58 protein-coding genes and 3 pseudogenes (1 of these 61 cut by a window edge) are annotated in these 52,533 nt (G+C 63.5%); 34 read left to right on the top strand and 27 right to left on the bottom strand.

The features are described 5' to 3' along the window. Window positions 1-258: 258 nt before the first annotated feature. Window positions 259-591 (bottom strand): cupredoxin domain-containing protein, encoded by a 333-nt coding sequence (locus AC630_RS42765; RefSeq protein ID WP_245330259.1) that lies wholly within the window; start codon window positions 589-591, stop codon window positions 259-261. A gap of 154 nt (window positions 592-745) precedes the next feature. Between AC630_RS42765 and AC630_RS04715 the strand changes: the two genes are divergently transcribed. The 10 genes from AC630_RS04715 (at window position 746) to AC630_RS04670 (ending at window position 7,249) form a co-directional block, all read left to right on the top strand. After that, window positions 746-1,798, top strand: a complete 1,053-nt coding sequence (locus AC630_RS04715; RefSeq protein WP_245330258.1) for a transporter substrate-binding domain-containing protein — start codon at window positions 746-748, stop codon at window positions 1,796-1,798. A gap of 243 nt (window positions 1,799-2,041) precedes the next feature. Beyond that, window positions 2,042-2,416 carry a universal stress protein gene (locus AC630_RS04710; RefSeq protein ID WP_074117299.1) on the top strand — a complete coding sequence of 125 codons (375 nt, stop codon included), beginning with the start codon at window positions 2,042-2,044 and terminating at the stop codon, window positions 2,414-2,416. A 290-nt stretch (window positions 2,417-2,706) separates the two neighbouring features. Further along, window positions 2,707-3,135, top strand: coding sequence for a helix-turn-helix domain-containing protein (locus AC630_RS04705; protein WP_083636119.1), 429 nt, complete (start codon window positions 2,707-2,709; stop codon window positions 3,133-3,135). Window positions 3,136-3,363: 228 nt separating this feature from the next. After that, entirely contained in the window at window positions 3,364-3,732 is a 369-nt protein-coding gene (locus AC630_RS04700; RefSeq protein ID WP_074117297.1) for a DUF2946 family protein, read from the top strand. Window positions 3,733-3,784: 52 nt separating this feature from the next. Further along, the gene (locus AC630_RS04695; RefSeq protein WP_074117296.1) at window positions 3,785-4,783 is read left to right on the top strand and encodes a hypothetical protein; all 999 of its coding nucleotides are present in this window, start codon (window positions 3,785-3,787) and stop codon (window positions 4,781-4,783) included. Window positions 4,784-4,804: 21 nt separating this feature from the next. After that, on the top strand, window positions 4,805-5,146 hold the full coding sequence (locus AC630_RS04690) for a copper resistance CopC family protein (protein ID WP_245330257.1): 342 nt from the start codon (window positions 4,805-4,807) through the stop codon (window positions 5,144-5,146). 12 nt (window positions 5,147-5,158) lie between these two features. Continuing rightward, window positions 5,159-6,118 (top strand): copper homeostasis membrane protein CopD, encoded by a 960-nt coding sequence (copD, locus tag AC630_RS04685; protein WP_074117294.1) that lies wholly within the window; start codon window positions 5,159-5,161, stop codon window positions 6,116-6,118. 273 nt (window positions 6,119-6,391) lie between these two features. Further along, complete coding sequence (locus AC630_RS04680) at window positions 6,392-6,580, top strand: hypothetical protein (protein WP_074117293.1); 189 nt, start codon at window positions 6,392-6,394, stop codon at window positions 6,578-6,580. Next, window positions 6,577-6,981: a SpoIIAA family protein gene (locus AC630_RS04675; protein WP_074117292.1), complete on the top strand. Its 405-nt coding sequence runs from the start codon at window positions 6,577-6,579 to the stop codon at window positions 6,979-6,981. The genes AC630_RS04680 and AC630_RS04675 overlap by 4 nt, the downstream gene beginning before the upstream one ends. A gap of 4 nt (window positions 6,982-6,985) precedes the next feature. Continuing rightward, window positions 6,986-7,249 (top strand): hypothetical protein, encoded by a 264-nt coding sequence (locus AC630_RS04670; RefSeq protein ID WP_074117291.1) that lies wholly within the window; start codon window positions 6,986-6,988, stop codon window positions 7,247-7,249. A gap of 272 nt (window positions 7,250-7,521) precedes the next feature. Here the strand turns inward: AC630_RS04670 and AC630_RS04665 are convergent, their stop codons facing one another. Continuing rightward, a complete protein-coding gene (locus tag AC630_RS04665; protein WP_074117290.1) occupies window positions 7,522-7,788 on the bottom strand; it encodes a metal-sensing transcriptional repressor in 267 nt (88 codons plus the stop codon). 353 nt (window positions 7,789-8,141) lie between these two features. Between AC630_RS04665 and AC630_RS04660 the strand changes: the two genes are divergently transcribed. From AC630_RS04660 to AC630_RS04640, 6 genes and pseudogenes are all read left to right on the top strand, one after another. After that, window positions 8,142-8,447, top strand: a complete 306-nt coding sequence (locus tag AC630_RS04660; RefSeq protein WP_074117289.1) for a hypothetical protein — start codon at window positions 8,142-8,144, stop codon at window positions 8,445-8,447. 189 nt (window positions 8,448-8,636) lie between these two features. Then, entirely contained in the window at window positions 8,637-8,801 is a 165-nt protein-coding gene (locus AC630_RS45210; protein ID WP_167561131.1) for a hypothetical protein, read from the top strand. Window positions 8,802-8,890: 89 nt separating this feature from the next. After that, window positions 8,891-9,085: pseudogene (locus AC630_RS46720) on the top strand (IS5/IS1182 family transposase); the annotation flags it as partial. A gap of 255 nt (window positions 9,086-9,340) precedes the next feature. Further along, on the top strand, window positions 9,341-10,807 hold the full coding sequence (locus AC630_RS04650; RefSeq protein ID WP_074117287.1) for a GH1 family beta-glucosidase: 1,467 nt from the start codon (window positions 9,341-9,343) through the stop codon (window positions 10,805-10,807). 374 nt (window positions 10,808-11,181) lie between these two features. Then, a complete protein-coding gene (locus tag AC630_RS04645) occupies window positions 11,182-12,414 on the top strand; it encodes an acetyl-CoA C-acetyltransferase (protein WP_074117286.1) in 1,233 nt (410 codons plus the stop codon). 281 nt (window positions 12,415-12,695) lie between these two features. Beyond that, window positions 12,696-12,998, top strand: a complete 303-nt coding sequence (locus AC630_RS04640) for an HU family DNA-binding protein (protein WP_014493658.1) — start codon at window positions 12,696-12,698, stop codon at window positions 12,996-12,998. Window positions 12,999-13,068: 70 nt separating this feature from the next. Here the strand turns inward: AC630_RS04640 and AC630_RS45205 are convergent, their stop codons facing one another. From AC630_RS45205 to AC630_RS43405, 4 genes are all read right to left on the bottom strand, one after another. Beyond that, entirely contained in the window at window positions 13,069-13,224 is a 156-nt protein-coding gene (locus AC630_RS45205; RefSeq protein WP_167561130.1) for a hypothetical protein, read from the bottom strand. Window positions 13,225-13,229: 5 nt separating this feature from the next. Then, the gene (gene lon, locus AC630_RS04635; protein WP_074117285.1) at window positions 13,230-15,623 is read right to left on the bottom strand and encodes an endopeptidase La; all 2,394 of its coding nucleotides are present in this window, start codon (window positions 15,621-15,623) and stop codon (window positions 13,230-13,232) included. Between the two features lie 8 nt (window positions 15,624-15,631). Further along, window positions 15,632-16,015, bottom strand: coding sequence for an Hsp20/alpha crystallin family protein (locus AC630_RS04630; RefSeq protein ID WP_007601432.1), 384 nt, complete (start codon window positions 16,013-16,015; stop codon window positions 15,632-15,634). Window positions 16,016-16,204: 189 nt separating this feature from the next. Then, window positions 16,205-16,354: a DUF892 family protein gene (locus tag AC630_RS43405; protein WP_143197808.1), complete on the bottom strand. Its 150-nt coding sequence runs from the start codon at window positions 16,352-16,354 to the stop codon at window positions 16,205-16,207. A gap of 6 nt (window positions 16,355-16,360) precedes the next feature. Between AC630_RS43405 and AC630_RS04625 the strand changes: the two are divergent. The 7 genes and pseudogenes from AC630_RS04625 to uraD form a co-directional block, all read left to right on the top strand. Beyond that, window positions 16,361-16,519 (top strand): annotated as a pseudogene (locus AC630_RS04625) (MarC family protein); the annotation flags it as partial. A gap of 157 nt (window positions 16,520-16,676) precedes the next feature. Then, window positions 16,677-17,330 (top strand): L-fuculose-phosphate aldolase, encoded by a 654-nt coding sequence (locus AC630_RS04620; RefSeq protein WP_208866956.1) that lies wholly within the window; start codon window positions 16,677-16,679, stop codon window positions 17,328-17,330. 12 nt (window positions 17,331-17,342) lie between these two features. Beyond that, a complete protein-coding gene (locus AC630_RS04615; RefSeq protein WP_074117284.1) occupies window positions 17,343-19,130 on the top strand; it encodes a chloride channel protein in 1,788 nt (595 codons plus the stop codon). Between the two features lie 185 nt (window positions 19,131-19,315). After that, window positions 19,316-19,594, top strand: a complete 279-nt coding sequence (locus tag AC630_RS04610) for a hypothetical protein (protein ID WP_074117283.1) — start codon at window positions 19,316-19,318, stop codon at window positions 19,592-19,594. A 90-nt stretch (window positions 19,595-19,684) separates the two neighbouring features. Further along, complete coding sequence (locus AC630_RS04605; protein ID WP_074117282.1) at window positions 19,685-20,098, top strand: DUF3830 family protein; 414 nt, start codon at window positions 19,685-19,687, stop codon at window positions 20,096-20,098. After that, window positions 20,099-21,034: an allantoinase PuuE gene (puuE, locus tag AC630_RS04600; protein ID WP_074117281.1), complete on the top strand. Its 936-nt coding sequence runs from the start codon at window positions 20,099-20,101 to the stop codon at window positions 21,032-21,034. Window positions 21,035-21,041: 7 nt separating this feature from the next. Beyond that, window positions 21,042-21,929: a 2-oxo-4-hydroxy-4-carboxy-5-ureidoimidazoline decarboxylase gene (gene uraD / locus AC630_RS04595; protein WP_074117280.1), complete on the top strand. Its 888-nt coding sequence runs from the start codon at window positions 21,042-21,044 to the stop codon at window positions 21,927-21,929. Here the strand turns inward: uraD and AC630_RS04590 are convergent. Continuing rightward, complete coding sequence (locus AC630_RS04590; RefSeq protein WP_074117279.1) at window positions 21,926-24,652, bottom strand: molybdopterin-dependent oxidoreductase; 2,727 nt, start codon at window positions 24,650-24,652, stop codon at window positions 21,926-21,928. The genes uraD and AC630_RS04590 overlap by 4 nt on opposite strands. After that, complete coding sequence (locus tag AC630_RS04585) at window positions 24,649-25,476, bottom strand: FAD binding domain-containing protein (protein WP_074117278.1); 828 nt, start codon at window positions 25,474-25,476, stop codon at window positions 24,649-24,651. The genes AC630_RS04590 and AC630_RS04585 overlap by 4 nt, the downstream gene beginning before the upstream one ends. Window positions 25,477-25,618: 142 nt before the next feature. On the opposite strand from AC630_RS04585, the gene AC630_RS04580 reads away from it, so the two are divergent. Then, complete coding sequence (locus AC630_RS04580) at window positions 25,619-26,968, top strand: 8-oxoguanine deaminase (protein ID WP_074117277.1); 1,350 nt, start codon at window positions 25,619-25,621, stop codon at window positions 26,966-26,968. 110 nt (window positions 26,969-27,078) lie between these two features. On the opposite strand, the pseudogene AC630_RS04575 reads toward AC630_RS04580, so the two are convergent. The 4 genes and pseudogenes from AC630_RS04575 to AC630_RS04560 form a co-directional block, all read right to left on the bottom strand. Continuing rightward, window positions 27,079-28,154: pseudogene (locus tag AC630_RS04575) on the bottom strand (BMP family ABC transporter substrate-binding protein). 77 nt (window positions 28,155-28,231) lie between these two features. Continuing rightward, window positions 28,232-29,149 (bottom strand): ABC transporter permease, encoded by a 918-nt coding sequence (locus AC630_RS04570; protein ID WP_074117276.1) that lies wholly within the window; start codon window positions 29,147-29,149, stop codon window positions 28,232-28,234. Continuing rightward, on the bottom strand, window positions 29,136-30,227 hold the full coding sequence (locus tag AC630_RS04565; protein ID WP_074117275.1) for an ABC transporter permease: 1,092 nt from the start codon (window positions 30,225-30,227) through the stop codon (window positions 29,136-29,138). Before AC630_RS04565 ends, AC630_RS04570 begins: the two co-directional genes overlap by 14 nt. Beyond that, window positions 30,211-31,782 carry an ABC transporter ATP-binding protein gene (locus AC630_RS04560; protein ID WP_074117274.1) on the bottom strand — a complete coding sequence of 524 codons (1,572 nt, stop codon included), beginning with the start codon at window positions 31,780-31,782 and terminating at the stop codon, window positions 30,211-30,213. Before AC630_RS04560 ends, AC630_RS04565 begins: the two co-directional genes overlap by 17 nt. A 569-nt stretch (window positions 31,783-32,351) precedes the next feature. Between AC630_RS04560 and AC630_RS04555 the strand changes: the two genes are divergently transcribed. Then, entirely contained in the window at window positions 32,352-33,458 is a 1,107-nt protein-coding gene (locus AC630_RS04555; RefSeq protein WP_074117273.1) for a hypothetical protein, read from the top strand. A gap of 187 nt (window positions 33,459-33,645) precedes the next feature. On the opposite strand, the gene AC630_RS04550 is transcribed toward AC630_RS04555, so the two are convergent. From AC630_RS04550 to AC630_RS04525, 6 genes are read right to left on the bottom strand one after another with little or no spacing between them, the layout of a single operon-like run. Further along, entirely contained in the window at window positions 33,646-34,131 is a 486-nt protein-coding gene (locus AC630_RS04550; RefSeq protein WP_074117272.1) for a nucleoside deaminase, read from the bottom strand. 13 nt (window positions 34,132-34,144) lie between these two features. Continuing rightward, on the bottom strand, window positions 34,145-35,677 hold the full coding sequence (locus tag AC630_RS04545; RefSeq protein WP_074117271.1) for an ABC transporter ATP-binding protein: 1,533 nt from the start codon (window positions 35,675-35,677) through the stop codon (window positions 34,145-34,147). After that, a complete protein-coding gene (biuH, locus tag AC630_RS04540) occupies window positions 35,674-36,357 on the bottom strand; it encodes a biuret amidohydrolase (protein WP_074117270.1) in 684 nt (227 codons plus the stop codon). The genes AC630_RS04545 and biuH overlap by 4 nt, the downstream gene beginning before the upstream one ends. Window positions 36,358-36,368: 11 nt before the next feature. Then, window positions 36,369-37,295 carry an ABC transporter permease gene (locus AC630_RS04535; RefSeq protein WP_074117269.1) on the bottom strand — a complete coding sequence of 309 codons (927 nt, stop codon included), beginning with the start codon at window positions 37,293-37,295 and terminating at the stop codon, window positions 36,369-36,371. Window position 37,296: 1 nt separating this feature from the next. Next, complete coding sequence (locus tag AC630_RS04530) at window positions 37,297-38,409, bottom strand: ABC transporter permease (RefSeq protein WP_074117268.1); 1,113 nt, start codon at window positions 38,407-38,409, stop codon at window positions 37,297-37,299. Next, entirely contained in the window at window positions 38,406-39,518 is a 1,113-nt protein-coding gene (locus tag AC630_RS04525) for a BMP family ABC transporter substrate-binding protein (RefSeq protein ID WP_074117267.1), read from the bottom strand. The genes AC630_RS04530 and AC630_RS04525 overlap by 4 nt, the downstream gene beginning before the upstream one ends. A gap of 405 nt (window positions 39,519-39,923) precedes the next feature. Between AC630_RS04525 and AC630_RS04520 the strand changes: the two genes are divergently transcribed. Both AC630_RS04520 and AC630_RS04515 read left to right on the top strand, forming a co-directional pair. Continuing rightward, the gene (locus AC630_RS04520; RefSeq protein ID WP_074117266.1) at window positions 39,924-41,198 is read left to right on the top strand and encodes an allantoate amidohydrolase; all 1,275 of its coding nucleotides are present in this window, start codon (window positions 39,924-39,926) and stop codon (window positions 41,196-41,198) included. 102 nt (window positions 41,199-41,300) lie between these two features. Continuing rightward, window positions 41,301-42,674: a hypothetical protein gene (locus tag AC630_RS04515; RefSeq protein WP_074117265.1), complete on the top strand. Its 1,374-nt coding sequence runs from the start codon at window positions 41,301-41,303 to the stop codon at window positions 42,672-42,674. A 34-nt stretch (window positions 42,675-42,708) separates the two neighbouring features. Here the strand turns inward: AC630_RS04515 and AC630_RS04510 are convergent, their stop codons facing one another. Next, on the bottom strand, window positions 42,709-42,930 hold the full coding sequence (locus AC630_RS04510) for a hypothetical protein (protein WP_074117264.1): 222 nt from the start codon (window positions 42,928-42,930) through the stop codon (window positions 42,709-42,711). Between the two features lie 353 nt (window positions 42,931-43,283). On the opposite strand from AC630_RS04510, the gene AC630_RS45200 reads away from it, so the two are divergent. Continuing rightward, window positions 43,284-43,454 carry a hypothetical protein gene (locus AC630_RS45200; RefSeq protein WP_167561128.1) on the top strand — a complete coding sequence of 57 codons (171 nt, stop codon included), beginning with the start codon at window positions 43,284-43,286 and terminating at the stop codon, window positions 43,452-43,454. A 36-nt stretch (window positions 43,455-43,490) separates the two neighbouring features. Here the strand turns inward: AC630_RS45200 and AC630_RS04505 are convergent, their stop codons facing one another. The 3 genes from AC630_RS04505 to AC630_RS04495 form a co-directional block, all read right to left on the bottom strand. Then, window positions 43,491-44,867: a vWA domain-containing protein gene (locus tag AC630_RS04505; protein WP_074117307.1), complete on the bottom strand. Its 1,377-nt coding sequence runs from the start codon at window positions 44,865-44,867 to the stop codon at window positions 43,491-43,493. Window positions 44,868-44,872: 5 nt separating this feature from the next. Further along, window positions 44,873-45,820: an AAA family ATPase gene (locus AC630_RS04500; protein WP_074117263.1), complete on the bottom strand. Its 948-nt coding sequence runs from the start codon at window positions 45,818-45,820 to the stop codon at window positions 44,873-44,875. Between the two features lie 146 nt (window positions 45,821-45,966). After that, window positions 45,967-46,167, bottom strand: coding sequence for a hypothetical protein (locus AC630_RS04495; RefSeq protein WP_057749711.1), 201 nt, complete (start codon window positions 46,165-46,167; stop codon window positions 45,967-45,969). A gap of 227 nt (window positions 46,168-46,394) precedes the next feature. Between AC630_RS04495 and AC630_RS04490 the strand changes: the two genes are divergently transcribed. Further along, window positions 46,395-47,369 carry a quinone oxidoreductase family protein gene (locus tag AC630_RS04490; protein WP_074117262.1) on the top strand — a complete coding sequence of 325 codons (975 nt, stop codon included), beginning with the start codon at window positions 46,395-46,397 and terminating at the stop codon, window positions 47,367-47,369. Window positions 47,370-47,408: 39 nt separating this feature from the next. Here the strand turns inward: AC630_RS04490 and AC630_RS04485 are convergent, their stop codons facing one another. After that, a complete protein-coding gene (locus AC630_RS04485; RefSeq protein WP_074117261.1) occupies window positions 47,409-47,675 on the bottom strand; it encodes a hypothetical protein in 267 nt (88 codons plus the stop codon). A 107-nt stretch (window positions 47,676-47,782) separates the two neighbouring features. Then, entirely contained in the window at window positions 47,783-48,391 is a 609-nt protein-coding gene (locus AC630_RS04480) for a S24 family peptidase (protein WP_074117260.1), read from the bottom strand. Between the two features lie 167 nt (window positions 48,392-48,558). Here AC630_RS04480 and AC630_RS04475 point away from each other — a divergent pair, with 167 nt between their 5' ends. Next, window positions 48,559-49,089: a GcrA family cell cycle regulator gene (locus tag AC630_RS04475; protein WP_074117259.1), complete on the top strand. Its 531-nt coding sequence runs from the start codon at window positions 48,559-48,561 to the stop codon at window positions 49,087-49,089. A gap of 46 nt (window positions 49,090-49,135) precedes the next feature. After that, a complete protein-coding gene (locus AC630_RS04470) occupies window positions 49,136-49,711 on the top strand; it encodes a hypothetical protein (RefSeq protein WP_074117258.1) in 576 nt (191 codons plus the stop codon). A 46-nt stretch (window positions 49,712-49,757) separates the two neighbouring features. Here AC630_RS04470 and AC630_RS04465 read toward each other — a convergent pair whose 3' ends face one another. Then, window positions 49,758-50,114, bottom strand: a complete 357-nt coding sequence (locus AC630_RS04465; protein ID WP_074117257.1) for a hypothetical protein — start codon at window positions 50,112-50,114, stop codon at window positions 49,758-49,760. A 199-nt stretch (window positions 50,115-50,313) separates the two neighbouring features. On the opposite strand from AC630_RS04465, the gene AC630_RS04460 reads away from it, so the two are divergent. The 3 genes from AC630_RS04460 to AC630_RS04450 all read left to right on the top strand — a co-directional run bounded on the left by AC630_RS04460 (window position 50,314) and on the right by AC630_RS04450 (window position 51,855). After that, a complete protein-coding gene (locus AC630_RS04460) occupies window positions 50,314-50,778 on the top strand; it encodes a hypothetical protein (protein WP_074117256.1) in 465 nt (154 codons plus the stop codon). A gap of 404 nt (window positions 50,779-51,182) precedes the next feature. Then, the gene (locus AC630_RS45195) at window positions 51,183-51,368 is read left to right on the top strand and encodes a hypothetical protein (protein ID WP_074117255.1); all 186 of its coding nucleotides are present in this window, start codon (window positions 51,183-51,185) and stop codon (window positions 51,366-51,368) included. A 145-nt stretch (window positions 51,369-51,513) separates the two neighbouring features. Beyond that, window positions 51,514-51,855: a phasin gene (locus tag AC630_RS04450; protein ID WP_074117254.1), complete on the top strand. Its 342-nt coding sequence runs from the start codon at window positions 51,514-51,516 to the stop codon at window positions 51,853-51,855. A 193-nt stretch (window positions 51,856-52,048) separates the two neighbouring features. Here AC630_RS04450 and AC630_RS04445 read toward each other — a convergent pair whose 3' ends face one another. Both AC630_RS04445 and AC630_RS43395 read right to left on the bottom strand, forming a co-directional pair. Beyond that, a complete protein-coding gene (locus tag AC630_RS04445) occupies window positions 52,049-52,369 on the bottom strand; it encodes a c-type cytochrome (RefSeq protein WP_074117253.1) in 321 nt (106 codons plus the stop codon). A gap of 37 nt (window positions 52,370-52,406) precedes the next feature. Next, on the bottom strand, window positions 52,407-52,533 hold the 3' portion of the coding sequence (locus tag AC630_RS43395; RefSeq protein WP_143197806.1) for a hypothetical protein. It continues 65 nt past the right edge of the window; 127 of the gene's 192 nt are visible here — the last part of the coding sequence; its start codon lies beyond the right edge, outside the window — the gene reads right to left on this strand; it ends in the stop codon at window positions 52,407-52,409.

Here is a 52,533-nt window from a genome sequence, read left to right as displayed (position 1 = left end):
ATTCCGCATCGCTCAGCCAGTAAGCCTGCTTTGCCATCCAAGCCTCCATGTGCTGGAAAGCTTGAATCACAATCCCTTAGTCCTGGGAATCCTTATTGAGTACAGACCCTAGAGCGTTTTCGAGCGAAGTGGATACCGGTTCGCGTCAAGAAAACGCGTCAAAACTAAAATCTAGAGCCCCGTTCCGATTCCATCGGAACGGAAATGGCTCTAGGCAAGTTCGAGCGCGCAGCGCTCGTCAATGCCCCATTCCGGGCTCTACCTTGCCGTCGAAAATTTCCGTGTTTGGCTGCCCTTCGACGTGCAGTAGACGACGAGCCCGCGCTCAGCCCGCGCGATCGCATGATCGAGGAGGGTATAGTTGCCGGGGAAATCAACCTTGAACTCGGCGATGACCGTGCCGCCAAGAAAGTAGACCTTGTCGAATATCTCTCCGATGAGATGGAACGATGAGGTGAAGTTCGGACCACCGACACCGAAGTAGATGCGTACGGTCTCGCCGACTTTCACCAAGTCACCGTGGAATTGCCAAATAGTCGCGCTTGGTTGGGAGTGGGGGCATGCCTCGAGGTCGGTCGTGAATTCATTCAATGAAGATCCGCTAGTCTCCCATGGCCTGAGCCCGAAGGAAGACGTGTCGTGTCGGACGGCCGTCGATTGGGCCACCCGACAACATCCGGCCTCTCGATCCAGGCCGGTGATGTTGCCGCTTCGCCCTGCCTTGCTATGCTTCGCGGCGCTGGCCATGCTTGCGTTCGGCCTCACTAAACTCCACGCCCAGGGGCCGGCGGTCCCTGACAGGGAATTGGTGGTGGCGACCAAGGCGGCGCCGCCGTTTGCAATGAAGCATCCGGACGGGAGCTGGAGCGGTCTCAGCATTACGCTATGGAAAAAGATCGCGGATCGGGAGCATCTGCGTTTCCGCCTGGTGGAAACCCAGAGCGTCCCGGACCTGCTGGACGGCGTTGCGAACGGCACGTTCGATGCCGGTGTTGCCGCCGTGACAGTGACTGCCGCGCGTGCGCACAGCGTCGACTTTACTCAACCCTTCTACAATACCGGGCTTGGGGTTGCGGTGCCGATCAATGAGAATCCGTGGCTCTCGATCGGGCGCGCGCTTCTTTCCTTCGGGTTCTTCCAGGCTGTCAGCGTGTTGCTTGGCTTCGCAATGGCAGTCGGCTTTCTCATATGGATGCTGGAGCGACGCAAGACGGAGCACTTTGGTGGAGGCGCGAAAGGACTAGGCTCCAGCTTCTGGTGGTCGACGATCGCGATGACCCAGGCCGGGGCCGCGCATAATGCGCCAGCAACTCTTCCAGGCCGGATCGTAGCAATGGGGTGGATGATCGCATCCGTGATTGCGATCGCCGTATTCACCGCCGGTATCACGTCCACGCTGACGCGCAGAGGCCTCGAAGGTGCCGTTCACGGCTTCAACGATCTTCGCTCCGTACGTGTCGGCGCGGTCGCGAACTCCGCGACGACCGAATATCTCGGCCGTCAACGGCTGTCCTTTCAAACATTTCCGGACATCCAGAGCGGCCTCTCGGCGTTGGAAGCCGGCAAGATAGATGCCTTCGTCCATGACAAGCCGTTGCTGACCTGGATGGTTCGCAATGACTTTTCGAGTGCGGTCCGTGTCGTCGATACCAGCTTCAGCAGCGAGAGTTATGCGATCGTGCTGCCCAAAAACAGCGCGTTGCGGCCAATGCTCGATCTCGCTGTCCTCAATCAAGTCGAGAGCGATTGGTGGCAACAAACGCTGTTCGAGACCCTCGGGACTGCTCGATCACGCTGATGCTGTCGTTACCTTGTTTCTCAAATCGGCCGATGGGAGGGCAATCGCGTTGAAGCGATTGCCGCACGAGGTCTGCATCTTTGAGAACTTGATCTTTGAGAACCTGGCGACCCACCGGCCTACATGCAGGCCCAACGGCGCCGCGCATGCCGATATTGATCTATCGCAAGACTGCATCCCTCATGGGAGCCCAGCCTAACGTTCCGACGGCGTTGATATGTCCAGACAATCGGGAGGTGAAGCATGTACCGGCATATTCTCATTCCGACAGATGGTTCGGAGCTGGCGGTGGCGCGTGGGTTGGCGCTGGCGAAGTCCGTTGAAGCCAGGGTATCCATCATCTACGTTGTGGAGCCGCTTCTTGCCGTGACGGGGGACTTTGCGAGTGTGTTGGATCACGCGGCAAATGAGGCCAAGGAGGCCGGTGTTCCCTGCGAGACCATTCAGGTGGAGAACGTGCCACCCGATCAAGCCATCGTCGCAGCGGCCGAGGACAAAGGCTGCGATCTCATTGTCATGTCTTGGCATGGGCGTAGCGGACTTTCGACGCTTCTCATCGGCAGTGTGACAAACAAGGTGATGACGTACGCGAAAACCCCCGTGCTGGTTTGTCGGTGAATGACAGGAACGCGCAGGCAGGACGCAGTGGCCACCACGCCGAGCGGTTTGAAGGCATGTGACGAAAGGAACGGCTGGAGGGTCATTTAACGAAGAGAGCAACCAGCAATATTGCGACCGGCAAAAGCCCGAGACAGGTCACGCCAATCGCAAAAACCCTGTCATTTTCGAAAGTGTCTCTGATATGCCGACGCATGAGCCATGTCCCCCCAAACCTTAACACAGCTTCATTTGCGGCCGAAGCATGCACCAGCTAAGCACAATCGCAAGCGAAGGCAACGGTGGCGAAAATGGCCGGAGAAACCCCAGGCAATTCAGATGCGGCATTGACGAAGCGCCAGAAGCAATCGGCGATTGTCGGCAGGTTGTTGGTGGCCTGCTTCGTGGCGATGCGCAGCGGTTATCCTCGCAAGCACCTCGGCGCGGTGTTTGAAGAGCTTCTGGTCGCGATGATGATTCGTGTGAGCGACGAACTCGGCGCACCGCCGCGTACGGCTTCCGATATTTCCAAATATCTCGGGCTCCCGCGCTCAAACGTCCGGCGCTGCCTCGACGCGCTCATCAGCGAAGGCGTGGTTCGCAAGGTGCATGAACACGGCCATACGGGCGAACTGGACTGGCTCGCGTCGCGGATTGATGCGGAGTACTTCCTCAAAATTCGGAACGCGATCATCGCCGCGGCTGACGAGCTGAAGGCGCTTGACACGCCCGCCCTTTGATCGGCGCTATGCCGGATGGCCCACACCCGACCCGAATGGACCGTCGATCCGCAGCAAGATCATGCGAGATGCGCGGAGAACGGCGCCCCTGAGAGCGAATGCGCGGCGTTGCCGGCGCGCAACACATCCCTCTAAATCGTCAGGAGCGGCCTCCTTCCTGAGCTCGGCACGGCCGGCTGCCTCGACCATGGCCCATCCTTGCGATAGCCTCTAGCGCATGGTGGACTGATGCGTCGACGGCTAGAACGATGTCTTCCGATCATCCTGCTCGCGCTGGTGATGCAGATCCTGGCGCCGATCGCGGCGTATTGGATCACCGGCATCGCGGTCGCCGATCCGCTGGAAGCGGCCAGCATTTGCCATAGCGGCAAGCCCGCCGGGTCAGGCGATCAAGATCGCGAGCCGTACGCCCATGACGGCCTCTGCGCGATCTGCGTAAGCCATGCGGCGGCGGCCCTTGATGCCCCACAGCCTGTCGCCATCATTCAGTTCGCCGGTCAGCACCGCCCCGTTCGTTGGCCTGACGCTGAATTGAGACCCTCACCATCCCGCATCGGCTCGAACTCCCAGGCGCGAGCACCTCCGCCATTGGCGTGAACAAGGCGGCTAACGGCCGTTGCATTTGCACGTCAACCTGCGGAGACGTTCCATGTCCATCTCTCATGCGCGTGCAGGCCTCTGGGGCGCTGCGATTGCGCTTATTCCTCTTTCCGGGAGCTTGGCCCACGAAATCGTCGGCAACCGCTTCTTTCCGGCAACGATCGGTATCGATGATCCCGGCGTGAACGACGAGCTGTCACTGCCCACGGTCGACAACTTCAAAACCGGCGACGTGCCGCCCGTTCGGCAGCGGGACGTGTCCGGCGAGTTCTCCAAGCGGATCACAGAGGATTTCGCGGTGTCGTTTGGCACCACTTACACCTTCCTCGGCCCGGTCGATCGGGCCGTGCCCGGCGCCAATGGCTTCCAGAACCTGGATACGACCTTCAAATATCGGGTGTTCAAAAACCCGGAACATGAGTTCGTGATGTCGGTGGGCTTAAGCGTGGAATGGGGCGGCACCGGAGACGCCAGCGTCGGCGCAGAGGCCTTCCATCACTACGCGCCGAACGTCTATTTCGGCAAAGGGCTGGGCGATCTGCCGGACACGCTGTCCTGGCTCAGGCCGGTCGCGATCACCGGCCAGGTCGGCTATGCGATCCCGGCGCGAAACTTCACCACGACCTTGGGCGTCGATCCCGATACCGGTGCTGTGACCGCCGACACCGAGTTCCACCCGCGTGTGCTCAACTGGGGCGGGACGATCCAATACAGCATGCCCTATCTGAAATCGGCCGTGGTCGATCTGGGCCTGCCGAATTTCATCAATCACCTGATTCCGCTGGTTGAGGCCACTCTGCAGACACCGGTGGGGAATACCTTGACCTCGGGAACGTTGACCACTGGCACCATCAATCCAGGGGTCATCTGGGTCGGCAACACCTTCCAGTTCGGCGTCGAGGCACTGATCCCGATCAACCGGCAAAGCGGTCGCAATGTCGGCGTGATCGCGCAGCTGCACCTCTACCTCGATGACATCGATCCGCACGGGATTGGCAAGCCGTTGTTCGGTGGCCCGGTCCAACCCGCCACTCCCTTTCAAAGGTAATTGACCATGCGATGTTTTTCTTTGATCGGAATCGCCCCGCTACTGCTTGTGCTCGGAGCCGGTACGGCGCATGCGCATGCTTCCTTGGACCATGCCGAGCCGCGCGTCGGCAACAAGGTCGCGAGCCCACCGCGTGAGGTGACGCTCTACTTCACGCAGAAGCTGGAGCCGGCGTTCAGTTCGGTGACGGTTACCGATCCCTCCGGGAAACGCGTCGATGCCGGCAAGGCGCGCGTCAATGGCAACCGGATTTCTGTCTCGGTGAAGGGCGGCGGCGTCGGCACGTACCACGTGAATTGGCGCGTGCTGTCCGTGGACACTCACACGACCGATGGAAGCTTCACCTTCCAGGTCGGTCCATAGAGCATCGTCGCGATGGACTGGTCGGCAGCAGGAGCGCCGCTGATTGCGACGCGCGCCGTGCACTTCGCGGCTACAGCGATGGCTGTCGGAAGCATTGTTTTCGACAGCTTCATCGCTATGCCTGTCTTGCGGCACGACACCACGGCGGCCGCCTCATTCCGGAAGCGGACGCGGCGGGGGAGGTGGATCGGTCTCGTCGTCGCCGTAGTCTCCGGCGCGATTTGGCTAATGCTGCAAGCGGCCTCGATGAGCGGAATGCCGCTCCACGAGGCTCTGACAGTTGATGTGCTTTCGACCGCCGTCAACGAAACGCAATTTGGTGAGGTGACGACGATTCGCGCCGGTCTTGCAATCTGCCTGGCAGCCTGTCTCGGCTATGGCCGCGGGGCGACCACACAATGGCTGGGGCTCGCAGCGGCTATTGGGTTTGCAGGCAGCCTTGCCTGGGCCGGACATGCCGGCTCGACCGTTGGCGCAACCGGCTATCTGCATCTGGCTGCCGATGCGCTGCATGCAGTGGCTGCGGCGGCTTGGATCGGCGGTCTGGTGTCACTGATCATTTTTTTGGGGACATCCGAGGTACGTAACGACATATCGCCCGCCCGCGATGCCGTCCGACGATTTTCCGTACTGGGCATCGTGAGCGTAGCGGTCCTTCTGCTCAGCGGCGTTGTCAACGCCGTCATTCTGGTCGGCTCGCTCCACGGGCTCATCGCGACCGAATATGGGCGCGTGCTGATGCTGAAAGTGGCGATGTTCGTGCTGATGCTCGCCTTCGCTGCGATCAACCGCTACCGCCTGACGCCGCGGCTCGCTTCCACTGGAAACTGGCAACGGTCTATCGCGCTAGATCAACTGATCCGAAACAGTGTGATCGAGACGATATTCGGACTGGTTATCCTCGTAGTTGTAGCGGTGCTCGGAACGCTACATCCGGCTGTTCACTTGGTCGCCCTTACGGCCGCCTGGTGACTTGCGACCATCGAAGGCGTTGCCGCGTAGGGGGCTACCCGCCCGAGGTCCGCTTTCGCGCCAGAGCCGGTCATCAACAAGAGTTCGGCTTGTGGTCCAAACTCGGACCTCCAGTGAGGTCCGCCATTGCGCCGCTATCGGAGGTGTAGCGGACCTCATACGCGCCCTGACTGCGGCGCGGGTCTATGAGTAAGCTGCTGTCCCTTGGGACAATTTCGCGTTGAGACCGGACGTGTCTAAGCTCGGTTCCCGGCACGCAGCAGGGAGGCAACCATGGGTTCCCTTGAAGCGTTCATTCATTACGAGAACCTGACCCTGTTCAAGAAGCAGCTGGCGGCCCCCCAAATATCGGACGAGCGACGGCAAATGTTGCTGAGGCTGCTGGCTGAAGAAGAAGCCAAGGGCCCGCCTCGACAGGACCTGTCGTTCCGACCGTCGCCTGCCGCAGAGCGAATGACGTGATTGAGTACGAACTGTTGCGGGATCAGGGCATCCTCACTGTCTCGCCGACCGGTCCGCTTTCAGCGGACGACTTTGCGCGACTGGCGGGAGAGGTCGACCCGATCATTGCGGCGAACGGGAAGCTGGCCGGGCTGATGATCTGTGTAAGCGCATTTCCGGGGTGGGACGGCTTCGGCGCACTGATCGCGCATCTCAAGTTCGTTCAGGCTGATCATCGCAATATCGATCGCATCGCTGCGGTGACGGATAGCGCGGTCCTGAAGACCGTGACGCAATTGGCGAAGATGGCGGTGTCGCCCGAGGTCCGGCAATTTCCATTCGATCAGAAGACCGCGGCGCTGGCCTGGCTTGAGGGCGTCGGGGCGAAGTCCGCCACTGCCATCGCATCACACGTGGAGTAGTCCGATGTGGGTCCTGATGTATGTCTTTTCGTATTCGGTCAGTCCCGCCGCGACCAGCGACAAGGCGGAATGGCGGCTGCTCCCGACCGTGGTGTTTCAGGAGTTCTCGAGCGAAGAGCGATGCAAGGCGGCCAAGGCGTCACTCGAAGGCAGCCTCAAGCATGCCGGCGACAAGTTGAGAAGCGGCCTGGAGGACCTCAAAAGCATAGGCAAGGCCGATCCGGCCCAGATCATCATCGCCTACAATGTGGAATGCCTGCCAAAGTAATGCCGCGCTGGATCACGCCGTGATCTCATCGCAGGCAGGCCGGAAGCTGGGCCGCAGTTCGCTTTGAGGCCAATGCTCGATCTCTCTGTCCTCGATCAAGTCGAGAGCGACTGGTGGCAACAAATACTGTTCGAGACCCTCGGAACTGCTCGATTCCCTGATGCTGCCGTACCCCTGTTTCTCAAATCGGCCGATGGCAGGGCCATCGCGTTGAAGCGATTGGCGCACGAGGTCTCCACCCCTTGAGAACCTGACCGCTCCACCGCTGCAGGTCAGAGATACTTGGCGATCAGCCTGAAGTCCTTCAGCGCCGCGCGGCCTTTCGCCCCCGACAGCTTGAGAGTCTCCTCGAGGCAGTGATTGATATGGTCGTGGATCAATGCCTTCTTGGCATTTTCGATCGCGCTCTCCACGGCCTGCAACTGCTGCGCTATTTGGGCGCAGGGCTCACCCTGCTCGACCATCTCGATGATCTTCTCGAGGTGGCCGTTGGCGCGCTTCAGGCGCTGGGCAATCGCGGTGTGCGGATGGTCCTGCATACGTTCTCCAATCCCCTGGGGAGGATATCCATGATCCTCCCGCCAGGATAGCAAGGATCCCCCCCGGAGGATAGCCGAATTCGCTTGACAGCGATCTGCGTCAGGCGTACGGCCCAATTGTCGGAACATTCGTTCCTGACCGGGGCGTAGCACCCCGACGAACGAGCCATCAACGAAGGCACATGGGCAGTATCAGCTTTGGCGGCACAACCCCGGCGACGACCGGGCCAGTGACGCCGCAGGACATAGAACCCGATCGCGCAGGCTTCAGCCGCGTGGATGGGCGGTCAGCTTCGATCTGACCGCCAGATCCTCACCGGCCTGCCGCATGATCGCGGAAGTGGAGGTGAGCGATGTTCACAAGACTCGCAAAATTTCGGTCGTTTGAGCCGCGGCGCGCGGCGTACGCGGCGCAACCGGTCACGCATTCCAATGACAACCTGCAGGGGTTTCTCCGCCCGCAGGGCCGGCGCCTGCGTCCAACCCGGGCGCTGGCATGTCGTTGGTACCTGGTCGACGGCCACCTGGAATGCCGCTGGGACGTCGCGGACAGCGGCGAGCTTCCGACGGCCGATCTTGATCATCAACGCATCGCGGACCGGACTTCCGGCCCGCGATTGGTTCGCCGCGCCGCATTGAAGGCGCGGGCAAGCAGCTAGAGGTGCGCATGATGGGCCAGCGCGCTCACAGCCTATTGTAGTGTCGCTGATCGGCTGCGATGGGCCAAGCAGGCCATGCAAGGGTTCCTTCACCTTGATCTCGGGATACATCCAAATGGGCTATGGGCGGAGATCGCTTCGCGCTAAAGAGTAAGATCGCCGCTGCTGGGGGCCAAACGGAGATATCCGATGGGTGTGGCAGGCTGGCGCTTTGCGCATGTGAAGAGAACTCTCCGCGTCCGGGCAGTCGTTATCGGCGTGCTGGAGGAGTTGCCGTTTATCTGTCCGGTGGCGGTCGCAATCGGCTCGCTGATCATGATCGGCATCACGCTCAGCAAGGATTGGCCGCAGTGAGGCGGCTCACGTCTACTTAGCCCACAACAGTGGCGCACTTCCATTGTCCGCGTGCATCAGCATGGGGCCTGCATCACAAGGAACCGCGCCGATCGATGGGAAGGTCACGCGGCGGCATGACGAGCAAAATTCATGCGGTGGTCGATAGCAATGGCCTGCCGGTACGGCTGGCGTTGAGCCCCCGGCGGGGGGAGACGCGCTACGACAGGCTTGCCGCTAACTACCTTGCCTTCGTTCAACTCGCGTCAATCAGGCTATGGCTGCGCCTTCATAAGTCCGCGGCCTGGAACCTGCCCCGCTGCGAGGCCGCCGCTATGCCTGCTTTGACGAAAACCCTGCATCGTCATGCGATGGATGGGGCCGGTTAGATCTGATGTTGATCATGATCTGTGCGTCGCTCGGTCCCCCACAGCGGCAGAAGGGAGATCAGCGCGCCGCGCCCCGCAATTCTGCATCCGCAAGTTCCAACGTCATCGCTTCCCAAACGGCTCGCGACCCGCCATTGTGCCGCCGCAACGATCATCTCGAGGGCAGTATCAATGTCGGACAAGGTCTCGCGTCGCCAGTTCGCGAAAATCGCGGGATTGTCCGCAGCCGGAATCGCAAATCCTCTGGAGATCGCTGAGGCCAAGCCGGCGGCGGCGGCGCCGCGTAGCGCGAACGGCTTTCCGGCGGGTTTTGTCTGGGGCACCGCGACCTCGTCCTATCAGGTCGAAGGCTCAGTCAACGAGGATGGGCGAGGGGCCTCGATCTGGGACAAGTTCGTCCGTATCCCCGGCAAGATCGAGGATGGCAGCACCGGCGACCGCGCCAACGAGCACTATCACCGCTACAAGGAGGATATCGCGCTCATCAGGGAACTCGGCTGCAAGGCCTATCGTTTCTCGGTGGCCTGGCCGCGGGTGTTTCCGGACGGCGACGGCAAGCCGAACCCTGGGGGGATCGACTTCTACAATCGCCTCGTCGATGAGCTGCTGAAGAACGGCATCGAGCCGTGGCTGACGCTCTATCATTGGGACCTGCCGCAATCGCTCCAGGATCGTTTCGGCGGCTGGCGCTCGACGGAGACCTGCAAGATTTTTGGCGACTACGCGGCCTATGTCGCGGAGCATCTGACCGATCGCGTCAGGAACGTGTTCACGCTGAACGAGAGCGGCCGCTTCGTCCATTTCGGCTATGGCCTCGGCATCGACGCGCCGGGCGCGACGTTGCCGCAGGCCGAGGTCAACCAGATCAGGCATAACAGCGCGCTCGCGCACGGGCTTGCGGTGCAGGCGGTGCGCGCCCATGGCCGCCGCGGCACCAGGGTGGGGCCGGCCGAGAACATCGACGTCTGCGCGCCCGCGATCGACACGCCGGAAAACGTCCGCGCCGCCGAGATCGCGCTGCGCGAGATGAATGCCGGCTATCTCAACGTCATCATGACGGGCCAGTATACCGACGCGTTCCTGAAATTCGCCGGGCCCAACGCGCCGAAATTCACCGACGCGGAGTTGAAGATCATCTCCTCGCCGGTCGATTTCCTCGGCCTCAACATCTACGCGCCGCAGAACTACGTGGTGGCCTCCGACCAGGGCGCGGGCTTCATGCCGCTGCCGATCCCGAAATCCTTCCCGCACATGAACGCGGACTGGCTGCGGGTTGGTCCTGAGTCGATCTACTGGGTGCCGAAGCTGGCTGCCAAGATCTGGAAGACGGATGCGATCTATATCAGCGAAAACGGCGCCTCCGGCGACGACGTGGTCACGCCCGACGGCAAGATCTACGATACCGACCGCATCATGTACCTGCGCAACTATCTCGCCCAGCTCCAGCGCGCCACCGCCGAAGGCGTGCCGGTGCGCGGCTACTTCCTCTGGAGCCTGATGGACAATTTCGAATGGGTGTTCGGGCTCAACAAGCGCTTTGGTCTCTATCACGTCGATTTCGACACGCAGGTGCGCACGCCCAAACTCAGCGCGAGCTTCTATCGCAACGTGATCGCGACGAACGCGGCGGGGGCGTGATCTTTCGCCCTCTCCCTGTTCTTGCGGGGCGCGACGAGCCTCGCTCACGCTGAGAGGGGCGGGGTGAGGGGCTGCCGTTTGGCACCGCTTTTCCGGAAGTTCCGCCTCATCCGAATTTTCCGCTGCGCGTAAAATCCGACCACTGCGCGCAAGCGGGGGCAAGGTGAGGGGAGATTGCGCGGCTGCCGCCGTTTTATTCGACGCATCAATCGCTTCGCCAGCGCCGCCGCGCCCGATCCGTCGCTCGCGCGCCTACTTTGCATGGGGTTGTTTTTCAGTTTTTTTGCAAGGAGGGGCGGCGCCGGCGCGCATTGACTCAACTCTCCCCCTGATTCACAACGCCTCTCAACATCCATAACAAGAGGACAACGCCAATGGTTGACGCGCTGATCATCGATGCCTGCCGGACCCCGCGAGGCGTCGGCAAGGCCGGCAAGGGAGCGCTTTCGGGCATTCATCCGCAGCAACTCGGTGCAACCGTGCTGCGCGCGCTCGCCGATCGCACCGGGATCGACACCGCCGACGTCGACGACATCGTCTGGGGCTGCAGTGCGCAGGTTGCAACGCAAAGCGGCGATCTCGGCCGCATGTCGGCGCTCGATGCGGGCTACGATGTGCGTGCCAGCGCCGTGACGCTCGACCGCTTCTGCGGCTCCGGCATCACCAGCGTCAACATGGCGGCGGCCTCGATCATGTCGGGAGCGGAAGATCTCGTCATCGCGGGCGGCTGCGAGATGATGTCGATGGAGGGACGTCGCGGCGGCGGCCCGATGATGATGGACAACGGCAATCTGCGCCTGCGCGCGCGGCATCCGCAGTCGCACCAGGGCGTCTGTGCCGATGCGATCGCGACGCTGGAAGGCATCACGCGTCAGGATGTCGATGCGCTCGGGCTCGAAAGCCAGAAGCGCGCAGCGCATGCGATGGCGAACGGTCACTTCAAGAAGAGCCTGGTTCCTGTTCACCGCGAGGACGGCAGCCTCGCGCTGGACCACGAAGAGTATCCGCGGCCGCAGACCACGATGGAAGGCCTCGGCGCGCTGAAGCCGGCATTCCCCGCGATCGCCGACTACGCCCTCGACGACAAAGGCACGACCTATCGCGGCCTGATCCTGCAGAAATATCCGGACCTGAAGATCGACTTCATGCACCACGCCGGCAATTCGTCCGGCGTCGTCGACGGCGCCGCCGCGATCCTTCTGGCGTCGCCCGCTTACGCCAAGGCCCACGGCCTCAAGCCCCGCGCCCGCGTCGTCGCGATGGCGAACATGGGGGACTCGCCGACCTTGATGCTGAACGCGCCGGTGCCGGCGACGCGCAAGGTGCTGGCGAAGGCGGGGCTGACCATTGACGACATCGACCTGTTCGAGATCAACGAGGCCTTCGCGGTCGTTGCGGAAAAATACATCCGCGACCTCAAGCTCGACCGCGCCAAGGTCAACGTCAATGGCGGCTCGATCGCGCTCGGTCATCCCATCGGCGCGACCGGCTCGATCCTGATCGGCACGGTGCTCGATGAGCTCGAACGGCGCGACCTCAAGCGCGGTCTCGTCACCATGTGCGCTGCTGGCGGCATGGCGCCGGCGGTCATCATAGAGCGCGTCTAGCCTTATTTTTCAGGGTGAATCGCGACCGGCCTCCGGCAAAGAGGCCGGTCGTCGCTTGTCGAAAGCAGCGAATCAGCTTTAGCAAGACTGCTTGCGGGCCTTTGAAACAAGGCAAAAACCGCTGCCCGAGGCGCCGTCCGCTCAGGAAGCCGCTAAAATGCAGGGGTTTTTGCCACAGGGGGGCAAAAAAGCCCGTAAAATCGCGACAAAACTGTGCAGAAGGCTATAGGCCTTCGCCGGTTGGTCTAATATGCAACCGGCAACGAATCAGAGGAGACACGATGCCAACCCAAATGTCGAAATCGCAGCTGATCGAAAAGATTGCGACCGCCACCGAGCTTTCCAAGCGCGACGTCAAGAGCGTCATGGAGACGCTGACCGACGTCGGTCACAAGGAGCTCAAGAAGAACGGCTTGTTCCTGGTGCCGGGCTTCGCCAAGTTCGTGGTCATCAAGAAGCCCGCGACCAAGGCGCGCAAGGGCACCAACCCGTTCACGGGTGAAGAGATGATGTTCAAGGCCAAGCCGGCCCGGAAGATCGTCCGCGCCCGCCCGGTCAAGGCCGCCAAGGACGCTGTGGGCTAAGAACGCAAAGGCCCCCTCGAAGGAGGGGGCCTTTTATATTTGACGACCGCGAGGGCTGAAGCGGAGGGGTTCAGCCCTTGCGGCGCTTCACCCGGACCGGGACCGGCTGAAGCCGCGGCTCCGGTGCCGCCAGTGCATCACGAACCCGGTCGATCGCGCGGTCCAGTAACTGACGCAGCCGCTGCGTCTTCCGCGATCGCCTTGTTCTTTCCAGCAGTTTCTTCATCGCATTCACTCCGCCGCTTCGACCTTGGCATCAGCCGGCTCGAGCGCAGCGGCGATCGCCTCGTCGACGCGCTCCAGCCAGATGAATTCGAGCTTGTCCCGCGCGCTCTGCGGGATGTCGTCGTAATCCCGCTTGTTGCGCGCCGGCAGCATCACCCGCTTCAATCCGGCAGCGGCCGCCGCCACCACCTTCTCCTTGATGCCGCCGACCGGCAGCACCAGGCCGCGCAGCGAGATCTCGCCGGTCATCGCAGTGTCGCTGCGCACCGTGCGATTGGTGAGCAGTGAGGTCAGCGCCGTGAACATCGCAACGCCCGCGCTCGGTCCGTCCTTCGGGGTTGCGCCCGCCGGAACGTGAACGTGGATGTCGCTCTTCTCGAACAGCGACGGATCGATGCCGAGCTGCGAGGCTCTGCTCTTCACCAGCGTCATCGCAGCCTGCACGCTCTCGCGCATGACGTCGCCGAGCTGGCCGGTCAGGATCATCCCGCCCCTGCCTGGCACGCGCGAGGCCTCGATGAACAGGATGTCACCGCCGACCGGCGTCCAGGCAAGGCCGGTGGCCACGCCCGGAATGCTGGTGCGCTGCGCGATCTCGCCTTCGAAGCGCGGCTGGCCGAGCACCGTGGCGATGTCCTTCGGCGTCACCACGACCGTCGCAGCCGTGCCCTCGGCGACCTGCACCGCCGCGTAGCGGAACACCTTGCCGATCTCGCGCTCCAGATTGCGCACGCCGGCTTCGCGGGTGTAGCCCTTCACGATCAGCTTCAGTGCCTCAGGCTCGATCTCGGCCTGCTCGGCCGTCAAGCCGTTGGCCTCCAGCTGCCGCCGCACCAGGTAGCGCCGCGCGATCTCCAGCTTCTCCTCCTCGGTGTAGCCGGCGAGACTGATCAGCTCCATGCGGTCCAAGAGTGGACCCGGAATCTGGTCCAGCATGTTGGCGGTCGCGATGAACACCACGCGCGACAGATCGAATGGCACGGCCAGGTAATTGTCCCGGAACGTCCCGTTTTGCTCGGGGTCGAGCACCTCCAGCATGGCAGCGGAAGGGTCGCCCTGCACGCCGCGGCCCATCTTGTCGATCTCGTCCAGCATCATGACGCAGTTCCGTGCGCCCGCCTTCTTGATGCCCTGGATGATGTTGCCCGGCAGCGCGCCGATATAGGTCCGACGATGGCCGCGGATCTCGGCCTCGTCATGCACGCCGCCGAGGCTGACGCGCACGAAGGGACGATCCATCGCGCGCGCGATGGACTGGCCGAGCGAGGTCTTGCCGACGCCGGGCGGGCCGACGAAGCACAGGATCGGGGCCTTGCCCTGCGGGGCGAGCTTGCGCACCGCCAGATATTCGATGATCCGGCTCTTGATCTTCTCCAGTCCGAAATGATCGGCATCCAGGATGCGCCGCGCCTCCTTGATGTCGATCGGCTTCTCCGCCGGCAACGCCCAGGGCAGCTCGATCAGCCAGTCCAGATAGGTGCGGACCATGCCGGCTTCGCCGGCGGCCTCCGGCATGCGTTCGTAGCGGCGCAGCTCCTTCTTGGCGTGCGCCTCCGCCTCCGGCGGCATGTTGGCCTTGGCGATGGCAGCCGTCAGCTCGGCGACCTCGGCGGCCTTGCCGTCGCCTTCGCCCAGCTGACGCTGAATAGTCGCCATCTGCTCGCGCAGGATCGCCTCGCGCTGCCGCTCGTCGAAGCTGGCGCGGGTCTTCTGGCCGATCTCGTTGGAGATGCGCAGCACCTCCAGCCGCTCGGCCAGGTGCTTCGACACCTTCTCGACGCGCAGGGCGAGGTCGATTGTCTCCAGCACCTCCTGCTTGTCTTGCGGCTTGATGTCCATGAACGAGGTCGCCAGATCCGCCAGCGCGCCGGGCGCGGTGGTGTTCTGGAACATCGCGACCAGCTCCGGCGGCGCCTGCGGCAGCAGCTCGACCGCCTCGATGGCCTGGCGCTGCAGATTCAGCGCGCGCGCCTCGATCTCGGGCGAGGTCGTGGTCGGCTCCGGGATCTGCTGCATGCGAGCAGCCGGGAACGGTGTGCCCGGCAGGAAGTCGAGGATGCGCGCGCGCTGCACGCCTTGGCAGACGATGTGATGTGTGCCGTCGGGCGCGGTGATGTAGCGCACGATGTTGGCGATGGTTGCGACCCTGTAGAGATCGTCCGGCCCGGGCTCCTCGATCTCGGGGCTGCGCTGCAGGACGATGCCGACGGGCCGCTGCTCGCGCAGCGCCTGTTGTGCCGCGGCGATGGACTTCTGGCGGCCGATCGCGATCGGCGCGATGGCGCCGGGAAACAGCACCATCTCGCGCACGGGGATGATGATCAGCGCGTCTTCAGGGATCTTCACTTCAGAATTGTTTTGGGAATTGGTCTGGGCGTTGTTCATCTGTTCGGTGGCCATGATCGACCTCAGGATTTGGCGAGGCGCAGTGCGACGCAGCCGTCCATCACGAAGCGGCTGATGGCGTAGCGGCCAACGGGAAGCGCGATGCGCCGCTCGAAGCGGCCCTGCGGCAGCTCAAGCCGGTGGATACGGGCGTTGCGAAGCTCCGGCGGAAGGGTGCGCTGGCCGGAGATGACGAGCACGCCGTCATGGATCACCGTCTCGACATTGTCGGGATTGACCCCGGGAAGCGCTACCAGGATCAGGAGCTCATGCTCGGTTTCGAGCACGTCGATCGGCGGCTCCCAGCAGGCTTCCTGACGGCCGAACTGCTGCCGCAGCCGTTCGGCGCGGGTCAGCGAGTCCAGGGCTTCGGACAGCATCCAGTCGAGGGGATTTTTGGGTTGCATGGGCAAACTCTGGGGGAAGGCGCTGCGATTGGAAAACCAGCATATGGGGATGGTTCCCCGGAATTCCAGCATCGCGCGTTTGGAGCATGCCTGGCCCCCCGAACCAGAGATGGCCCTTGCCGTCAGACGCTTCGACGCCACGGAGATGTTCTGCGGCGCCGGAGGCAATAGTGAGGCGCGTCGCCCATATCAGGCGGCGGCGCGATACTCGTCTTCCGCTTCGAGATTGATGGCGGAAGTGGCGAGCTCGGTGAGCGCATCGTCGGTCGCTTCTTCCGCGTCGAGCGTCTCCTGAAGCAGCCTCGCCGCCCTCGGGCGATCAAGAGTCTGCGTAAGCAAATGTTCCTCGCGATGCTGTGCTTTGTCTCCGCGAGCCTGATCGCGCGGACCCTCGGGCGCACCGGCAATGCCGTGCTCTCGCGCGTGCTCCGCATGCTGCTCGCGGCCTATTCGGTGCAGTTCGTGATCAATGGCATCGCGGCCGCCCGGGTGAGCCTGTCGTAGGGCGCGGCAATCTGCTAATGTGTTGATTTTACGGCCCATTTTATGGGGCGCGGGTCTGGCGGCGAGGCGGCGCCGGATCCAGGCCGCTTTCGCTTGCACTGCCATATTGCTTTGACGTACTTCCGGTCTGACAAACGCCCATCGCCAGGAAATCGGGATGTCGATGACAGCGGACGAGCTCGACAAGAGACAGGCCATCATCGACGCCTGCCGCCGCATGAATGCGCTCGGCATCAACCAGGGCACCTCGGGCAACATCAGCGTGCGTTTTGGAAATGGGCTCCTGATCACGCCGACCAGCGTGCCCTACGATGCCATGACGCCGGAGCTGATCGTGTTCATGGCAATGGACGGCTCGCATGCGCCCAGCCAGAAGCCGTCGAGCGAGTGGCGCTTTCATCGCGACATCCTGAAGTCGCGGCCCGACGTCAACGCCGTGGTGCATGCCCATCCGACCTATTGCACCATCCTGGCGATCATGGGCATGGAGATCCCGCCCGTGCACTACATGATCGCGGCCGCGGGCGGCGACAGCATCCGTTGTGCGCCCTATGCCACCTTCGGCACAGCGGAACTCTCCGAGCATGCGGTGCGGGCGCTGGAGGGCCGGCTCGCCTGCCTGCTCGACCACCACGGCATGATCGCGGTCGGCAAGACGCTGGACAAGGCAATGTGGCTCGCCGTTGAGGTCGAGACGCTGGCGCGGCAATATCACGGCTGTCTCCAGATCGGGACACCGCCGCTGCTCTCGAGCGGCGAGATCGAACGGGTTCGCCAGCGCATGGCCGGCTACGGAATGTCGGAAGGCTAGGACGGGCAAGCGGTGTTCGCGCGGATCAGATATTTCGTCGACGGCAAGGGGACGAACCGCACCATGGTTCGGCTGCGCGCGCTCCTGCGCAGCAACGAGTTCTACCTGATCCCGCTCGCGCTCGTGATCGGCACGCTGGCCGGCGCGGTCGTAACGCTGATGGCCGAGATCGCGCAGATTGCCCACGTGGTGATCTACGGCATTCCCGTCGACGTCCGCCTTTCCGCCAATGCGCGCGTGACCCCCTGGGCGGCGCTGACCGCTCCCGCACTCGGCGGGTTGGCGCTCGGCATCATGGAATGGTCGCGGCGGCGGATGAAGATATCGAACGCGGTCGACCCGATCGAGGCCAATGCGCTGCGCGGCGGCAATCTGTCGATGCGAGACAGTGTGGTGGTGTCGAGCCAGACGCTGATCTCGAACGGCTGTGGCGCCTCCGTCGGCCTCGAGGCCGGCTATACTCAGATCGGCTCCGGCATCGCCTCGCTGCTCGGCAAGTTCTTCAATCTTCGCCGCAACGATTTGCGTCTGATGGTCGGCTGCGGCGCTGCCGCGGCGATCGCAGCGGCGTTCGGCGCGCCGATCACTGGCGCCTTCTACGCCTGCGAGCTGATCGTCGGCGTCTACTCGGTCGGCAGCGCGGCGCCGATCCTGGCAGCCTCGCTTGCGGGTGCCCTGACTGCGCAATGGCTCGGTGGCGCGCCTTACTCGATCGAAATACCGAAGGTCAGCTCGGTCGGCGTCGAGCAATATCTGGCGTTGATCGGGCTTGCGCTTGTCACCAGCGGCGTCGGTATCGCCGTGATGCGCTCGTCATCGACGTTCGAGCGCCTGTTCGCCTGGCTGCCGGTCTGGTTCCGCCCTGTAATCGGCGGCCTCATCGTCGGCGGCTTCGCCATCGTCACGCCGCAGGTGCTCGCGGCCGGCCACGGCGCCATGATCCTCGATCTCTTTCACGACATGACGATCGGTTTCGTCGCGCTGATCATTGGCCTGAAGCTGACGGCCTGTCTGATCTCGCTCGCCTCGGGCTTCCGCGGCGGTCTGTTCTTCGCCTCGCTGTTCGTCGGCAGCCTGATCGGAAAATTCTTCGCTGGGGTTCTCCTGCTGGTCAGCCCGAACTTCGCGATCGATCCGCTGGTCGCGATGCTGACCGGCATGGCGACGCTCGGCGTCGCCATCGTCGGCGGTCCCTTGACCATGTCGTTCCTCGTGCTCGAGATGACGCGCAACGTCGACGTCACCGCGGTGGTGCTGGCCGGCTGCATCGTCACCTCGATCTGCGTCCGCTTCATGTTCGGACACTCTTTCTCGACCTGGCGCCTGCATCTGCGCGGAGAGACCATACGGAGCGCCAACGACGTCGGTTGGCTGCGAAACCTGACCGTCGAGCGACTGATGCGCTCTGACGTCGGCAAGGTGCCCTCGACCACGACGATTGCTGCCGTGCGTCGCGAGTTCGCGCTGGGATCGCGGCCCGGAATCGTCATCGTCAACAATGCCGACGAGTACGTCGGCCTCGTCATGCTGCCCGATCTGTTCTCGGGCGATCTCGACACCATCGCCGACGACATCCAGGTGATCGAGCTCGCGCGCCTGATCGACATCGTGCTGATCCCGGAAATGAACGTGAAGTCGGCGATGGCGGTGTTCGACGAGGCGGAGGCCGAGATGCTGGCGGTGGTCGATTCCACCGACAGCCGCAAGGTGGTCGGCTTCCTCACCGAGACCTTCGCTCGCCGCCGCTATGTCGAGGAGATCGACAAGGCCACGCGCGGCGTGCTCGGCGCGTTGTCCTAGGGTTATTCGAGCGGATCGACCTCCCGCAGCGCCGGGAAAGATCGTGCCGAGGATCGCGAGATCACGATGGGGCGAGCCAATTTTTTGGTCCCGGCTAAATATTCAGCAATGGCGTCCGCAGCGCCGATGGACTTGGCTCATGCAATCCGGTTGAATGGGGCGTATTGAGTTCCCGGGCGACAACGATGTCGAGATATCTGCTGGTCCTTCTCCTGATCGCCTCGCCGGCGGCGGCGCAAGTCAAGCTGACTCCGAAGACCTCGGCGGCGCATCCGGACCCTTGTGCCCCGATCGGGCGCACCGCGGACGGCAAGCTGGTCTACTCGATGAAATGCGAGAATCTGCCGGCGCCGCCTCCGCCATCGCCGCAGGCTGAACTGAAGGAGGCACCCGCGCCGGCCGCCGAGCCCGAGCCGGAGGTGCGGCGGAGCGGCATTTTCGGCTGGTCCTACGACCGCAGGTGACGGGGCGCGCCACTTGCGCGATCCGGTCTGGAATGCTCTTTGCTTGAAAGTTCCCCGTGAGGTCCATCGCCTCCGATCCAGAGAGATGAGATGAGCAAACTCGTTATCCGCGCCGGCGACTACACCTTCGATGCCCGCTTCGAGGAGCAACTGGCACCCAGGACCGTCGCTGCATTTCGCAAGGCGATGCCGTTCGAAAGCCACATCATCCATGTGCGCTGGAGCGGCGAAGGCGTCTGGATGCCGCTCGGCGACCTCGATTTCGGCGTCGGCTACGAGAACCACACCAGCTATCCCGCGCCCGGTCAGATCATCCTCTATCCAGGCGGCATCAGCGAGACCGAAATTCTGCTCGCCTATGGCGGCGTGCACTTCGCGAGCAAGATGGGCCAGCTCGCCGGCAATCACTTCATCACGCTGACCTCGGGGCTGGAGAATCTCGCGCCCCTCGGCAAGAGCGTGTTGTGGAAGGGCGCGCTGCCGATCCGCTTCGAGGAAGTCTGAGTGACGGACGCCCGCTACCCGCGCGATCTCCGCGGCTACGGCCGCAACCCGCCGCATCCGCAGTGGCCTGGCAATGCGCGGATCGCGGTGCAGTTCGTCGTCAATTTCGAGGAAGGCGGCGAGAACAACATTTTGCATGGCGACCGCGCCTCGGAAGCCTTTTTGTCCGACGTGCTGGGCGCACAGCCCTGGCCGGGCCAGCGCCATGCCAATATCGAATCGATGTTCGAATATGGCTCGCGCGCCGGCTTCTGGCGGCTGTGGCGGATGTTCACCGCGCGCAACTGGCCGACGACCGTGTTCGGCGTTGCCACGGCGCTGAGGCGCAATCCGGAAATCGTCGCGGCAATGAAGGAGGCGGGCTGGGACATCGCGAGCCACAGCCTGAAATGGATCGAGCACAAGGACATGACCGAGGCGCAGGAGCGCGCCGAGATCGCCGAGTCGATCCGCGTCCACACCGAGGCGACCGGTGCAAGGCCGCTCGGCTGGTACACGGGGCGCTCCTCGATCAACACCAACCGTCTCCTGATGGAGGAGGGCGGCTTCCTCTACCTCTGCGACTCCTATGCCGACGATCTGCCCTATTGGGTCAAGGGCCTGAGCGGCAAGCAGCTCGTCATTCCCTATACGCTTGATGCCAACGACATGCGCTTCATCAACCCACAGGGGTTTGCCGAGGGCGAGCAGTTCTTCACCTATCTGAAGGACGCATTCGACGTGCTCTACGCCGAGGGCGAGACCGCGCCGAAGATGATGTCGGTCGGCCTGCACTGCCGCCTCGCCGGTCGGCCCGGCCGCGCCGCCGGCCTGATCCGCTTCCTCGGCTATATCGGCAAGCACGAGCGCGTCTGGGTGCCAACGCGATTGCAGATCGCGCAGCATTGGCACGACAAGCTCGCGCATCTTGCCGCCGACGCATTCGAAATCGGGTGAGAGAGCAATGTCGCAAATCTCACTCGCCGATCTCAACGCCGCTGATAAAGCCAGCTTCGTCGCGGTCCTTGCGAATGTCGTCGAATACTCGCCGTGGATCGCCGAGCAGCTCGCCGGGAAGCGGCCGTTCGCTGGAATCAATCAGTTGCATGCGGCGCTGATGGCTGTGATCCAGAGTGCCGAACCCGACGTGCAGCTTGCGCTGATCCGGGCGCATCCCGATCTCGCCAACAAGACCCAGCGCGCGGCGGGCCTTACCGCGGAATCGACCGAAGAGCAGAACAGCGCCGGGCTCGATCGGCTTTCGGACGCCGAATACGCGGCCTTCGAGCGCGTCAACAACGCCTATCGCGACAAGTTTGGTTTCCCCTATATCGTCTGCGTGCGCCGTCACACCAGGGATTCCGTGCTGCGTGACTTCGAGATGCGGTTGCGCAATATTGCGAAGACCGAGATCCGGCGCGCGATCGAGGAGATCGGCCGCATCTCCGCACTGCGGCTCGATCAGCTCGTCGCGGCCGACGACAAATTGAAAGTGCACGGCCGGCTCTCGACCCATGTGCTGGACAATCACGCCGGCAAGCCCGCGCTCAGCATTGCGGTCGAGCTGGTCGAGCTCGCAAATCTCGGCGAGAGCCGCGTGATCGCACGCGCTGTGACCAATGCGGACGGCCGCACCGACCAGCCGCTGATCGGCGGCCGGCCATTGCCGATCGGCCGCTACGAGCTCAAATTCAGCGTCGGAAAATATTACGCCGAGCGCAGCGTGCCGATGTCCGACCCGCCATTCCTCGACGAGATTCCGCTGCGCTTTGCGATCAGCGAGCCGGAAAGCCACTATCACGTGCCGCTGCTCGTCACGCCCTGGAGCTATTCGACCTATCGCGGCAGCTAGGATCCGAACTTTTCGAGCAGCGCGGGAAACAGCCGGTCTGGCTTGAACGGTGGCGCCGTGAAGCGGATGCCGGTGGCGTCCGCGATCGCGTTGCCGAGCGCGGCTGCGACCGGATTGTACGGGCTCTCGCTCATCGACTTCGCACCCAGCGGTCCGATCGTGTCGGATGTGTCTGCGAAGAAGACTTCCGTGCGCGGAACGTCGGCGAAGGACGGCAGGTGGTAGTCGCGGAATTTGGCATTGGTGACGCGGCCGTTCGCATCGATCACCATCTCCTCATAGAGCGCGGCACCAAGCGCCTGCGCGACACCGCCTTCGACCTGGCCGCGGCATTGCATGGGATTGGCGACGACGCCTGCGTCCGCCGCCTGCACGCTCCTCAGAATTTTGAGCTCGCCGGTGCCCGTGTTCACGGCAACGCGAAACCCTTGGACATTGAAGCCGACCGAGCGCGGCGTGCCCCCGGAATTGCCGCCGGCCGCGAACGGTTGTCCGCGTTCGCGCGCGAGCTTCGCAAGTTCCACGAACGACATGCGCCGCACGCCGCAGACGACGGCCTCGCCTTCGAGCGTGCAACTCGCGGCGTCGCATAACCAGGCACCGGCAGCGACTGCCATTAGCTCGATTGCAAGCTGCATGGCCGCCGCATGCGTCGCCTTGCCGGCAACGAAGGTGCCGGCGCTGCCATAGGCGCCGGTGTCGTGGCCGCCATGGGCAGTGTCGGACTGAAGCAGGCGGATCCTGTCGACGGTGGTCGCGAGCGTCGTTGCTGCAATCTGCCGATGCACGGTGCTGGTGCCGTTACCGAACTCGGCGGTGCCGACGGTGAGGTCGAACCCGCCGTCCTCGCGCAGCGCGATCGTCGCGTCGGCGATGTGACCGGCCGGCGGCGCCGTGTCGATCATGGTCAGCGCGATGCCGTCACCGATCAGCCATTCCGGCGACAGGTCCGGCTGCGGGCCATCAGACCGCATCGCGCGCTCGACGAGATCGAGGCACTGATCGAGGCCGTAGGAGCCATAGAGCACATCGTGAAATTCGGACGGGGGCGGCGACAGCATGGGATCGCCGGGCTTGACGATGTTGCGCCGGCGCATGTCGTAGGGGCTGATGCCGAGCTGCTTTGCCAGCTCGTCGATCGCGGCCTCCACCGCGATCAGCGCCTGTGGAAGGCCGTAGCCGCGAAATGCGCCTGATGGCACCGTGTTGGTGTAGACGGCGGCGCCGTCGACCTTCTTGTTCGGGCAGTTGTAGACGCTGATGCTCTCCGCCAGCGCGTGAAACATCACCGGGCCGGCGTGATTGCCGTAAGCTCCAGTGTTGGAGAGTACGTCGAGCTGAAGCGCGGTGAGCTTGCCGTCGGCATCGGCGCCGGCCTTGATGTCGACCCGCATCGGATGCCGCGTCGAGGTTGCGATGAACTGCTCCTCGCGGGTAAGCTCCAGCTTCACCGGCCGTCCGGTCTTGAGCGCGGCGAGGGCCAGAATGTCCTCGACGAACATCTCCTGCTTGCCGCCGAACCCGCCGCCGACGCGCTCGCAGAACACGCGGACCTTGTCCATGGGAAGCCCAAAGATGTCCGACAGCGCGCGCCGGGTCAGGAATGGGACCTGCGTCGAGGTGCGGACATTGAGCACGCCGGACTCATCGAGCCAGGCAAGACCGCCGTGAGTCTCGAGCGCCGCATGCTGCACTCGGTGACTGTGAAAGGTGCCCTCGAAGGTCACGGCGGATATGGCGAGCGCGGCCGCAACGTTGCCGAACTCGCCATGCGTCTCCGCGGCGAGGTTGCGCTGGGCATCGGCGACGCGGTTCGCGGTGGTGCGGTCGGGATGAATGATGGGCGCGCCCGGCGCCATCGCCTGCTCCGGATCAATCAGGGCAGGCAGAATCTCGTAACTGACCTTCAGCCGGCGGCACGCTTCCTCTGCGGCGGCTTCGCTTTCGGCGACGACAGCGGCGACCTTCTGTCCGATGAAGCGGACGACGTCGTCGAGGATGCGGGTGTCCTCGGGATCCATCCAGTCCTTCTCATGCCGCGCGGTCGAGATCAGGACCGATGGCGCATCCTCATGCGTCAGCACCGCGTGCACACCGGGGACGCGAAGGGCGTCCGACTTGTCGATCGCGACGATCTTCGCGTGGGCGTGAGGTGCTCGCAGCAGCTTGATATGCAGCAGGCCGTCAATCTGCGTGTCGAACGTATAGCGCGCCTTGCCGCGCACGATTTCGGGGCCTGCGGGGGCCGGCAGGCTGCGGCCGAATGCGGCGCCGGCCTCGACGCTTTCCTCGACATTGATCTTGCCGAGCAGCGCGTCCTCGATCGAGCGATAGCCGGTGCAGCGACAGATGTTGCCCTTCAACGCAGAGCCGAGATCGGTGCGCTGCGCCTGGTTCAGCGACGCGCAGGTCAGGATCATGCCGGCGGTGCAGAAGCCGCATTGAAAGCCTTGCGCGTCGAGGAAGGCCTGCTGCATCGGATGCGCGCCGCTGTCTCCGCCAAGTCCTTCGATCGTGGTAACGGCACGGCCTTCGGCGCGGAACGCCGGGATCAGGCAGCTATGCACGGGCTCGCCGTCCAGCAGCACGGTGCAGGCGCCGCAATCGCCGGCATCGCAGCCCTTCTTCACGCCGAAATGACCGAGCTCGCGCAGGAATGTGCGGAGGCACTGACCGGCGCGGGGCTCTTGCGAAAAAGGCTTGCCGTTGACCTCGAAACTCATGACGGCGTCGCCCCCAGGAGTTCGCCGCGAATCTCTTCGGCGAGCCGTAGCGTCATATGCTTGCGCCAGAGCGGCTTGCCGTGGAGGTCGGTGTGGTACAGATCATCCGGGATCTGCTCTGCGATCGCGTCGTGAAGCGCGCTCGCGTCCGGTGGCTTGGCAAAGGACAGCTGGATCGGCCGCACCGTCGATGCGCTCACCGTCAGCGTCAGCGTGCCATCGGTATCCAGGCTGCCGATCAGGAGCGCCGCCGAGCGGCCGACCGGTGCCAGCGAGATCTGGCGAAAGGCCGTGCGGCGCTTCAGCGCGGCAAGTGGGATATCGATCTGCCGGAGCAGGTCTCCCGGCGTCAGGCGATTGCGCTGGTTGCCGGTGACGAAGTCGACGACGGGTATCTTCTGTTCGCCGCCGCCGGCCTTCCAGATGATGCAGACGCCATCGAGCGCGGAGGTGAGCGAGATCATCGGTCCCGCGGGCAGCGACATGCAGAGATTGCCGCCGACCGTCGCCGTCTTCCAGATCTTGAATGAGGCGAGGAAGGCGCGGCAGCACTGGCCGATCAGAGGTGCCGCGAGCCAGTCGGGCGGGCAGGCTAGTCCATCGAGCTGTGCGACGGTGCAGGTGGCGGCGATGGAGAGATGGCTGCCCGCGATCGTCAGCGTCGGCCATTTCAGATCGGTGAGATCAATCAATCGCCTCAAGTTGACCTGCGGCTCCGAGAACAGCCATGTGCCGCCCGCGAGCCAAGCATCACCTGCCGTCCAAACGGGCAGCTGCGCGCGCGTTTGCGGATGGGCTACGGCTGTGATGGTATTCAAATCCATGGCTGCGCCAACGCTTCCGCCGGGTGAATCGTACGGGAGAGTCTTGCAAGACCGGAGCCAAGTCGCAACAACAAGTCGCAGCAGGAAAGCGTTCGGGGTGGCTACTGGCCTGCCGTCAGCGGATGTGAGGAGAAGCAGGATCATGAGTGAGCCAAAGCCGATCTGGATCAGGGATCCCCTGGCCATACTCGCCGACGGTGCGGAGCGCGGGATCGTGGTCAGGGATGGCCGGATCGTCGAGCTCGTGCCGGCTGGTGGTGCACCTGCGGCCGCGGATGTCGCGATGTTCGATGCAGGCGATCATGTCGTGCTGCCGGGCCTGATCAACACTCACCATCATTTCTACCAGACGCTAACGCGGGCGCTGCCGGGGGCGATGGACCGTGAGTTGTTTCCCTGGCTCCAGGCGCTCTATCCAGTATGGGCGAAGCTGACACCGGAATCGCTCGAGCTCGGTGTCACCGTGGCGATGTCCGAGCTCCTGCTCTCCGGCTGTACCACCACGACGGACCATCACTACGTATTTCCGGCAGGACTCGAGGACGCCGTCGATATCGAGGTCGCAGTCGCAAAGCGGCTCGGCGTGCGCGTGCTGCTCACGCGCGGCTCGATGAACCTGTCGCAGCGCGACGGCGGTCTGCCGCCTGACAGCGTCGTGCAGGACGAGGACGCCATCCTCGCCGACAGCGCGCGCGTGGTCGCAAAGCATCATCAGCGCGGCGCGGATGCGATGGTGCAGATCGCGCTGGCGCCATGCTCGCCCTTCTCGGTGACGACGTCCTTGATGCGTGCCACCGCCGATCTCGCCGAAAAGCTCGACGTCCGCCTGCATACCCATCTCGCTGAAACTGAGGACGAGAACAGGTTCTGCCAGCAGATGTATGGCTGCCGTCCGCTCGACTATCTCGAGCAATGCGGCTGGCTCAATGCGCGGACCTGGCTTGCCCATGGCATCTTCTTCAATGCTGACGAGATGAAGCGGCTCGGCAGGGCCAAGACGACGATCAGCCATTGCGCCTGCAGCAACCAGGTTCTGGCGTCGGGTTGCTGCCCGGTGTGCGAGATGGAAGAGGCCGGCGTCGGGATCGGCATCGGCGTCGACGGCTCGGCGTCCAACGATGGATCGAACCTGATTCAGGAGGTGCGCGCCGCCTTCCTGCTGCAGCGGGCGCGCTATGGGGTGACGAAGGTCAGCCACAAGGATGCGCTGCGCTGGGCCACCAAGGGCTCGGCGGCGTGCGTCGGTCGGCCGGAACTCGGCGAGATCGCCGTCGGCAAGGCTGCCGATCTTGCGCTGTTCAGGCTCGACGAGCTGCGCTTCTCCGGCCACGGCGATCCCCTGGCCGCGCTGGTGCTGTGCGGGGCGCATCGGGCCGACCGGGTCATGGTGGCGGGAAAATGGGCCGTGATCGACGGTGCGATCCCGGGTCTCGATGTCGCCGACCTCATCCGCCGCCACAGTTCAGCGGCGCGAGCGATGCAGGCGGGATAATCAGGGCAGGAATAGAAGGAGGGGGCGACCACAAGTGCCGGGTGCTTCTGGCCACCCCCTCCGAACCTCCTCCGGGAGGAGCAGGTGATCTCGGCGATGCAAGAAGCGTGCTACTTGCCCGGCAGCTTGTCGTCGATGCCTTTGACGTAGAAATTCATGCCGAGGATCTGGCCGTCGTCGAGGTGATCGCCGCCCTTGCACTCGACCGGGTTGCCGTCCTGCCCAATGACCGGGCACTTGAACGGGTGCAGCTTGCCCGCAATGATCGCAGCCTGGGCATCCTCGGCGATCTTCTTCACGTCGTCAGGCATGTTGGTGTAGGGCGCCATCGCGAACATATGGCTGTCGAGACCGCCCCAGCTGTCCTCGGACTTCCAGGTGCCGTCGAGCTCGGCCTTGACGCGGGCGATGTAGTAGGGCCCCAGGTGTCGAGGATCGAGGTCAGCTGGGTCTTGGGCCCGAACTTGATCATCTCGGAATCCTGGCCGAAGGCGAGCTTGCCGCGTTCGCTGGCAATCTGCATCGCCGCCGGCGAATCCGTGTGCTGCATGATGACGTCGGCGCCCTGGTCGATCAGCGCCTTGGCGGCGTCGGCTTCCTTGCCCGGATCGAACCAGGTGTTGGCCCAGATGATCTTGACCTTGATGTTCGGGTTGATGGTCTGTGCCGCGAGGATCGTCGCGTTGATGCCGGAGACGACCTCCGGGATCGGGAACGAGCCGATATAGCCGAGCACGCCGGACTTCGACATCTTGGCCGCGATCAGGCCCTGGATGTAGCGCCCCTGATACCATTTGGCCGAGTAGGTCGACATGTTCGGGTTGCGCTTGTAGCCGGTGGCGTGCTCGAAGTGCACGTTCGGATATTTCTTGGCGACCTTCAGCGTCGGATCCATATAGCCGAACGAGGTGGTGAAGATCAGCTTGTTGCCGGCCCGGACGAGCTGCTCGATGGAACGTTCGGCGTCGGGACCTTCAGGCACGTTTTCGAGAAAGGTAGTCTCGATCTTGTCGCCGAGCTCCTTCACCAGCGCCTGGCGGGCGAGCTCGTGCTGATAGGTCCAGCCGAGATCGCCGACCGGGCCGAGGTAAATGAAACCGACTTTCAGCTTGTCGGCGGCGGAGGCTGCACTGATGCTGCCGGCAAGCAAGAGCCCGGCAGTCAGCGCAAGAAGTGATTTCCTCATCATCAATCTCCAAACGTCAGGGGAAGTCCACGATCCGCAGCGTGCGCGCCCCATCGCGCCCGTCGCGGAAAAAAAGATCAGCGATCAGGCACGAACACAGTGCCGAGCGCGGCCGGTGCGGTCGAGCCGCCGGTGCGCGCGCGGGAGAGCAGGACCAGGACGATGACAGTCGCAAGGTAAGGCAGTGCCGACATGAACTGCGAGGGAATGCCGACGCCCCAGCCTTGCGCGTGCAACTGCAGGATCGTCACCGCGCCGAAGAGATAGGCGCCGACGACGAGCCGGCCCGGCCGCCACGACGAGAACACGACCAGCGCCAGCGCGATCCAGCCGCGGCCGGCGGTCATGCCGGGAATGAAGAACGGCGTATAGGCGAGCGGCAGATAAGCGCCGGCAAGGCCGGCGCAGGCGCCGCCGAACATCACGGCGAAGGTGCGGATGCGTAGCACGGGATAGCCGAGCGCATGGGCGGAGACATGATTGTCGCCGCAGGCACGCAGGATCAAGCCCGGTCGCGTGCGGTAGAGGAACCACCAGACGCCGATAATCAGCGCCAGCGAGAAATAGACGAAGGCATCTTCGCCGAACAACACGCGGCCGATCAACGGGATGTCGGTGAGGCCGGGAATGTAGAGATGCATCGCCGGTGTGATGCGCTCGCCGACGAAGCCGGCGCCGATCAGGCCTGAGAGCCCGATCCCAAGGATGGTCAGCGCGAGACCCGTCGCAACCTGGTTGACCGCGAGCCCGAGCGCCATCAGCGCGAAGACCAGCGACATCAGCGTGCCCGCAATGATGCCGAACAGGGCGCCGATGAAGATCGAACCGGTCAGCCAGGCGCCGGCAAAACCGCAGGCGGCGCCGACGATCATCATGCCCTCGACGCCGAGATTGAGCACGCCGGAGCGCTCGGTCACGAGCTCGCCGGTCGCCGCGATCAGGAGTGGGGTCGACGCGGCGAGCACCGCCAGGATGATGGCCTCAATGAGTTCCACGGGCCACCTGTCGGTTCGGGAAAACCAGCTTGAAGCGGTAGAGGATGAGGGAATCGCAGGCGAGCACGTAGAACAGCAGAATGCCCTGAAAAACCTTGGTGACGTCCAATGGGATCTTCATCGCGATCTGCGCCTGTTCGCCGCCGATAAAGGTCAGTGCGAGAAAAAGGCCTGCAATTAGTATTCCAAGCGGGTTCAGCCGGCCGAGAAAGGCAACGATGATCGCGGTAAAACCGTAGCCGGGCGAAATGCCGGGCTGGAGATGTCCGACCGGGCCCGCGACCTCGATGATGCCGGCGAGGCCCGCGAGCGCGCCGGAGACCGCGAAGGTCAGGATGACCAGCTGATTGGCATTGAAGCCGCCGAACCGTGCAGCGCGGGGGGCGGCGCCGACCACGCGGATCTCGAACCCCTTGATGGTCCGTCCGAGCAGGATCGCGGCGGCTGCAACGACAAGCAGGGCGATGATCGAGCCGAGATGCAGCCGGCCGCCTTCGATCAACAGCGGTACCGTCGCGACCGGATCGAATTCAGCCGTGGTCGGGAAGTTGAAGCCGTGCGGATCGCGCCAGGGGCCGCGCACGAGATAGTCGAGGAAGAGATCGGCGACATAGACCAGCATCAGGCTGGTCAGGATCTCGCTGGCGCCGAACTTCACCTTGCAGATCGCCGGGATCAGCGCATACAGCGCGCCCGCGGCTGCCGCGAGCACCAGCATCGCCGGCAGCACCCAGGCGCCGGCGTCGGTGCCCTGTGTCTTCACCGCGATCCAGCTTCCGGCGACCGCGCCGATCAGGAATTGCCCTTCGGCGCCGATATTCCAGGCGTTGGCGAGATAGCAGAGCGATAGCCCGATCGCGATCATCACCAGCGGCGTCGCCTTCACGGCGATTTCCTGCAGCGAATAACCGTCAGTCAACGGCGCGATGAAATAGGCGTGCAGGGCGAGGAGCGGATTCTTGCCGAGGATCGCGAACAGGACGATCATGGTCGCGATGGTGAGGCCGATCGCGATCAGAGGCGAGACCAGCGCGATTGTGTTGGAGCGCTCGGCGCGCTTCTCAAGCACCAACTGCATGCGCGGCCTCCTTCGGCTCCAGGCTGCTGCCGCCCATGAGAAGGCCGAGCTTCTCTCGCGTCGCTTCGCTGGTGGCGAGCGGAGCGGACAGTCGGCCATGAAACATCACGGCGATGCGGTCGGCGATCTCGGCGATCTCGTCGAGATCCTGGCTGGTCACGAGCACGGCGGCGCCTGCGGTTGCCAGATCGAGCAGGGCTTGACGGATGACGGCGGCGGCGCCGGCATCGACGCCCCAGGTCGGCTGGCTCACCACCAGCACCGCCGGGTTGCGCAGGATCTCGCGTCCGACGATGAATTTCTGCAGATTGCCGCCGGAGAGGCTCGCAGCTTCCGGATCGCGCTTGGCCTTGCGTACGTCGAAGGTTTCGGTCGCACGGTCCACGGTCTTCAGCGTGGCCGCGGTGTCGATGAAGCCGTGACGGACCATGCCGCTGGCGGCATGCCCGGTCAGCAGCGCGTTCTCCGACAGCTTCATGCGCGGTGCGGTGCCGTGGCCCAGCCGCTCCTCGGGCACAAAAGCGGCACCCAGCTTGCGCCGCTGCGTGATCGAGAGGTGGCCGGCGGCGATGCCTTCGATCACCACCGTGCCGGGGTCCTTCGACAGGCGCTCGCCGGACAGCGCGGCGAACAGCTCGTCCTGGCCGTTGCCTGCGACGCCGGCGATGCCCAGGATCTCGCCGCCCTTCAGCTCGAACGAGATGTGCTCGAGCCGCACGCCATGCGCCTCGCTTGGGGTGAGTGAGAGATCGTTGACGACGAGCCGCGGCACGGTGGTCTGCCGGCCCGCGGCTGCTTTCACTTCCTTGACCTCGCTGCCGACCATCATGCGCGCGAGCGAGGCGGCGGTCTCGAGCCTTGGATTGCAGGTCTCGACCGTCTTGCCGCCGCGCAGGATCGTGGCGGTGTCGCAGAGGCGTTTCACCTCCTCGAGCTTGTGGCTGATGTAGAGGATGGCGCGGCCTTCGGCCTTGAGCCGCTCCAGCACGATGAAGAGTTGGTCTGCTTCCTGCGGCGTCAGCACCGCGGTGGGCTCGTCCAGGATCAGGAATTTCGGATCCTGCATCAGCGCGCGGACGATCTCGATGCGCTGGCGTTCGCCGACGGACAATTGCCAGACTTCGCGCCTGGGATCGAGCGGCAGCCCATAGGTCTTCGACACCTGTTCGAGGCGCGCCGACATGTCCTTGAAGGATTCCTTGCCGTCGAGACCGAGTGCAACGTTCTCGGCGACGGTGAGATTGTCGAACAGCGAGAAATGCTGAAACACCATGCCGACGCCGCGGCTGCGTGCTTCCGACGGCCCCGACAGCACGATCGGAGCGCCCTGCCAGCGAATCTCGCCGGCGCTGGGCTGGATCAGCCCGTAGATCGCTTTGACCAGCGTCGACTTGCCGGCGCCGTTCTCGCCGAGCAGCGCGTGGATCTGCTTCGGCCAGATGTCGATGTCGATGGAGTCGTTGGCGAGGAAATCACCATAGCGCTTGGTGAGCCCGATCGTCTGAAGCAGCGGGGCCTCGCCGGAATGCAGGCCGTTGGGCGTCGGATCTAACATTCGCTGATGCGCTTGCATGGGATGAAGTGCCTCAATACTGGGCTAGTTTGAACCGCCGCGTAAGGTGTGAAAAAGCGTCATCCCTTGCTTAACGCTTCGGCAGGCGGGTGTGTCGCGAGTCGCGGCCCCGTGGGGCAATAATCGCTCCCAGCCGATCGCGAGAGCGCCGTTGCAGTTGCGTCCTGCAAGCGGCGCATGTTGCAAATTTGTGACGGTTTAAGCCAAATCGGAACCCGCTGTGCAGGCTTGACGTGAAGTTGAGCAAAGTTGCGCCAACACGCGTATGCAATTCCGGAGCGCCACGACGGTCGTTGCCGGCGATCACGTCTGCGTTGTTCGTTCGCGGCAAAACGGAAACAGAATCAACCGCGAGTCTCCGGCATTGCGCTGGCGCCCCCGCGCAGCTTAGGCGCGCAAAAGCCCTCAAAATTCCGCGCCGAAACGTTTCTTGCTGCCGAAACATGCGGCATGCCTTGGAAAAAGTTGAGGCTTCTCACTCCGGGAGATCAGCGCAAGTGTCGCACCCGAGGGCGTTCATTTTTACGTGTCCAAACTTGGGGGTATTCAGGATGTCGTTTCGTCTCAAGGCAATTGCAGCCACGGCGCTGTCACTTGCTACGCTCGCCACCGGTGGCCTGGCTCAAGCGGCGGACTTGCCGGTCAAGGCCGCCAAGAAGGCGCCGGACCTCCCTTTCTTTCTGGTGATCGATAATCGCGTGTCCTTCTCCTGGATGCCCAAGGGCACCGATCCCGGTATGTGGAGCGTCAACCCGAACGGCAGCATCAACGGCACCACTCCCAAGCAGGTCTACTCCTTCACCCATTTCGACCTCTGGGCCTACGGCACCAACTTCTTCACCATCTCCATGTTCAAGTCGGGTCATAACGACCCTGCTTCGCCTTGCGTCGCGCCCGGCGTGACCATCACCGGCGGCGCCGCTGATTGCGCCGGCGCAACCGAGATCTACGGCCTGTTCCGCTCGACCTTCGGCTGGAACGAGCTGTTCGACACCAAGGCCTTTACAGCCGGCCCGCTGCGCAACATCTCGTTCGAAGTCGGCATGGACGGCAACAGCGAGAACACCTTCCTCGCGCCTGCCAAGCGCGACGTCGTCGCCGGCCTGCAGTTCGCCTTCGACCTTCCCTACAAGGGTTACATCAACGTTGCGCCCCTGATGTACTGGGAGTTCTCGAACCACAACGCCTTCACCCAGTGCGGCCTGTTCGTCGCCGGGCCTGCGGGTGTTGTCTGTAACGCCGACGGCAATGTTAGCTACAACCCGACCTGGGCCGTTGAAATCAATTACTACATGGACCTCGGCTTCCTGCCGCCGAACATGCAGTTCTGGTCGATCAGTGGCCGCGCCGGCTGGTACGGCGCGAAGGGCGACTCCAATGGGCTGCCTGCGCTGTCGGGCCCCGGCCGGTTCTCCACCGCAACCAAGATCGAGCTGAATAGCGAACCGATCCGCCTGACCTTCGACGCTTCGAAGGCCGCCTGGGGTGACAAGTACTCGCACTTCGTCGACCTCTGGGTCGCCTACCGCTACTGGCAGAACAAGTTTGGCCTCGATCATAACGCCATGCCCGGCGTCTGCACGGTCGCCGCGACCGGCCAGAGCACCAACAGCTGCACCGAGTCCACGGTCTATGGTGGTGTTACTGTGAAGTTCTGATCGACGGAGGTCTCAAGGTTCGGATGACGCCGCGCGGGAATGCGCGGCGTCATCCTGCGTTTCGGGGCGTGGAATCGTAGGGTGGGTTAGCGAAGCGTAACCCACCATTTCATTCCAACCGGGGAGAGCAAAAAGGTGGGTTACGCCTTCGGCTAACCCACTCTACGGAGCGGAGCGGTGGACGCGCCTACTTCGTCCACACGCCATCATGCAGCGCTTCGGCCTCGTCCTCGAGCAGGGGGCCGACGACCTCCGTCGGCCGCTGGCCGCTCGCAAAAACCTCGCGGCACGGCAAATCGAGCGTCGGGTTCTCCGGATGGTTGCCGGTAACGCCGCGCAGGCGGTGCTCGCTCAGGCCATAGACGACGCGGCCGATGCCGGCCCAGTAGATCGCGCCGGCGCACATCGCGCAGGGTTCTGCCGAAGAATAGAGCGTGGCCCTCGCCAGCACGTCGCGGCCGAGCGTGCGGCAGGCCAGCGTTGCCGCGAGGCGTTCGGCATGCGCGGTGCCGTCGTGATCCGGCAGGTAGCCGTTCTCGGTCTCGATAAGGACCTTACCGTCGGCATCGACGACGATGCAGCCGAAGGGATGATTGCCGTGGGTCAGGGAACGCCGGGCGATGGCGAAGGACAGGCGCAGGAAATGCTCGTCTCGTTCGGCTGCGCCGCTCATCGCCACTCCCTGGTCAATGCCCCGCCATGTGCCGGCCGACCACGGTGAGGTCAGCCTCGCTCGTCCGTGCTTCATACACGAATTCGCCGTGGAACATCACCACCAGCCGATCGGAGAGCTCGAGCAATTCGTCCAAATCCTCGCTGACCAGCAGCACAGCGGCGCCGCGGTTGCGCGCGGCCATGATCTCGGCATGGATCTGCGCGACTGCCGCGAAATCGAGTCCGAAGCAGGGATTGGCGGCGATCAGCACCTCGACGTCGCCGGCGAGCTCGCGGGCGAGTACGGCGCGCTGCACGTTGCCGCCTGACAAAGCCGAGATCGGCGTCTCCGGCGTGCGGGTCCTGATCTTGTATTGGGCGATCTTCTTCCTGGCGTCGTCGCGGAAGGCGCTGCGATTGAGCCACCAGCCACCACTGGCAAAGGGCGCGCGGTCGAACTCGCGGAAGGCAATGTTGTCCGCAACGCTCATGCCGCCGACACAGGCGTTCTTCAGCGGCTCCTCGGGCAGAAGCGACATCCTGTGACGTCGCATCTCCTCACGGTTGGCGTGATAGGAAGCGCCGGCGACGCGGACCTCGCCGCTTTCGGCCTCGCGCTGGCCGGCCAGCACCTCGACGAGCTGGCGCTGGCCGTTGCCGGAGACGCCGGCGATGCCGACGATCTCGCCGGCACGCACTGTGAGCGAGACGTCATGCACGGCGACGGCGCCGGCATCGTCCAGGGCGCGGACCTTTTCCAGCTCGAGCCGGGCCCGACCCGCTTCGCCGGTGCGCGCGGGCTGCATCGTCAACTCCTCCGCACCGATCATGGTGCGCGCCATGGCATCCGGCGTCAGTTCGGAAACCTTGCCGGCTCCGGCAACCTTGCCGCGGCGCAGGATCGTGACGTCGTCGGCGAAGGCCATCACCTCGCGGAACTTGTGCGTGATCATCAGGATGGTCAGCTCGCCCTTGACGACCATGTCGCGGAGCATGCCAAGCACTTCGTCCGCTTCCGCCGGCGTCAGAACCGAGGTCGGTTCATCCAGGATCAGGAAGCGGCGCTTCAGATAGAGCTGCTTCAGGATCTCGCATTTCTGTCGCTCGCCGGCCGAGATGTCGGAGACCTTTGCGCCGAGCGGCACCTTGAACGGCATCCGCGCCAGAAACGCCTCGAGCTCCTTCATCTCGTTGGTCCAGTTCACCACGGGTGGCACGTCGTCGCGCGCCAGCACGAGGTTTTCGGCAACCGTCATCGCCGGCACCAGCGTAAAATGCTGGTAGACCATGCCGAGGCCGAGCGCGTGGGCGTCCTTCGGATTGGCGATGGCCTGTTCGCGGTCGCCGACGAGGATGTCGCCCTCGGTCGCGTGGTAATAGCCCATGATGCATTTGACGAGGGTCGACTTGCCCGCGCCGTTCTCGCCGAGCAGCGCATGGAACGAGCCCGGCCGCACCTTCAACTCGACATTGTCGAGCGCAAGGAAATCGCCGAAGCGCATGGTCATGGCGATGGCGTCGACGCCGAACGCGCCTGAGGGCGGAGGCGGCTCACCGATGATCACGAGATCGCCCCGATGAACGCGTCGGAGGTCGAGACCGCGCCGAACACGCCGCCCTGCATCTTGATCATCTTCAGCGCGTGCTCATGGTTGCTCTTGTCGGTCGCGCCGCAGCAGTCGTGCAACAGCACGCATTCGAAGCCGCGGTCGTTGGCCTCGCGCATGGTGGTGTGGACGCAGACGTCGGTGGTGATGCCTGTGAGGACGATGTTGTCGATGCCGCGCACGCGCAGGATCAGCTCCAGATCGGTGGCACAGAACGAGCCCTTGCCCGGCTTGTCGATGATGGGCTCGCCCGGCAGCGGTGCCAGCTCCGGAATGATGTTCCAGCCTGGCTCGCCGCGCACCAGGATGCGGCCGCACGGGCCGGGATCGCCGATGCCGGCGCCGATCTGGCGCGAGCGCCAGCGCTTGTTGGCGGGCAGGTCGGAGAGATCGGGGCGGTGGCCTTCGCGGGTATGGATGATGTGGAAGCCCTGCTTGCGCATCGCCGCGAGCAGCCGCTTGATCGGCTCGATCGGCGCCCGCGTCAGCGAGAGGTCGTAGCCCATCTTGTCGACATAGCCGCCAACGCCGCAGAAATCGGTCTGCATGTCGATGATGACGAGCGCGGTGTTCTCGGGGCGGAGATCGCCGTTATAGGGCCAGGCATAGGGCTCGGACTTGATGTAGCGCTCGGGCATGATTTGGCTCTCTAGCGGGTGATCGACAATTCGGCCGGGGCACCGGTCAGCGTGCGTTTCGGCGAGCAGGTGATGATCATGATCGCCAGCGTCAGGATGTAAGGCGCGGCGTTGAAGAGGTGATAGCCGGAGGTGACGCCGACCGATTGCAGTGCCGGCCCGAGCGCCGCGGCGCCGCCGAAGGCGAGCGACGCCCACAGGCAGAGCATTGGATCCCAGCGCGCGAAGATCACGAGCGCTACGGCGGTGATGCCCTGGCCGGAGGAGAGGCCCTCATTCCAGCTTCCGGGATAGAACAGCGACAGAAACGAGCCACCGATGCCGGCGAGAAAGCCTCCGACCATGGTGGCGCGCAGGCGGATCAACAGCACGGAGTTTCCCATCGCGCGCGCGGCATCCGAGCTCTCGCCGGCAGTGCGGATCAAAAGGCCCCAGCGCGTGGTGCGGAAAGCCCAATACAGGATCGGCGCGAGCGCGACGCCGATCAGGAACAGGACGTTGACGCGCAGTGCGGCGCGCACCTGCGGAATGTCGCTCCACCAGCCGAAATCGATCGCGGGCAACCGTGGTGCTGTGGGCTCGATCAGCGGCTTGCCGAGATAGAAGGCAAGGCCGGTGCCGAACAGCATCAGCGCGATGCCGACCGCGACGTCGTTGACCCGCGGCAGCGAGCAGATCCCGGCGTGCAGCGCGCCAAGCAGCGCGCCGGTGATGCCGGCGGCGAGCACCCCCAACCAGGGCGAGCCCGTGAGATAGGAGATGCCGTAGGCGCTCATCGCGCCCATCACCAGCGTGCCTTCGAGGCCGAGATTGATGCGGCCCGAGCGCTCGGTGATGCATTCGCCCAGGCTCACGAACAGGAATGGCGTCGAGACGCGAATGGCGCCGCCGAGCACGGCGAGCGGGACGGTCCAAAGTCCGATCGATCCGTCTGCCATCTCAGGACTTTCCCTTCAGGAATCCGATGCGGCCGTAGAGCGCGTCGCTGGCCAGAACGAAGAGGAAGATGATGCCCTGGAGCACCAGAACGGATGCGTCGGGCAATCCAAGGCGGCGCTGCAGCAGGCCTCCGCTGGCGCTGATGCCGCCGAGCAGGATCGCGACGGGGATGATGGCGAGCGGGTTTTGTCGTGCAAGGAAGGCGACCAGAATGCCGGTGAAGCCATAGCCCGCGGCGAGGTTGGCATTGGTGCGGCCCTGCACGGCGGCAACCTCGACCATGCCGGCAAGGCCTGCGGCACCACCGGCGAGGAAGCAAATGGTCAAAATGAGCTTACTAACGCCGAGGCCGACGATCTTCGCGGCGCGGATATTGCCGCCTGCCACGCGCGCAGCGAAGCCGAACACGGTGTGATAGATCAGGATATAGGCGGCGATTGCGGCGATCAGGCCGAAGACGAGGCCCCAGTGCACGTCGGTGCCCGGAATCGTGCCGATCATGTTGGCGGCGCCGATCTCGCGGGTCGAAGGCTTGTTGAGGCTTGCAGGGTCGCGCATCACGCCTTCAACGAGATGATTGAGGATCGCGAGCGCGATGTAGACCAGCAGCAGGCTCGAGATCGTTTCGTTGACGCCGCGGTACTGGCGAAGCGCGCCGGACAGCATGACCCACGAGCCGCCGCCGATCACGCCGGCGATGACCATGGCGATCTGCACGACGAGCGGCGGGACGCCCTGGAATGCCAGCGCTGCGCTGGTCGCCGACAGCGCGCCGATCAGGAGAGCGCCCTCACCACCGATGATGACCATGCCGAGTTGCGCGGGCAGTGCGGTGCAGAGCGCGGTGAGGATCAGGGGGGCAGCGCGCGTCAGCGTGTTCTGCCAGGAGAACCAGGTGCCGAAGGCGCCCTGGTACATATAGAAATATAGGTCGAGCGGGTTCTTGCCGAACATCGCGACAAAAATACCGAAGACCAAGAGCGCGCCGGCGAGCGCCGCGCCCGGGATCAGGACATATTCGATCGTGCCGCCGTGTCGCTGGAGGAATCCCGGGTCGGCGGCAGGGGCAATTGCCCCGACCGCCTCGGCGGAATCCGCTGCTTCCGTCGTCACGAAGTCGCTCCGATCACGCCTTCGACGAGATAGTCCATCTTCTCCAGCTCGGGATCCTTCTGGCCGCGATCGGTGCCGGCCGCGATCACCGTCTTGCCCTTGTTGTCGACCAGTCCTCCCTTGAAGATGGCGTAGCCCTCCGCCGACAGGAATTTTCCCTTGACGTCGTCGGCATGCTTGCGCGCCTCGGCGGAGACCGACTCGCCATAGGGCGAGGTCTTGACGATCTCTTCCTTGAGGCCGCCGCGATAGAAGTTCGGGATGCTCTCGCCGGCGGCGATCATTTTCACGAACTTCGGATAGAGCGCTTCCCAGTTCCATTCGGCGCCGGTGAGATATGCCTTCGGCGCAAGCGGTGACTGGTTGGTGTGGTAACCGCAGACGAAGGCGCCGCGGCGCGCGGCATTCTCGACCATGGTCTTGGGGCCGTCGACGTGGCAGGTGAGGACATCGACGCCCTGATCGATCAGGCTGTTGGTAGCTTCGGCTTCCTTGACCGGCATCGACCAGTCGCCGGTGAAGATCACTTGCGTCGTCGCCTTGGGATTGGCGAGCCTGGCACCGAGCGTGAAGGCGTTGATGTTGCGCAGCACCTGAGGGATCGGCTTTGCGGCGACGAAGCCGAGCTTGCCGCTCTTGGAGGTGTGACCGGCGACGATGCCGGAGATGTACTGGGCCTCGTCGATATAGCCGAAATAGCTGCCGGCGTTCTTCGGGTCCTTGTCAGTCCACAGGCCGCCGCAGTGCTCGAAGCGTAGCTTCGGGAACTTGGTGGCCATCTTGATCATGTGCGGATTGTAGTAGCCGAACGAAGTCGGGAAGAGCAGGGTGGCGCCGTCGAGATTGATCATGGACTCGATCGTCTTCTCGACCGCGTCGGTCTCCGGCACCTTCTCTTCCTCGATGACCTTGAGGCCGGGAATCTTCTTCAGCGCCGCCGCTCCCTGCGCGTGCGCCTGGTTGTAGCCGTAGTCATCGCGCGAGCCGACATAGATGAAGCCGATGGTCGTTTCGGCCGAGAAGGCCGGGCGGATACCCGCTGCGGCACCGAGGGTGAGGGCTGCGCCGCCCTGCAACAAATGACGTCGTGAAATCCTGCCAAAATCCATTTCTTGCTCCCCTTGGCGGATGCGCCGCCTTGATCTCGCGGCTGCGCCGGTCTGGCGGAGCCCGGATAAGATGTCGCAAGCTTCGTGCCAAAGGCTATGAGGCAGGCATTTCGAAGTAATATATTGAAAAATATAGACTATATTTATTGATCGAATCTTGATCAGAGAGATGCGTGATTAAGTGATGGGCAATATCTCTTTATTGTATGCAGATGGGTTGGGCAATCTTAACCGATCACGGGTGTGCATGATGAGCGCTGGACGTCCGTCGGCTCCCACGCATTCATGCTAACCACGCGCTGATTGAGGCGGGCGCCAGCCCCGGGTGATTTTCGCTGGCACCGAACTTGTATTGATGGTCGTAAGGACGGGGCCAAGTCCCCTCCGGATGGAAAGCTCGCCGCGATGGGTGCTGGTAACGCCGTTCAAGATGCATCGCTCGGTGAAGAGATCGTGCAGCGGATCAACAAGCTCGCTGCGATCTCGGAAGAGGCCGGCAAGCTCACCCGCATCTATCTCAGCAAGGAGCTGCGCGAGGCCGCGGACCTCATCCTGAACTGGATGCGCGAGGCCGGCATGAGCGCGCATCTCGATGCGATCGGCAATGTCTGCGGACGCTACGAGGGCGAGCGGCCGGGCGCGCCCTGCCTGATGCTGGGCTCGCATTACGACACAGTGCGCGATGCCGGCAAATGGGACGGTCCGCTGGGCGTGATCACGGCGATCGCCTGCGTCGCGGACCTCAACCGCCGCGGCAAGCGCTTGCCGTTTGCGATCGAGGTCGTCGGCTTTGCCGACGAGGAAGGTGTGCGCTTCGCCTCGACCCTGCTCGGCAGCCGCGCGGTGGCCGGCACTTTCGACGAGGCCGTCCTCAACGCGCGCGACCGCGACGGCGTGTCGATGCGCGATGCGCTCGTCACGTTCGGCCTCAATCCCGATCATATTGGCGCGGCGGCGCGGGCCCGGCGCGAGCTGCTGGCCTATCTCGAATTGCACATCGAGCAGGGTCCGGTGCTGGAGGCGCAGAAACTGCCCGTCGGGGTGGTCACCGCGATTGCCGGCGCCACACGGCTTGCCGCGCGCCTGACCGGCATGGCCGGCCACGCCGGCACCGTGCCGATGGCACTCCGGCGTGATGCGCTGGCGGGTGCGGCCGAATGCATCGGCGTGATCGAGCAGTTTTGCCACACCGACGAGGGCGGGCTCGTCGGCACCGTCGGCTACATCCAGGCAAGGCCCGGCGCGACCAATGTCATTCCCGGCGAAGTGTCGTTCACCATCGACATGCGCGCGCCGACCGACATGCACCGCAAGAGTGCGGTGGCCGATGTCGTCAGGCAGATCGAGGCGATCGCAAAACGCCGGCAACTGACGCTCCAGCTCGACGTCACCCATGAGAACCGCACTGTGCCTTGCGCGGCCTGGCTGCAGGACCAGATCGCGCAGGCGATCGGAGCGGAGGGTTTTCCCGTATTCGAGCTGCCGAGCGGGGCCGGGCATGATGGCATGGCGATGATCGATGTCGCCGATGTCGGCATGATCTTCGTCCGTTGCCGTGGCGGCATCAGCCATCATCCGGACGAGCATGTGGCGCTCGCCGATGCCGACGCCGGTGCGCGGGTATTGCTGCGGGCGATCGAGAACTTCAGGCCGCGCGAGGACCGCGCCAGCGCAAGCTGACTGCGCGGAGCCCGCAAGTCATCGGGTAGAGACACGAATCAGACATGGTTAGAATGGTGTCGCCCATCACCGGGATCACGACACGTTAGCCGATTTACGCATATGAACAGCGACATCTCTTTTCCATCACATCGCGGGAACCGATTTTACCAGGGGATGGCCGCCACCTTCGTCGCGAACGCCATCCAGGCGGTCAATTTTCTCGGCGATCGATTCCTGAGAAAGTCGCATCATTCGTCAACGGTCATCAAAGACCTTTACCGGCACTCGATGGACAGCGCCTTCTCGGTGACCGAGGCGTTCCTCGTCACAGGAGCACCGCACGCTTCCGCCTATTACCCGCGCGACTTCGCCTGGTTCTATCCCGACGTTCTCGACCCCGAAACCATCATGGATGCGCAGGACGCGGTGCGGCGGGTGCGCCTGCTTGAAAAGAGCGTTCGGCTGTTGCTGGAGGCCGTTCGCGCTGACGTCGTCACGACGACCATTGTCCCGGCAGGGCGCGGTCGATATCTTGGCGTGAATTATTTCTCGCGTCCCTCGGATACGCTGCTCGGCATTCTGGCCGGTCTCCAGCAGATGATTTCTGCCGAGGAGAGGGCGTCGTCCTATCTGGCGATGTCACAATGCGGGCATGCCGGCCGCCTGCTACTGGCCGAATACGGCGTCGACCTGAAGCGCGCGATCCTGCAGCTCGCGAGCGAGCTTGAACCGTTCGATCGTGAGGAAGCCCGGTATCTGCTTTGCGATGCCAGTGCCCCTCGTTCTGCGGCAACCGACACCCGCGCCGAACGCAGGCGTTTTGTGACCAACGCCTGCGTCTACACGACCTTCGTGTGGGGCGTGCAGCTCGGGGTCGTCGATGAGAATGAGCTGAAGCGGCTAATGGGGCGCGACCTCGCACAGTACAAGAAGGACCTGCTCCGCCTGTTCGGCAAGGACGGCTATATCAGGCATTCGCTCGATGGTACGGCAGGTTCGCCGGTGTCCTCGGTTGCGCTGGATTTCGTCAGCGTGCACCGCGGATTTTGGGATATGAACGATGCAAGCGAGCGCGCGCTGTTTGCCGCCACGACGGATCTGATCATTGCGGAGCCGCGGTTTCGCATACCCAGCACATTCCACTTCCTGGTGTCCGCGGATAATCCGCGGAACAAGATGATCCACAAGATTGCGGCTCCGGCTTATCAGGGACGTTCCTCCTGGCCGACGTTCAATGTCGAGTTCGCAGATCGCATGCTGGACTTTGATGAATTCTCGGGAAGCAACACCTACCGGGCCTGCGCCCAGGGAATTCTGAAAGACATTCGCACCGCGACCGAGGTCCACGGCGGATATCAGGAACTGATCTCGGAACAGGGTCTGAAATATCGTACCTGGGCCTACAAGGGCGCCGTGGCTCATTCCTGGTTTCCGCGCTTCCTGTCGGTCTGGCGGAGGGCGTATGGAACGCCGCTCCTCCAATGGAATGACTGATCCGTAGCGCCAGGTGAACGATGAGTCCGGCCCGTCACGCCACGAGATCCAACAGCCGGCACGATCCACGTACCAGCACCTTGCGTCCCGTTGGCGTCATCGCAAGCACGCCGTCGTCAATGACAACGAGGCCGAGCTTGACGAGGCTTTCGACGAGATAGGCCTTCAAGAGGCGACCGTTCGGCAACGGGTTGCGAAGTGCCTTCAGCGCTTCCCATTGATCGTGCGAAAGATCGAAGTCGACGTCGTTGTTCATGTTGCCTCAAGCGATAGTACCGTTCGCGCGCCCCTGTTAGCGGCGCTGCATGAAAACCATGCGACGACAATGAGTCCGGAATTCGGTGAGTCGTTTGGAACGTCTCTTCACAAATTGCCGCACTCTGTTGCGTCACAAGAGTTAAGATCGCTCGCGGACGAATATCGTCCCGGTCTCTGATCACTAATTGATGATTTCAAGTTGATGCTGCGCCGCGAACTGCCGCAGTGCACGGGAAGTACCGCTGTCCCATTCTGCGTCGCGATACGCACAGAAAATGATGAGACGAGACGTTCAGGACTCTGTTAGCTTGGTTCGTGGGGAATGACTTCACACGACAGGAGTGTGACTGCATGAACAGGCTGGTGGAAATTCGCAGTCAGGAATCCCTTTGCCGTGAGCGTGCCGCGCTGGATTCGGAGCGCCGGGTGTTCTGGCTCGCGCAAGCCCAGGAATGGGAACAGCGCGCGCTCGACGAAATTGTGTATCACTTTCGGGAGTGCAATCTCGCGCAGGCGAACTGAGCGCCGCCCGACGCTGCAGCGGGCGTGATCGCTGCTTTACTGGTAAGTCGCCACGATGTTTGACACAGCGCGCTCGAGCTGCTGGGCGGTGGCGCATTGGCGTACGACGCTGCAAAAGGTCGCATAGCGCGGCATCTCGGAATCGCCAAAGCCCCAGGCCAGCCGTCCTTCGGGATTGAGCCAGACCAGCCGCTTCGAGCGTTCGGAGACGCGTCGCAGGATATCGGCGCGCGGGTCGAGATTGTTGCTGCGGGCGTCGCCGAGAACGATCACCGTGGTCTGTGGCGTCAGCGTGCTCATCCACTCCTTCTCGAAATCGACCAGCGAAGAGCCGTAGTCGGACGAGCCGAAGCCGACCTTGGACATGATCTCGGCCATCGCCTCTTCCGGCGACTTCTTCTCCAGGATCTCGCTGACCTCGATCAGATGCGACGAGAAGGCGAAGGAGCGGACATCGTCGACCACTTCATGCAAGGAGTGGATCAGGAGCAGGAAGAAATCCGAGACTTGCGCGACCGAGCCGGAGACGTCGCACAGCGCAACGATCTTCGGCCGGTCGCGATGCTTCCGCTTCCACGCGGTGAGGAAGGGCACGCCGCCCCAGGCGGCGTTACGGCGTAGCGTGCGGCGGACGTCGAGATGGCCGCGGCGCTGACGCTTGCGCGGCTTCGAGTAGCGTTCGCGCAGGCGGCGCGCGATCTGGCGGATCAGCGCGCGCATCTCGGCAACCTGGCGCCGCTCGATGCGGGCAAGTGGCGCGTTGCGCAGGATCTCGTTGCGGAGGTTTTCGGCCTCCTCGCGGGCATAGAGCGCAAGCCCCTGCGAGACCGTGTCACGGACCGCTTCGCGCAAGGCGTCGAGCGCAGAGCGCAGGCGCTCGGCAAGTGCGGGGTTGGTCGCAGTCAGCTCGTCGAGATCGTCGCGCAGCCGCTGAAGGCCCATGGCGTCGAGGATGCGGCTGGAGAAGATACCGCGCTGGGTGGAGTAGCGGATGTCGGACAGGGAGGCTGCACCGGAAGCACTGGCGATCGCGGCTGCGATCGCATTGCGATCCTGCGACAGCAGCATTTGTGCGAGCGGGCCCAGTCCTTCGGGCGGCCGGCCTTCGCCCGCCTCACTCGCCGCGCTGGAGGAAGGCGACTGATCGGCGTCCTCCGAAGCCTCGTCGTTATCGGCCTCGGGTTGATCCTGCCGCGGTTCCGGCTGGCTGAAGAAGAGGTCGAAGCAGTCGCCGAGTGCGAGCTTCTCGTCCTGCGATTTGGCAAGCGTCAGGAGTAGAGCGTCGCGCAGGATGGCCCGGTCGGAAACGCCGACCTGCTTGACCGCGCGCATCGCATCGATGCTTTCGGCAGGCGAGACGTGCACGCCTGCCCCGCGCGCCGCCCGAAAGAAACGATGAAGATTCTCGCGCATCGGCGTCAACCGAAGACGTTGGACCGCGCCGCCTTGGCAATGAAGGTCGTAACTTGCGGCGCTGCTGCCTCTATATCGGCCTCGTATTTCAGGAGTACGTTGAGCGTGTCCTTGACGATCTCGGTATCGAGCTCTGCCGCCTGGAGCAGCACGAGCACGCGTGCCCAGTCGATGGTCTCGCTGACCGAGGGCAGCTTCTTCAGGTCGAGCGAGCGGATCTCGTGGATGAAGCCGACCATTTGCCGGCGCAGCGCCTGTGAGATGCCGCGGACACGGCTCTCGACGATACGCTCTTCGAGCCGCTGCTCGGGGAAGCCGATATGCAGATGCAGGCAGCGCCGTTTCAGGGCGTCGCCGAGATCACGCTCACTGTTGGAGGTGAGGATCACGGTCGGCGGCGTGATTGCGGAGACGGTGCCGAGTTCGGGGATCGTGACCTGGAAGTCCGAGAGGATCTCCAGGAGAAGCGATTCGAATTCAGCGTCCGACTTGTCGATCTCGTCGATCAGGAGCACACAGCCGCCCGGCTGCTCCAGCGCCTGAAGCAGCGGCCGCGGCTCGACGAATTCCTTGGAGAAGAACACGTCGCCGAAATCATGGAGCTGGTCGAGCGCGGCATGTAGCGTCTGCGCGCCGCCCAGGACTTCGCCGAGCTTGTCCTTGAGGATCTGGGTGTAGAGAAGCTGCTTGGCGTATTTCCACTCGTAGAGCGCCTTGGCCTCGTCGAGGCCCTCGTAGCATTGCAGGCGGATCATCTTCATGCCGCGCCAGGCGGCGATGGCCTTGGCAAGCTCGGTCTTGCCGACGCCAGCGGGGCCCTCGACCAGGATCGGCTTCTCGATCTGTTGCGACAAATAGACGGCGGTCGCGATCTGCCGGCTCGCGATGTAGCCTTGCGCGGCGAGGCCGCTCTCCACTGCCTCGATCGACGTCGAGGCCTTCTGTTCTGCCACGAAAGGGCGCTCCCAAAGGTCTTGCTTGAGGCTTGTTCTGCCTGCGTTCCCGGCAAAGAACAAGCCTCGTTTGGGAGACATCAGCCCCGCGCGAACGGCGTTTTTCCGCTTAACGCAAATACTTGAGCGGTTCGCCGATCGCGTGATCAGTGCCGCAGCAGCTCCGGCTTGCGGATGGTCTGTCTGACCTCGGCGCCGCAATCGGCGCATTCATAGACGAAGTCGATCTTGGCAAGGCTCCAATGCGGTTCGACCTCGCGCACATACATCGGAAGGAACCCCATGCAGGTAGGGCAAATCACAGGCGCGATCTCGATATCCTGATGATGCTGTACATAAGCTGGCATCTCGGCTCTCCTTCGCAGGCGACCCACTACACCCCGCGCAGAAGCTACCGCCGGTCGGCCCAAGGCCGTCATCAACTCTTTCGAACAGAGACGGAACGGCGGGCGTTTGTCCTTCGCTGTGACATTCTTGTTACGCATCTGTACTGTAACGGGCGGACCGAATGCCTATTTCACAGGCCGATCCGCGTTTCTCGGACCTTCATTCCAACGATTAAGGGAGCACGCCCATGACCCATGCCATTCGTTTTCACAAAACCGGCGGCCCGGAGGTTCTGGTTTGGGAGCAGGTCGAGGTCGGCAAGCCCGGACCGGGCGAGGCGCGTATCCGCCACACCGCGGTCGGTCTCAATTTCGTCGATATCTACAATCGCTCTGGCCTGTATCCTGCGCAATTGCCGAGCGGCATCGGCAGCGAAGCGGCGGGTGTGATCGAGGAGGTCGGTCCCGGCGTCACCGATCTGAAGCCCGGCGATCGCGTTGCCTATGGCGCTTCGCCGCTCGGCGCCTATTCCGAGGCGCGGCTCATCCCCGCTGATCGGCTGTTGAAGCTGCCCGACGGCGTCGACGACAAGACCGCGGCCGCGATGATGCTCAAGGGGCTCACCACGCAGTATCTGATCCGGCAGACCTATCGGGTCAAAGCGGGCGATACGATCCTGCTCCATGCTGCGGCTGGCGGCGTCGGATTGATCCTGAGCCAGTGGGCAAAACATCTCGGCGCAACCGTGATCGGAACGGTCAGCAGTGACGAGAAGGCGAAGCTCGCCAAGGCGCATGGCTGCGACCATGTCATCATCTACACGCGTGAGGATTTCGTGAAGCGCGTCGACGAGATCACCGGCGGCAAGAAAGTGCCGGTGGTTTACGACTCCGTCGGCAAGGACACGTTCCTGAAATCGCTGGATTGCCTCGCGCCGCTTGGCGTCGTTGCGCTGTTCGGCCAGTCCTCCGGCGCGGTCGAGCCGCTCAATCTCGGACTGCTCGCGCAGAAGGGGTCGCTCTACGTCACCCGGCCCACGCTGTTCACTTACGCCGCCAAGCGCGAGAATCTGGTTGCGATGGCAGGCGAGCTGTTCGACGTCGTCAAGTCCGGTGCAGTCAAGATCGAGGTACACCAGACCTATCCGCTGAAGGACGCGGCCAGGGCGCACGCCGATCTCGCCGCGCGCAAGACCACGGGATCGACCGTTCTCACAGTGTGATCTCCGGCCGGGCGGTGGCGCAGGCCGCTGGAGCCTGCGTCACGTCCGTTCGTGCTTGCGCAGGTCGCGGGCGTGATCGAGACGAATCGCCTGGAGATCGACATCTTCAGGTGGGATCTGGGGCAGGGCAGCTTCCGCCAGGATGGCCTCGGTCACGTCTTCGACCGAGCTCTCCACGATCTCGTGGATGAACGAGATGTTCCGGTATTCACCCGAAGCTATGCGGGAGATGACCTCCCGCCTTGTGATCTCGGGATCGACGACTGCTTCGCGTCCGTAGTCGATCATCACGACGAAATACTGCATGAAACAACTCTGCCGCGCCCCGGTGGTCGGAGTGCGGCAGAGTATTTCCGAAAAACAGAATCAAGTCAAGACCGATTTCCAAAAATCGGAAATCTGCGGCGGATCGCCTACTTGCTCTTCTTGCGCGGGCGGGCCGACTTGGCGCGCAGCCGCTCGAGCTGGCCCTTGGGCATGGAGAGGCAGATTTCTCCGACCCAGTCGAGCTTGACGCCGACGATCGGCTTGGCGTTGAAGCTGGTGAGATTGACGACGGAGGGGGATTTGCCCCGTTCGATTGTCTTCAGGTAGCGCTCGCCGGTCTTGAGCCGGACCACGGCCTCTTCGCCGTAGAAGCTCGACAGCGGATGGCGCTGGTCCTTGTAGACCACGATCACGTCGCCGCTCTCGTATTTGGGCAACATCGAATCGCCCACGATCTCGAATGCGACCGTTTCTTCCATGATCGGGAAGGGCAGCGCGATGTCGCCAAGCCCCTCCGGGGGGACCTGCTCGTAATCCGGCTCGATCACCGCGCCGGCGCCGACGCGGCCCATGATCGGCGCGAGATTGAGCTCAAGATACTCCATGATCGGCAGAATTTCCGAGGCCTTCACCAGGCGCTCGCCGCCGAGGATCTCCGACACCGCGCCGGGGCGCACGCCCATAGCCGCTGCCAGGCCGCCCTTGCTCTTGCCCGTCTTCTCGAGGCCTCGCTCGATCATCGCAACGTCCAACATGCTGATATCCCTCGATTGCCAATCGTTCCGCCTCTTGTAATCCGAAATTCGGAATTGATGCAATTATGAATATCAGAAATGTCGCTTGACTTCGACTTCGGAATACCGGAATGTGTGTTCCGTCTCCCGGTCGTGCGATCGGCGGAGGCGCATCACGGGATAGCAGCATGGAACCGGGCCATTGGCCGTCGGAGCACTCCGACGCGCTTCGCGAGTATTTTCTCAAGGGAATGTCTTATGCGGAGATCGGACGGCAGATTAATGCAAGGTTTGGAGCAGCTTACTCGCGCAATGCGGTGGCCGGCCGCGCCAAGCGGCTGGGGCTCATCGCGTCGGCGCCGATGATGAGTCCGTCGATCGTGCCGTCTTTGCCGTCTGGAGCCTGTCTTATTTCCCCGCATCGCTCCGCGTTACCGAACCTGAACCTGCCGCCGAAATCCGCGCTGAAGCCCGCACCCGTCAAGTTGCGCTGCGTCGGCGTCCAGCCGCGCCTGATCTCGCTGGTCGAACTTGCGCCCGACGACTGCCGTTATCCCTATGGCGGCGACAAGGACGGGGAGGAGATCACCTTCTGCGGCCGTCCGCGCCAGCCGGACTCGAGCTATTGCACGCCGCATGCGCGCCTGACGCGCCGGTCTGGAGGTGCGTCCACCCGCGTCGCCGGTCCCGTCGTGCTGAGGTTGATCTCCGCTGCCTGACGGAGCGGCGACCCATTTAATCGTCAATTTCCCAAGGAGTCTCCGAATGGCGCGTGCCCGACGCAACAAGTCCTACAAGTTGGCGAATATCTACGACCGGCGGTCGCGCGACGTGCCGTTCAATGCCGAGATGGTGGAGGTCGAGGTGGACAATCCCCTGGCCCTCGATCCGGGCGAGAAGATTGTCGCCATCCGCTCGATCCGCAGCGATCCGCTCGGCCGGTTGCACTCGCACCACCAGATCGACGAGGCGCAATATCGCGGCGGGCGCGCCTATCAGAACGATTGGGAGAGGGCGGAACGGGGGCCTCAAGCAATGGATCCGACCCGCGAATATGTCGACGGCGCGCGCACACGCGAGCCTGTCACCGAGAGCCAGCGCCAGGCGGTGCTGCGGCTGAATCGGGTGGAACGCGAGCTCGGCACGGACGGGGCGGCGCTAGTGCATGACGTGCTGGTGCTGGGGCTGACCATGGACCAGATCGGACAGCGCCGCGCCGTCCGCACCCAGCGCTGGAATGACTATTTTGCGCGACGTTTTCGTGAATGCCTGGACCGGCTGGCGCTGATCTACGGCTTTGCGACGGAAACCCGGACACAGCGTGCAGAGCGGCGCAGATGACGACGGCACGCCAGCGGTTTCGGCCGCCGGCGGGCCAGTCTGCTGCTTACGGATGCGGTACGATCTGGTAAGGCGTCGTATAGGGCTCGACCCGAAGCGCGGCGTTGGCCAAAAGCCCGATCCTGGTGGTCGGCGCCTGCTGCAATTCACCGTTCGGGCCGCGGTGCACGTTATACTGCCAGACCGTGAGATCGCCCTTCTGTGCCAGCGCATGAGCAACCGCGCTCGCATCATTGCCGCCGAGCGCTTGAAGCTCCTCCGCCGACAAGCCGATGACGATTTCGTCCTTGATGGTGACGATCTTGAACAGGTTCATCTTGGTTTCCTGCGCCCATGCGCCTTGTATCGAGAGGGTGAGAAGCGCGACCGCGGCGCCCTTGATGAGATCGCAGCGAGAAAGCATGCCGTCGTCCTTTGGTGCTGACGCGCGCCCGAATCGGTGAGTGTCCATCAGCCATGGCGCCCGTGATCTGCGTGGCCGTTTCGCAACCACTTGGTCGTTCGCACCTCAACAACGGTTCATGGGCGGAAATATAAGCGGGGCCGATGAACCTCGATGCGAAGACATGCGTCCAAGCCGGGAGCTCGAGGGGATTCGTCAGATGAAATTCACCGGCATCGCTTGCCTTCTGGTGTCGCTGGGTATCGCAGGCACTGCCCTGGCCGGCGATCAGTTCTACGTCGGAAGCTGGACATTCACGACCGCTGTGGTCGCGCCATGGGCCGATCCGCAACGCAAGCCTGACGATACCGAGCGGGCGCGGCTGATGGGACGGGCGGTCGTCTTCAAGGCGAGAGAGATCTCAGGGCCTCGTCCCTTTGCCTGCGCCAGGCCGCAGTACAAGGTGACGGATTATGGTCCTGACATGATCTTCCAGGGCGCATTCGACGAGATGCAACGTGCCGACAAGAAGTCCGATCCGAAGGCGATTGCCGCCTCCCTCGGCTTCACCGGTGCCGTGATCAAGACGCTGGAGACCGGCTGCGAGATCGACGTTCATTTCGTCGACGAGACAACCGCCGAGGTCGGACTCAACAATTACGTGTATACGCTGAAGAAGCGCTAATTCGCGTCAGCCGATGTCCGTTCACATCAGAAACATGGTGAAACGTCGCGCCGGTTGACTGCGATCAAGGCTGTGCGCGTGTGGATGCAGCTTCTTGACGCAGGTGGGTGACGGCGGTCCATATTCCTGTTATCGGGAATTGCCGTGGCGCGATGCATGCGAAGCATCACTACGCCACTGGTTGGGCTTGCCGGAAGGGTTGTTCTTTGGCATAAGTGCAACTTGTTGGGTTGAGCCTGTCCGTTCGGACATGTCGTTCGGCCCGGTAACCCTCCGGGGCCGCCAGCCGAGAGTTTGTGGTCAACCATGGCGTCGGGCTATGGCGTTCGGGTCTTGAGCGGGACCTCGACGACAGGATCACAAAGACCGATACTTGTCATGGGTGCGAGATTCATAGGTGCGAGATGAAGAACCTCAATTTCGCGGCTGAACTGCACCTCAAGCTCGGCGCGCCTGCGAGCGGTACCGTCGAAAGCCTGCGCCTGCTTCGCGCGTTTCTGAAGCTTGAGCCGCGACAGCGTTTCGAGGTGATCAAGCTCGTCGAAGACCTCGCTACCGAAGAAGCACTTCCCGAGCGCCCCCTGTCCTGAGCCAGGCCGCGCGCCGGCGCTACGCCTTCTCCCTCGCTTTCCCGCCGGATCCCGGAACGCCGGGCAACGTCTGCCCCAAGGCAGACCGCTGGAACGCGATCAGGCAAGTGTGGTATTCAGTTGAAAAAAAGGGAGGAGTGCGACCATGATCGAACCGAAGCTCGAAGTTCCGGCCGAACTGCGCGACTTGGCCGAGAAGACGATCGACCAGGCGGAAAAGGCATTCGGCATGTTTTTCGAGGCCGCCACCAAATCGATGTCGTCCGTTCCAGGCTCCGGCACGGAGGTGTCGAAGCAGGCGCTTGCTTTCACCGAGCAGAACATGAAGTCGGCGTTCGAGCATGCACGCAAGCTTGTTCATGCCACCGACCTTCAGGAGGCGATGCGAATCCAGTCCGATTTCCTGCGCAGTCAGTTCACCAGTGCCGGGGACCACATGCGCCAGATGACCGGCAATTTCATGCAACCGGGCAAGGGCAAATCCTGATTCCTGGCGTGCGCGCTACGTGCCTGCAGACTGATCTTGCGTAGCGAGGCGATCCGCACTTCGATGCTCGCGCAGGTCCATGATGGACCATCGAATGGTTCCCATTCGCCGTCCATCATCCTTTCTGCTGATCCCTGCCGGTCTTCCGGCAGGGATTTGCACTTTGTGGCGGGTATCGCGATGGGCCGGTGACTTACGGACGCAGCGATCCGATATAGGCCGCGATGTCGGCGGCTTCGATCCGGCTGAGGGGAAAGTTCGGCATCTTCGGATGCGGGTCGAGCAGGAAGAACGCGAGCCTCTCTGGACTGAAGTCCGGCCTGCGCGCAACCGATGCAAAGGAAGGGACGTCGGCGCTCGCCGTGGTCTGGCCACTGGTCACGACATGGCAGCTCGCACACCAGCGCTTGGCGAGGTCGGCGCCGTGATTGGCGTCGGCGGCGAGAGCGCACGACGTGCCGAAGCTCGAGGCCACGGCAAGCGGAAGGCAAATTCGTTTCAAATGCCGGTGCATCAGGCAACCTTCCTGCGCTCGCTTGCGGTCACCATGCTCATCCGCAACACGATCCTGGAAATTGGGAGAGATCGATGCGGGCGATGATCGACCGCAGCAGCCTTCGGGCCGAACGATAGAGATGCCGCACGAATCCCGGCGTCCTCGCGGCGGGCAGGCCAAGG

The sequence above is a fragment of the Bradyrhizobium sp. AS23.2 genome (assembly GCF_001908185.1).
Taxonomy (GTDB): domain Bacteria; phylum Pseudomonadota; class Alphaproteobacteria; order Rhizobiales; family Xanthobacteraceae; genus Bradyrhizobium.
Note: the sequence above shows the minus strand (reverse complement) of the source record. Positions and strands in the feature narration are given on the sequence as shown.

Bases quoted from the DNA above. Each gene is read 5' to 3' on its own strand.
- AC630_RS04715 (WP_245330258.1), top strand. From the start codon at position 746: ATGCTTGCGTTCGGCCTCACTAAACTCCACGCCCAGGGGCCGGCGGTC.
- AC630_RS04710 (WP_074117299.1), top strand. From the start codon at position 2,042: ATGTACCGGCATATTCTCATTCCGACAGATGGTTCGGAGCTGGCGGTG.
- AC630_RS04705 (WP_083636119.1), top strand. From the start codon at position 2,707: ATGGCCGGAGAAACCCCAGGCAATTCAGATGCGGCATTGACGAAGCGC.
- AC630_RS04700 (WP_074117297.1), top strand. From the start codon at position 3,364: ATGCGTCGACGGCTAGAACGATGTCTTCCGATCATCCTGCTCGCGCTG.
- AC630_RS04695 (WP_074117296.1), top strand. From the start codon at position 3,785: ATGTCCATCTCTCATGCGCGTGCAGGCCTCTGGGGCGCTGCGATTGCG.
- copD (WP_074117294.1), top strand. From the start codon at position 5,159: ATGGACTGGTCGGCAGCAGGAGCGCCGCTGATTGCGACGCGCGCCGTG.
- AC630_RS04680 (WP_074117293.1), top strand. From the start codon at position 6,392: ATGGGTTCCCTTGAAGCGTTCATTCATTACGAGAACCTGACCCTGTTC.
- AC630_RS04670 (WP_074117291.1), top strand. From the start codon at position 6,986: ATGTGGGTCCTGATGTATGTCTTTTCGTATTCGGTCAGTCCCGCCGCG.
- AC630_RS04665 (WP_074117290.1), bottom strand. From the start codon at position 7,788: ATGCAGGACCATCCGCACACCGCGATTGCCCAGCGCCTGAAGCGCGCC.
- AC630_RS04660 (WP_074117289.1), top strand. From the start codon at position 8,142: ATGTTCACAAGACTCGCAAAATTTCGGTCGTTTGAGCCGCGGCGCGCG.
- AC630_RS45210 (WP_167561131.1), top strand. From the start codon at position 8,637: ATGGGTGTGGCAGGCTGGCGCTTTGCGCATGTGAAGAGAACTCTCCGC.
- AC630_RS04650 (WP_074117287.1), top strand. From the start codon at position 9,341: ATGTCGGACAAGGTCTCGCGTCGCCAGTTCGCGAAAATCGCGGGATTG.
- AC630_RS04645 (WP_074117286.1), top strand. From the start codon at position 11,182: ATGGTTGACGCGCTGATCATCGATGCCTGCCGGACCCCGCGAGGCGTC.
- AC630_RS04640 (WP_014493658.1), top strand. From the start codon at position 12,696: ATGCCAACCCAAATGTCGAAATCGCAGCTGATCGAAAAGATTGCGACC.
- AC630_RS45205 (WP_167561130.1), bottom strand. From the start codon at position 13,224: ATGAAGAAACTGCTGGAAAGAACAAGGCGATCGCGGAAGACGCAGCGG.
- lon (WP_074117285.1), bottom strand. From the start codon at position 15,623: ATGGCCACCGAACAGATGAACAACGCCCAGACCAATTCCCAAAACAAT.
- AC630_RS04630 (WP_007601432.1), bottom strand. From the start codon at position 16,015: ATGCAACCCAAAAATCCCCTCGACTGGATGCTGTCCGAAGCCCTGGAC.
- AC630_RS04620 (WP_208866956.1), top strand. From the start codon at position 16,677: ATGTCGATGACAGCGGACGAGCTCGACAAGAGACAGGCCATCATCGAC.
- AC630_RS04610 (WP_074117283.1), top strand. From the start codon at position 19,316: ATGTCGAGATATCTGCTGGTCCTTCTCCTGATCGCCTCGCCGGCGGCG.
- AC630_RS04605 (WP_074117282.1), top strand. From the start codon at position 19,685: ATGAGCAAACTCGTTATCCGCGCCGGCGACTACACCTTCGATGCCCGC.
- uraD (WP_074117280.1), top strand. From the start codon at position 21,042: ATGTCGCAAATCTCACTCGCCGATCTCAACGCCGCTGATAAAGCCAGC.
- AC630_RS04590 (WP_074117279.1), bottom strand. From the start codon at position 24,652: ATGAGTTTCGAGGTCAACGGCAAGCCTTTTTCGCAAGAGCCCCGCGCC.
- AC630_RS04585 (WP_074117278.1), bottom strand. From the start codon at position 25,476: ATGGATTTGAATACCATCACAGCCGTAGCCCATCCGCAAACGCGCGCG.
- AC630_RS04580 (WP_074117277.1), top strand. From the start codon at position 25,619: ATGAGTGAGCCAAAGCCGATCTGGATCAGGGATCCCCTGGCCATACTC.
- AC630_RS04565 (WP_074117275.1), bottom strand. From the start codon at position 30,227: ATGCAGTTGGTGCTTGAGAAGCGCGCCGAGCGCTCCAACACAATCGCG.
- AC630_RS04560 (WP_074117274.1), bottom strand. From the start codon at position 31,782: ATGTTAGATCCGACGCCCAACGGCCTGCATTCCGGCGAGGCCCCGCTG.
- AC630_RS04555 (WP_074117273.1), top strand. From the start codon at position 32,352: ATGTCGTTTCGTCTCAAGGCAATTGCAGCCACGGCGCTGTCACTTGCT.
- AC630_RS04550 (WP_074117272.1), bottom strand. From the start codon at position 34,131: ATGAGCGGCGCAGCCGAACGAGACGAGCATTTCCTGCGCCTGTCCTTC.
- biuH (WP_074117270.1), bottom strand. From the start codon at position 36,357: ATGCCCGAGCGCTACATCAAGTCCGAGCCCTATGCCTGGCCCTATAAC.
- AC630_RS04535 (WP_074117269.1), bottom strand. From the start codon at position 37,295: ATGGCAGACGGATCGATCGGACTTTGGACCGTCCCGCTCGCCGTGCTC.
- AC630_RS04525 (WP_074117267.1), bottom strand. From the start codon at position 39,518: ATGGATTTTGGCAGGATTTCACGACGTCATTTGTTGCAGGGCGGCGCA.
- AC630_RS04520 (WP_074117266.1), top strand. From the start codon at position 39,924: ATGGGTGCTGGTAACGCCGTTCAAGATGCATCGCTCGGTGAAGAGATC.
- AC630_RS04515 (WP_074117265.1), top strand. From the start codon at position 41,301: ATGAACAGCGACATCTCTTTTCCATCACATCGCGGGAACCGATTTTAC.
- AC630_RS04510 (WP_074117264.1), bottom strand. From the start codon at position 42,930: ATGAACAACGACGTCGACTTCGATCTTTCGCACGATCAATGGGAAGCG.
- AC630_RS45200 (WP_167561128.1), top strand. From the start codon at position 43,284: ATGAACAGGCTGGTGGAAATTCGCAGTCAGGAATCCCTTTGCCGTGAG.
- AC630_RS04505 (WP_074117307.1), bottom strand. From the start codon at position 44,867: ATGCGCGAGAATCTTCATCGTTTCTTTCGGGCGGCGCGCGGGGCAGGC.
- AC630_RS04495 (WP_057749711.1), bottom strand. From the start codon at position 46,167: ATGCCAGCTTATGTACAGCATCATCAGGATATCGAGATCGCGCCTGTG.
- AC630_RS04490 (WP_074117262.1), top strand. From the start codon at position 46,395: ATGACCCATGCCATTCGTTTTCACAAAACCGGCGGCCCGGAGGTTCTG.
- AC630_RS04485 (WP_074117261.1), bottom strand. From the start codon at position 47,675: ATGCAGTATTTCGTCGTGATGATCGACTACGGACGCGAAGCAGTCGTC.
- AC630_RS04480 (WP_074117260.1), bottom strand. From the start codon at position 48,391: ATGTTGGACGTTGCGATGATCGAGCGAGGCCTCGAGAAGACGGGCAAG.
- AC630_RS04475 (WP_074117259.1), top strand. From the start codon at position 48,559: ATGGAACCGGGCCATTGGCCGTCGGAGCACTCCGACGCGCTTCGCGAG.
- AC630_RS04470 (WP_074117258.1), top strand. From the start codon at position 49,136: ATGGCGCGTGCCCGACGCAACAAGTCCTACAAGTTGGCGAATATCTAC.
- AC630_RS04465 (WP_074117257.1), bottom strand. From the start codon at position 50,114: ATGCTTTCTCGCTGCGATCTCATCAAGGGCGCCGCGGTCGCGCTTCTC.
- AC630_RS04460 (WP_074117256.1), top strand. From the start codon at position 50,314: ATGAAATTCACCGGCATCGCTTGCCTTCTGGTGTCGCTGGGTATCGCA.
- AC630_RS45195 (WP_074117255.1), top strand. From the start codon at position 51,183: ATGAAGAACCTCAATTTCGCGGCTGAACTGCACCTCAAGCTCGGCGCG.
- AC630_RS04450 (WP_074117254.1), top strand. From the start codon at position 51,514: ATGATCGAACCGAAGCTCGAAGTTCCGGCCGAACTGCGCGACTTGGCC.
- AC630_RS04445 (WP_074117253.1), bottom strand. From the start codon at position 52,369: ATGCACCGGCATTTGAAACGAATTTGCCTTCCGCTTGCCGTGGCCTCG.